The organism is Posidoniimonas polymericola (genome assembly GCF_007859935.1).
GTDB lineage: Bacteria > Planctomycetota > Planctomycetia > Pirellulales > Lacipirellulaceae > Posidoniimonas > Posidoniimonas polymericola.
This window is the reverse complement of record NZ_SJPO01000002.1, coordinates 692058-749414: the sequence shown is the minus strand read 5'-3', so window position 1 is coordinate 749414 and position 57357 is coordinate 692058. Positions and strand designations below refer to the sequence as shown.

46 protein-coding genes (1 of these 46 cut by a window edge) are annotated in these 57357 nt (G+C 68.0%); 29 read left to right on the top strand and 17 right to left on the bottom strand.

The annotated features are described in order from the left end of the window. Positions 1 to 452, top strand: partial view of an adenylate kinase family protein gene (locus Pla123a_RS06770; protein ID WP_146585141.1) — the 3' portion only. It extends 205 nt beyond the left edge of the window; the window shows 452 of its 657 coding nt (coding positions 206–657); its start codon lies off the left edge, out of view; the stop codon is at positions 450 to 452. 138 nt (positions 453 to 590) lie between these two features. Here the strand turns inward: Pla123a_RS06770 and Pla123a_RS06765 are convergent, their stop codons facing one another. The 5 genes from Pla123a_RS06765 to dxr all read right to left on the bottom strand — a co-directional run bounded on the left by Pla123a_RS06765 (position 591) and on the right by dxr (position 7046). Further along, positions 591 to 1511, bottom strand: coding sequence for a hypothetical protein (locus Pla123a_RS06765; protein WP_146585139.1), 921 nt, complete (start codon positions 1509 to 1511; stop codon positions 591 to 593). A 148-nt stretch (positions 1512 to 1659) separates the two neighbouring features. Then, the gene (locus tag Pla123a_RS06760) at positions 1660 to 2388 is read right to left on the bottom strand and encodes an ABC transporter ATP-binding protein (protein ID WP_146585137.1); all 729 of its coding nucleotides are present in this window, start codon (positions 2386 to 2388) and stop codon (positions 1660 to 1662) included. Between the two features lie 69 nt (positions 2389 to 2457). Then, complete coding sequence (locus Pla123a_RS06755; RefSeq protein ID WP_146585135.1) at positions 2458 to 3582, bottom strand: S49 family peptidase; 1125 nt, start codon at positions 3580 to 3582, stop codon at positions 2458 to 2460. Between the two features lie 246 nt (positions 3583 to 3828). Further along, positions 3829 to 5898 (bottom strand): site-2 protease family protein, encoded by a 2070-nt coding sequence (locus tag Pla123a_RS06750; protein WP_146585133.1) that lies wholly within the window; start codon positions 5896 to 5898, stop codon positions 3829 to 3831. Beyond that, positions 5883 to 7046, bottom strand: a complete 1164-nt coding sequence (dxr, locus tag Pla123a_RS06745) for a 1-deoxy-D-xylulose-5-phosphate reductoisomerase (protein WP_146585131.1) — start codon at positions 7044 to 7046, stop codon at positions 5883 to 5885. Before dxr ends, Pla123a_RS06750 begins: the two co-directional genes overlap by 16 nt. Positions 7047 to 7429: 383 nt before the next feature. Here dxr and ftsH point away from each other — a divergent pair, with 383 nt between their 5' ends. The 3 genes from ftsH (at position 7430) to Pla123a_RS06730 (ending at position 13527) form a co-directional block, all read left to right on the top strand. Continuing rightward, on the top strand, positions 7430 to 9499 hold the full coding sequence (gene ftsH / locus Pla123a_RS06740) for an ATP-dependent zinc metalloprotease FtsH (RefSeq protein WP_146585129.1): 2070 nt from the start codon (positions 7430 to 7432) through the stop codon (positions 9497 to 9499). A gap of 210 nt (positions 9500 to 9709) precedes the next feature. Beyond that, positions 9710 to 10777, top strand: a complete 1068-nt coding sequence (locus tag Pla123a_RS06735) for a DUF1559 domain-containing protein (protein WP_146585127.1) — start codon at positions 9710 to 9712, stop codon at positions 10775 to 10777. Between the two features lie 263 nt (positions 10778 to 11040). Continuing rightward, positions 11041 to 13527, top strand: coding sequence for a glycoside hydrolase family 2 TIM barrel-domain containing protein (locus Pla123a_RS06730; RefSeq protein WP_146585125.1), 2487 nt, complete (start codon positions 11041 to 11043; stop codon positions 13525 to 13527). 13 nt (positions 13528 to 13540) lie between these two features. On the opposite strand, the gene Pla123a_RS06725 is transcribed toward Pla123a_RS06730, so the two are convergent. Next, positions 13541 to 14512 (bottom strand): YihY/virulence factor BrkB family protein, encoded by a 972-nt coding sequence (locus Pla123a_RS06725; RefSeq protein ID WP_146585123.1) that lies wholly within the window; start codon positions 14510 to 14512, stop codon positions 13541 to 13543. 264 nt (positions 14513 to 14776) lie between these two features. Between Pla123a_RS06725 and Pla123a_RS24935 the strand changes: the two genes are divergently transcribed. Further along, positions 14777 to 15955: a type II secretion system protein gene (locus tag Pla123a_RS24935; protein ID WP_231956345.1), complete on the top strand. Its 1179-nt coding sequence runs from the start codon at positions 14777 to 14779 to the stop codon at positions 15953 to 15955. A gap of 13 nt (positions 15956 to 15968) precedes the next feature. Here the strand turns inward: Pla123a_RS24935 and Pla123a_RS06715 are convergent, their stop codons facing one another. From Pla123a_RS06715 to Pla123a_RS06700, 4 genes are all read right to left on the bottom strand, one after another. Further along, the gene (locus Pla123a_RS06715; RefSeq protein ID WP_197527749.1) at positions 15969 to 16934 is read right to left on the bottom strand and encodes a DUF1559 family PulG-like putative transporter; all 966 of its coding nucleotides are present in this window, start codon (positions 16932 to 16934) and stop codon (positions 15969 to 15971) included. Positions 16935 to 17402: 468 nt separating this feature from the next. Continuing rightward, positions 17403 to 18881: a serine/threonine-protein kinase gene (locus Pla123a_RS06710; RefSeq protein WP_146585119.1), complete on the bottom strand. Its 1479-nt coding sequence runs from the start codon at positions 18879 to 18881 to the stop codon at positions 17403 to 17405. 10 nt (positions 18882 to 18891) lie between these two features. Next, positions 18892 to 19521 carry an RNA polymerase sigma factor gene (locus Pla123a_RS06705; protein WP_146585117.1) on the bottom strand — a complete coding sequence of 210 codons (630 nt, stop codon included), beginning with the start codon at positions 19519 to 19521 and terminating at the stop codon, positions 18892 to 18894. A 178-nt stretch (positions 19522 to 19699) separates the two neighbouring features. Then, a complete protein-coding gene (locus Pla123a_RS06700; RefSeq protein WP_197527748.1) occupies positions 19700 to 20584 on the bottom strand; it encodes a PfkB family carbohydrate kinase in 885 nt (294 codons plus the stop codon). Positions 20585 to 20821: 237 nt separating this feature from the next. On the opposite strand from Pla123a_RS06700, the gene Pla123a_RS06695 reads away from it, so the two are divergent. Together Pla123a_RS06695 and Pla123a_RS06690 are read left to right on the top strand one after the other, a co-directional pair. After that, on the top strand, positions 20822 to 21853 hold the full coding sequence (locus Pla123a_RS06695) for an SMP-30/gluconolactonase/LRE family protein (protein WP_146585113.1): 1032 nt from the start codon (positions 20822 to 20824) through the stop codon (positions 21851 to 21853). Positions 21854 to 22252: 399 nt separating this feature from the next. Continuing rightward, entirely contained in the window at positions 22253 to 22789 is a 537-nt protein-coding gene (locus tag Pla123a_RS06690) for a keratin-like protein (RefSeq protein WP_146585111.1), read from the top strand. A gap of 224 nt (positions 22790 to 23013) precedes the next feature. Here the strand turns inward: Pla123a_RS06690 and Pla123a_RS06685 are convergent, their stop codons facing one another. After that, positions 23014 to 24051 carry a DUF1559 family PulG-like putative transporter gene (locus Pla123a_RS06685; RefSeq protein WP_146585109.1) on the bottom strand — a complete coding sequence of 346 codons (1038 nt, stop codon included), beginning with the start codon at positions 24049 to 24051 and terminating at the stop codon, positions 23014 to 23016. 82 nt (positions 24052 to 24133) lie between these two features. Here Pla123a_RS06685 and Pla123a_RS06680 point away from each other — a divergent pair, with 82 nt between their 5' ends. The 5 genes from Pla123a_RS06680 (at position 24134) to Pla123a_RS06660 (ending at position 28578) form a co-directional block, all read left to right on the top strand. Further along, positions 24134 to 24766 carry an RNA polymerase sigma factor gene (locus Pla123a_RS06680; protein ID WP_197527747.1) on the top strand — a complete coding sequence of 211 codons (633 nt, stop codon included), beginning with the start codon at positions 24134 to 24136 and terminating at the stop codon, positions 24764 to 24766. Next, positions 24763 to 25500, top strand: coding sequence for a hypothetical protein (locus Pla123a_RS06675; protein WP_146585106.1), 738 nt, complete (start codon positions 24763 to 24765; stop codon positions 25498 to 25500). The genes Pla123a_RS06680 and Pla123a_RS06675 overlap by 4 nt, the downstream gene beginning before the upstream one ends. A gap of 178 nt (positions 25501 to 25678) precedes the next feature. Beyond that, on the top strand, positions 25679 to 27094 hold the full coding sequence (locus Pla123a_RS06670; protein WP_197527746.1) for a PQQ-dependent sugar dehydrogenase: 1416 nt from the start codon (positions 25679 to 25681) through the stop codon (positions 27092 to 27094). Next, positions 27091 to 27954 (top strand): dockerin type I repeat-containing protein, encoded by an 864-nt coding sequence (locus tag Pla123a_RS06665; protein WP_146585102.1) that lies wholly within the window; start codon positions 27091 to 27093, stop codon positions 27952 to 27954. The genes Pla123a_RS06670 and Pla123a_RS06665 overlap by 4 nt, the downstream gene beginning before the upstream one ends. 66 nt (positions 27955 to 28020) lie before the next feature. Beyond that, positions 28021 to 28578, top strand: coding sequence for a CHRD domain-containing protein (locus Pla123a_RS06660; protein ID WP_146585100.1), 558 nt, complete (start codon positions 28021 to 28023; stop codon positions 28576 to 28578). Positions 28579 to 28674: 96 nt separating this feature from the next. Here Pla123a_RS06660 and Pla123a_RS06655 read toward each other — a convergent pair whose 3' ends face one another. Further along, entirely contained in the window at positions 28675 to 30639 is a 1965-nt protein-coding gene (locus Pla123a_RS06655) for a SpoIIE family protein phosphatase (protein ID WP_146585098.1), read from the bottom strand. Between the two features lie 218 nt (positions 30640 to 30857). Here Pla123a_RS06655 and Pla123a_RS06650 point away from each other — a divergent pair, with 218 nt between their 5' ends. Next, positions 30858 to 32453, top strand: a complete 1596-nt coding sequence (locus Pla123a_RS06650) for a DUF1598 domain-containing protein (protein ID WP_197527745.1) — start codon at positions 30858 to 30860, stop codon at positions 32451 to 32453. Between the two features lie 246 nt (positions 32454 to 32699). Here Pla123a_RS06650 and Pla123a_RS06645 read toward each other — a convergent pair whose 3' ends face one another. Beyond that, on the bottom strand, positions 32700 to 35195 hold the full coding sequence (locus Pla123a_RS06645) for a c-type cytochrome (RefSeq protein WP_146585094.1): 2496 nt from the start codon (positions 35193 to 35195) through the stop codon (positions 32700 to 32702). A gap of 238 nt (positions 35196 to 35433) precedes the next feature. On the opposite strand from Pla123a_RS06645, the gene moaC reads away from it, so the two are divergent. The 4 genes from moaC to Pla123a_RS06625 all read left to right on the top strand — a co-directional run bounded on the left by moaC (position 35434) and on the right by Pla123a_RS06625 (position 38117). Continuing rightward, positions 35434 to 35943: a cyclic pyranopterin monophosphate synthase MoaC gene (gene moaC / locus Pla123a_RS06640; protein ID WP_146585092.1), complete on the top strand. Its 510-nt coding sequence runs from the start codon at positions 35434 to 35436 to the stop codon at positions 35941 to 35943. A gap of 15 nt (positions 35944 to 35958) precedes the next feature. Next, positions 35959 to 36954, top strand: a complete 996-nt coding sequence (locus Pla123a_RS06635) for a polyprenyl synthetase family protein (RefSeq protein WP_231956344.1) — start codon at positions 35959 to 35961, stop codon at positions 36952 to 36954. 98 nt (positions 36955 to 37052) lie between these two features. Then, positions 37053 to 37562, top strand: a complete 510-nt coding sequence (locus tag Pla123a_RS06630; protein WP_146585090.1) for a hypothetical protein — start codon at positions 37053 to 37055, stop codon at positions 37560 to 37562. Positions 37563 to 37664: 102 nt separating this feature from the next. Further along, complete coding sequence (locus Pla123a_RS06625) at positions 37665 to 38117, top strand: hypothetical protein (RefSeq protein ID WP_146585088.1); 453 nt, start codon at positions 37665 to 37667, stop codon at positions 38115 to 38117. Here the strand turns inward: Pla123a_RS06625 and Pla123a_RS24495 are convergent. After that, the gene (locus Pla123a_RS24495) at positions 38078 to 38236 is read right to left on the bottom strand and encodes a hypothetical protein (RefSeq protein WP_197527744.1); all 159 of its coding nucleotides are present in this window, start codon (positions 38234 to 38236) and stop codon (positions 38078 to 38080) included. The genes Pla123a_RS06625 and Pla123a_RS24495 overlap by 40 nt on opposite strands. Before the next feature lie 25 nt (positions 38237 to 38261). Here Pla123a_RS24495 and Pla123a_RS06620 point away from each other — a divergent pair, with 25 nt between their 5' ends. Beyond that, positions 38262 to 38846 carry a hypothetical protein gene (locus Pla123a_RS06620; protein WP_146585086.1) on the top strand — a complete coding sequence of 195 codons (585 nt, stop codon included), beginning with the start codon at positions 38262 to 38264 and terminating at the stop codon, positions 38844 to 38846. Positions 38847 to 38966: 120 nt separating this feature from the next. Here the strand turns inward: Pla123a_RS06620 and miaA are convergent, their stop codons facing one another. Next, a complete protein-coding gene (gene miaA, locus Pla123a_RS06615) occupies positions 38967 to 39923 on the bottom strand; it encodes a tRNA (adenosine(37)-N6)-dimethylallyltransferase MiaA (RefSeq protein ID WP_146585084.1) in 957 nt (318 codons plus the stop codon). A gap of 259 nt (positions 39924 to 40182) precedes the next feature. Between miaA and hisE the strand changes: the two genes are divergently transcribed. The 7 genes from hisE (at position 40183) to Pla123a_RS06580 (ending at position 46502) form a co-directional block, all read left to right on the top strand. Then, positions 40183 to 40545: a phosphoribosyl-ATP diphosphatase gene (hisE, locus tag Pla123a_RS06610; RefSeq protein WP_197527743.1), complete on the top strand. Its 363-nt coding sequence runs from the start codon at positions 40183 to 40185 to the stop codon at positions 40543 to 40545. Positions 40546 to 40638: 93 nt separating this feature from the next. Continuing rightward, on the top strand, positions 40639 to 41523 hold the full coding sequence (hisG, locus tag Pla123a_RS06605) for an ATP phosphoribosyltransferase (protein WP_146585082.1): 885 nt from the start codon (positions 40639 to 40641) through the stop codon (positions 41521 to 41523). A gap of 153 nt (positions 41524 to 41676) precedes the next feature. After that, entirely contained in the window at positions 41677 to 42588 is a 912-nt protein-coding gene (locus tag Pla123a_RS06600; protein ID WP_146585080.1) for a hypothetical protein, read from the top strand. A gap of 187 nt (positions 42589 to 42775) precedes the next feature. Further along, positions 42776 to 43582, top strand: a complete 807-nt coding sequence (locus Pla123a_RS06595) for an Lnb N-terminal periplasmic domain-containing protein (protein WP_197527742.1) — start codon at positions 42776 to 42778, stop codon at positions 43580 to 43582. Between the two features lie 60 nt (positions 43583 to 43642). Continuing rightward, complete coding sequence (locus tag Pla123a_RS06590; RefSeq protein ID WP_146585076.1) at positions 43643 to 45010, top strand: BBP7 family outer membrane beta-barrel protein; 1368 nt, start codon at positions 43643 to 43645, stop codon at positions 45008 to 45010. 190 nt (positions 45011 to 45200) lie between these two features. Next, positions 45201 to 45935 carry a GNAT family N-acetyltransferase gene (locus Pla123a_RS06585; RefSeq protein ID WP_146585074.1) on the top strand — a complete coding sequence of 245 codons (735 nt, stop codon included), beginning with the start codon at positions 45201 to 45203 and terminating at the stop codon, positions 45933 to 45935. Positions 45936 to 46022: 87 nt separating this feature from the next. Continuing rightward, a complete protein-coding gene (locus Pla123a_RS06580; protein WP_146585072.1) occupies positions 46023 to 46502 on the top strand; it encodes a hypothetical protein in 480 nt (159 codons plus the stop codon). A gap of 13 nt (positions 46503 to 46515) precedes the next feature. Here Pla123a_RS06580 and Pla123a_RS06575 read toward each other — a convergent pair whose 3' ends face one another. Further along, positions 46516 to 46938 (bottom strand): secondary thiamine-phosphate synthase enzyme YjbQ, encoded by a 423-nt coding sequence (locus Pla123a_RS06575; RefSeq protein WP_146585070.1) that lies wholly within the window; start codon positions 46936 to 46938, stop codon positions 46516 to 46518. Between the two features lie 173 nt (positions 46939 to 47111). Here Pla123a_RS06575 and Pla123a_RS06570 point away from each other — a divergent pair, with 173 nt between their 5' ends. After that, positions 47112 to 49499 carry a multiheme c-type cytochrome gene (locus Pla123a_RS06570; RefSeq protein WP_146585069.1) on the top strand — a complete coding sequence of 796 codons (2388 nt, stop codon included), beginning with the start codon at positions 47112 to 47114 and terminating at the stop codon, positions 49497 to 49499. Between the two features lie 41 nt (positions 49500 to 49540). Here Pla123a_RS06570 and Pla123a_RS06565 read toward each other — a convergent pair whose 3' ends face one another. Further along, complete coding sequence (locus Pla123a_RS06565; RefSeq protein ID WP_197527741.1) at positions 49541 to 50872, bottom strand: outer membrane protein assembly factor BamB family protein; 1332 nt, start codon at positions 50870 to 50872, stop codon at positions 49541 to 49543. Positions 50873 to 51259: 387 nt separating this feature from the next. On the opposite strand from Pla123a_RS06565, the gene Pla123a_RS24490 reads away from it, so the two are divergent. The 3 genes from Pla123a_RS24490 (at position 51260) to Pla123a_RS06550 (ending at position 57223) form a co-directional block, all read left to right on the top strand. Further along, positions 51260 to 55294, top strand: a complete 4035-nt coding sequence (locus Pla123a_RS24490) for a hypothetical protein (protein ID WP_197527740.1) — start codon at positions 51260 to 51262, stop codon at positions 55292 to 55294. Between the two features lie 109 nt (positions 55295 to 55403). Continuing rightward, complete coding sequence (locus Pla123a_RS06555; RefSeq protein WP_146585065.1) at positions 55404 to 56042, top strand: cytochrome P460 family protein; 639 nt, start codon at positions 55404 to 55406, stop codon at positions 56040 to 56042. 314 nt (positions 56043 to 56356) lie between these two features. Then, the gene (locus Pla123a_RS06550) at positions 56357 to 57223 is read left to right on the top strand and encodes a hypothetical protein (RefSeq protein ID WP_146585063.1); all 867 of its coding nucleotides are present in this window, start codon (positions 56357 to 56359) and stop codon (positions 57221 to 57223) included. The last annotated feature ends 134 nt before the right edge of the window (positions 57224 to 57357 follow it).

The window sequence follows — 57357 nt, the reverse complement described above, 5'->3', positions numbered from 1 at the left end:
TCGACCAGCGGCTCCGCGAGCACGACTGGAACTACGGCTTCATGCTCGACGGCTTCCCCCGCAACAAACCGCAGGCCGAGTTCTTCCTCGAGAGCTACGACATCGACGCCGTTGTGCTCTTGGACGTGACCGACGAGGCCGTGATCGAGCGGGTGCAGGCGCGGCGGCTCTGCTCCGACTGCGGGCTGGACTACAACCTGATCCACCACCGCCCCGCCGAGCCCGACGTGTGCGACGTCTGCGGCGGTTCGCTGATCGCCCGCGCGGACGACGTCGAGGAGACCGTGCTCAAGCGGCTGGCCGACTACCGCGAGCAGACCGTGCCGGTGGTCGACCTGTTCATGACCAAGGAGCTGGTCGTGCGGATCGACGGCATGAAGTCGATCGAGCAGGTGAACGCCGCGATCTGCAACAAGCTCGGCCTGCCCCCGGCCGAGATGCTGCTCGCGTAGCTCTTACTTGACCAGAGCGCCTCAGTAACCCACGGCGGAAGCCGTCTCGATTCCCCACGGCTTCCGCCGTGGGTCACCGGTTGGGGCGCAGCAATCGGCCAGGAACGCTGCTCCCCCGGCTAACGCCGGGGCTCGCGGCTAGTTCTTGTTCGCTTTTTCTTCGACTTCCTTCAGCTTGCGGCGGAAGTCGCGGACGTTCTGCTGCATCAGCAGCGGCAGCTTCGAGGCCAGCAGGTTGCGGCCGCGGAACCAGCCGTACGGCTCGATGTACGCCGCGTGGCACTCGACCAGCACCGCGTTGTCAACAAAGCCAAGCTGCGTGGCGTGCAGGTAGCAGTAGAAGCCCTTGAACGGCTCGGGCGGCCCGAGCTCGGCGTCGGTCTTGGCGCCGCGGGGGATCGGCCGCCACTCGGTTGGGTTGGCGGGGTCGTCGAGCAGCTCGCGCGGCGACACGGCCGACTGCACCACGCCGCCGTCGACGTGCATGCCCGCGCTGCTGGCCAGCCCGCTGACCACCACCTTCTCCAGGATCGGGAACCGGTAGCGGAACATGCCCGAGGTAAGCTCGCCGGCGGGCGGCAGGGTGTCGGGCCGTTCGGCCGACTCGTCGAGCGGCTTGGCGTAGGTCTCGAAGCCGCTCTCGGCGGCGGCCGACGCGGTCTTCTCCCCGCCCATCAGACTCGACAACAGCTCCTTCTCGTGGATCACCTGCAGGCTGCCGTGCACAACGAAGTACAGGTCGAGCCGCCGCACGGTCCCCCGCTCTGCCGTCTGGCCGATGTCGTCGATGTCGAGCTTGTACGACGCGACCACCGAGTCCTGCAGGTACTTCTCCATCCGCCGCTCGCTCACCAGGCCGGCGAACGCCGCCCGCTGCTCGTCGGCCGGCATGTCGGGCGTGACCAGCGGCGGCAGCAGCTTGATCGGCGCGCCGTCGATCTCGAAGCCCTTGGTGGTGAGCTCCGCGACCAGCGGGTGTTCGGTCGTCTTGGTGAACTGCGCCCAGCAGGCGGCGGGGGCGAGCACAAGAAGAATGGCGATCGAGCGTAGGGTCGTCATCAAATCTCGAAGGTAGAGGCGGTGGCGGTGGCGTCCCGTTCCGTCCCAGGGCGTCTGGTGAATTCTACCGCGTCAGGCGGGGCGGGGCAGGGCGATCGCGATGATTCGCAGCGATCCGCCCCACTACCTTGTGCCGGCCTAGGCGGCGCTACCGCCGCTGGTCGGCCACGACGCGGCCGTCGCGGTAGGTGAGCAGCCGTTCTGCCCGTTCGGCGACCTCGCCGCCGTGGGTGATCACGACCAGCGTGACGCCGTGCTCGCGGTGGATCTTGTCGAACAGGTCGAGCACCTCCGCGCCGTTCTTGCTGTCGAGGTTGCCGGTCGGCTCGTCGGCCAGCAGCACCTCCGGGTTGTTCGCCAGGCTCCGCGCGATCGCCACCCGCTGGCGTTCGCCGACGCTCAGCCGCAGCGGGCTGTGGCCGGCGCGGTGCTCCATGTGCACCAGCTTCAGCAGCTCGACCGCCGCCGCTTGGCGTTCGGGCGCGGTGCGGCTGCTCTCGAACATCGGCACCTGCACGTTCTCGAGCGCCGTGAGGGTCGGCAGCAGGTGGAACGATTGGAACACGTAGCCCAGGTGCTTGGCCCGCAGCGCGTCGAGCGAACCGAACGCGCCGTACGGCTTGCCCTGGAACAGCACCTCGCCGGAGGTCGGCGTGTCGAGCCCGCCGAGTAGGTTCATCAGGGTCGACTTGCCGCTGCCGCTCGGGCCCATGATCGAGACGTACTCGCCGGGCTCGATCGACAGCGACACGTTGTCGACCGCCAGCACGTCGCCGTTGGGGTAGCGTTTGACGAGCTTGCGGGTTTCGAGGATCGGCGCAGGGGGGGCCGCGGGCGCGTCGGGCTGCGTTTTGGCGGCGGTTGTCGGGCTGGCCATAGTCTCGCGGGGCGGGGCTTCGTGCGGTGCGTTCCTACCGGCAATCGTACCGGTGCGGCGCGGCGACGCCTACGGCCCGCTGGTCTTCTCGTAGGCCGGCTCGGGCTGCCAAAGGTAGAGGAAGGTCGGCAGCAGCGCGCGGTCGACGCCCGGCAGGCTAAACGGCATCAGGCCGCCGCCCGGCACGTTGGGGGTGATGTCGTAGGGGGTGAGCGCGCGGTCGTTGTCGCGGCGGTAGACGATGGTCTTGGCGCCGATCACGCCGGCCGCGCCCTCCGCCAGCCGCACGGCGTCCTCCAGGTAGCCCAGCTCATCCACCATGCCCAACCGCAACGCGTCAGAGCCGGTCAGCACGCGCCCATCAAGCAGGTCGCTGTCGGCCAGCTCACTGTCGGCGTCCTCCGGGTCGGCGTCGCTGGGGGAAGCGCCCGGCAGCGGGACCACCTCGGCGCTGCCGGCCCGGGTCGCCAGGGCAGGGCGGGCGGCGAGCACGGCGTCCTTGAACCGCTTGTGGAACTCCGCGGCGATGCCCTCGAGGATGGCCGCCTCGTCGGCGTCCATGGTGCGGGTCGGCGTGCCCATGTCGATCTTCTCGCCGCTGCGGATGACGTTCTCCACCACGTTCTGCTGCTGCATGAAGTCCTGCAGGTCGTACAGATTGAGGATCACGCCGACGCCGCCGGTGATGGTGGTCGGGTGGGCGGTGATCACGTCCGCGGCCGTGGCGATGTAGTACGCGCCGCCGGCGCCGACGTCCATCAGGCAGGCGACCACCGGCTTGCCGGACCGCTGGCGGAACTGGGTCAGCTCCCACCGCATGATATCGCACGCCGTGACGCCGCCGCCCGGGCTGTTGACCCGCAGCACGACCGCCGCAACGCACGGGTCGCGTTCGGCCCGCTGCAGCTTCTCACGCAGCAGCGCCACCGGGTTCTCGCCCATCGACGACATGCCGGTCAGGTTGCGGTTGACCAGCAGCCCGTCGATGTCGATCAGGGCGATCCGCGGGCCGCTGCACGGCTCGCCGGGGAGCGTGCGGGCAGAGACCTGGCTGACGTTGTTGTCGAGCTTCATCGACGCGGCGGCGTCGATGTCGCCCTGCATGCAGACCTTGATCGGCTGCCGCATCGAGCAGCCGGCCGCCGCCAGGACAATCAGGGCGAGCGTAGAGCGGAGGGCGGGGGAGTGGAGCATGCGGGGGCCGGGGCGGGGTACGGATTGCTAGCAGGGAGCGCAGGACTCGCGCCCTTGATAGAATCGGCGTCCCCGCCGCAATGCTCAAAACCGGTCGCCGCGACCCGCGCTGCTTGCCAGCTTTACCTGACCGGACCTGCATTACCAATAGGGCGGCCCGACCAGCATGGGCGTGGAGCGCCGCTAGTGGTTCATCGCGCGATTTGAGAGCGCGCCACCCCGCCGCGGGCTCGGTCCGCGTTGCCGCTAGAACGAGTTGCCGCCAAACATGTTGCGGATGTCGTTGCTGAAGGCGAACGCCATCAAACCGAGCAGCATGACGAACCCAACCGTGTGGAGCGCCACGACGACTTTTTCGTTTGCCGGCTTGCCGGTCAGGCCCTCCCAGGCCAAGAAGACCATGTGCCCGCCGTCCAGCACCGGGATCGGCAGGAAGTTGAGCACCGCCAGGTTGACGCTCAGCAGCACGAGGAACAGCAAGAGCGGCGACCAGCCGAGTTCGGCCGACTTGTAGGCCACCGTTAGGATGCCGAGCGGCCCGCTCACGTTCTCTACCGGAACCTGCTTGGAGCCAATCTTGCCCAGCACGCGGAACACGCTGGTCATGTCGGTCCAGACACGATCGCCCGCCAGGGCGAGGGCCTCGTCGATGCTGTCGGCGGGACGCACCAGCACCAGCTTCTGCAGAACCAGCCCCGGGTCCGGCTGGAAGACGCCGTCGGACTCGCTGAGCGAGGTGTTCAGGTTGATCGTCTCATCGCCCCGCTTCACCGTCAGCATGACGCCCGTATCGAGCGGCGCGCGCTGCAGCAGGTTGAAGAAGAACGGCCAGTTGCGGTGGTCGTCGTCGAAGGTGAAGGAGCTGGCGGAGAGGCCCGCGTCGTCCCCCTCCGGCGGCGCCACCTTCGCGAGGGTGATCACGTCGCCCGGGCGGAGCTGGTCGGCGGCGGAAGTGCCTTCTACCACGGCGGCGACCTCGGTCGACACCTGGTAGGTGAGCCCGAGCGTGGTGAGCGCGAACGGCGAGCCAGGGCCGGTCGGCTCCTCGAACCATCGCCCGGCGCGGGGCTGCAGCGTCACGCTGAAGCTCTCTGCGTCGCGCTGGACGGTCAGTTCCATCTCGCCCGCTTCCTCCAGCGGCAGCTTGTAGGGCAGGGTAGACGGGTCCCAGCTCGCCTCGCCGGGCTCAGCCGCGCCGACGCGGCGCCCCATGATGTGGGTGATGACGTCGCCCGCCTTGAGTCCTGCTTCTTCGGCGGGAGAGCCCGGCTCGATGGCTGTGATCGGCCCCATAGCGAGCTTCGGTCCAATCCGTCTGACCTTGGCGGGCGGCGCCTGCACGTTGACGGTCTGTGCGGTCTGTCCGTCGCCGCCCCCGCGTTCGACGGTGTACTCCGCCGACTTGCCGAGCGCCGCGAACTGCTGGATCTGAATGTCCCGATAGCTGCTGACCGGCTCGCCGTTGATCGCGACGATCCGGTCGCCCCCCTCGAAGCCCGCTTCCGCGGCGGGCGTGCCGGGCAGGGCGAACAGCTCTGGGTAGAGCTCGGTAGTCCGCGACTGGGCGATGCCAATCTGCATGCCGAACGCGGTTTCCTTGGGCTGCAGCGTGACTGAGACGACCTCGCCGGTGGCGGCCTTCTTCACCTCGCACCGGACGCCCTTCTCGACATCGCCGAGCATGACGTCCTGCCGCAGGTGGCTGAAGCTAGGGTTCTCTCGGTCGTTTAGCTTGAGGATGTCGTCGCCGGGCTCGAGGCCGGCCAGGTAGGCGGGCGAGCCGGGCGAGACCGAGCCGACCACACACGGGGCGTACTCGGCGCCCAGGCTGAACGCGATCACGGCGAAGATGAAGCCGAAGATGATGTTCATGATCACGCCGGCCGAGATGATCGCCATCCGCTGCGGGACCGACTTGGCCATGTAGCTGCGGCGGTCGACGCGGTACTCCTCGCCGCCCGGGCCCTTGATCAGCTTGGTGTTGGAATCGTCGATGTCCTGCGCGGCGGCCTCGGACTCCTTGAGCTGCTCGGCGATCTTGGAGGGGTCGTCGTTCTGGCCGAGCATGCGGACGTAGCCGCCCAGCGGCAGGATGCCGATGCCGTACTCGGTCTCACCGACCTTGCGGCTCAGCTTGTAGCCGCCGATGTCGAAGCCGACGAAGAATTTGTCGCACTGCACGCCGCACATCTTGGCGACCGCAAAGTGCCCCAGCTCGTGCACGAAGATCACGAAGCCGAGCGCCGCGCCGACCTTCAGCACGCCAAGCGCGAAACCCAACCAAGTGGCCTCGGCCAGCATCAAGCAAGCATCCACGTATTCATCTCCTGTCGCGCCCAGGCGTCTAGCTCGATCAGTCGCGAGAGCGACGGCCGGGGCTCAAAGTTGTGCGATTCAAGCACGCTCCGGCAGGCCGGAACGATCTCGGTGAAGTGCAGGTCGCCATCCAGGAACGCCTGGACGGCCGCCTCGTTGGCGGCGTTCAGCACCGCCCCGCTGGTGCCGCCGGTGCGGGCGCACTGGTGCCCCAACGCGATGGCCGGGAAACGTTCGGGATCGGGCGGTTCGAACTCGAGGGTCATCCGCTCCGACCAGTCGATCCGTTCGGCGGGGCCGGGCAGTCGGTCCGGGTACTCAAGCGCGTACTGGATCGGCAGCTTCATGTCGGGCGGGCTCATCTGCGCGAGCACCGAACCGTCGACAAACTCGACGAACGAGTGCACGATCGACTGGGGGTGGATCACCACCTCGATCTGCTCGGCCGAGAGGTTGAACAGCCAGCGGGCCTCGATGATCTCGAGCGCCTTGTTCATCATCGTGGCGGAGTCGACCGTGATCTTGGGGCCCATCTGCCAGGTGGGGTGAATCAATGCCTCGGAGACCGTGATCTGCGACAGCTGCGATACCGGCCAGGTGCGGAACGGGCCGCCGCTGGCGGTCAGCACGACCCGCCGGACCTCCTTGGCCTTGGCGCCCTGCATCGCCTGGAAGACGGCGCTGTGCTCGCTGTCGACCGGGATCAGGCTGCCGCCCTTCTGCTGCAGCACGTCCTGAATGATTGGCCCGGCCATGACGAGCGTCTCTTTGTTGGCGAGGGCGACCACCTTGCCGGCTTCGAGGGCCGCGAGGGTGCTCTGCAGCCCGGCCGCGCCGACGATGGCCGCCAGCACGACGTCGACCGCCGGGTCCGCGACCGCGGCCTCCAGGCCCTCGGGGCCGGTGAGCCGGCGGATGCCGCCGGGCAGGCCGCTCCAGCGGTGCGCGTCGGCCAGCTCGCGGTTGGTCGCGATAACGGTCCGCGAGCCGTGGTCCCGCGCCGCCTGCGACAGCAGATCGAGCCGCGTGTGGCCCGACACCGAAAACGCCCGCAAGCGTCCCGAGCTAGCGGCGATCACCTCGAGCGCGCTCTGCCCGATGCTGCCGGTGGCGCCCAGGACCGCGACATTCTTTGCGGTTGCGGGCATAGATGCGTGTTAAACCAGCGGGGTTGGCGGCGGCGATTGAAGTTGGTTGCCGGATGACCATGCCATCGGCGACCACGCAAGCTTAGGTCGGCCAGGGCCGCAAACCAGAGCGACTAGTAGGGGTAGAGCCGGTCGTAACGCGCCCGGCGCGAATATGCATGCGTCCCTGCGGAGTTTGACCGCTAAGCCCAATGTAACATTTACGTTACGATAGGTGGGTAGGGTCGCCTCACGGCCCAGCAATTCTAGAACCCCTGCCGGCCGCCAGCAAGGCGAGCCGGAGCGTAAGTCCGGTCAGAGTGAACACTTCCGCCCTGGCTTGCGTTAAAAGGGGTAAACCGAGCGTCCGCAGTCCCCAAACGCCCCCATCCCGACAAGTGCCGATGGAATCCAATAAGAAGCCCTCGTCTTCGGAGAAGAACAAGAAGCCGTCTCCCCACGGCGGGAGCTACATGTGGTACCTGCTCGGCCTGGGGGTGCTGCTGCTGCTGATGGTGACCATCTTCACCAACAGCTCCAAGAAGGAGATCGCCTGGTCCGACCTGGTGCAGTTGGTCAAGCAGAGCAAGCAGACCGAGTCGGGCGACGAGGAATACCGCCACTGGATCGAGATCGAGGACACGTCTTCCAAGACGCCCAAGCGGGTCAAGCTGGCCAACCTCTCCGACGTCATGGTCTCGACGAGCAAGGTGACCGGCACGGTCGAGTGGATCGAGATCGACCGCGAGACCGGCGAGGCGATCCCCGGCGAGCGTGGCTCGCTGGAGCGGCCGTTTGTCAGCTACCGCGATCACAACGACGACCAGATCCTCGAACTGCTAGGCCAGACCGAAATCACGCACCGCGTCGCCCAGCCGGCCGACCCGCTGCTGAGCAACCTGATGTGGTTTGCGGTGTTCATTGGCATGATCGTGCTGTTCCTGCTGCTGCTCCGCCGGATGGGGGGCGCCGGCTCGCCGATGGCGTTCGGACGCAGCCGCGGCAAGCTGTACGCCCAGGAAGATATCGACGTCACCTTTGACGACGTCGCCGGCATCGAAGAGGCGGTCGACGAGCTCCGCGAGGTGGTCGACTTCCTCCGCAACCCCGAACGCTACCAGAGCCTCGGTGGCCGCATCCCCAAGGGCGTGCTGCTGGTCGGGCCCCCCGGCACCGGCAAGACGCTGCTCGGCAAGGCCGTAGCCGGCGAGGCGGGCGTGCCGTTCTTCAGCCTCAGCGGCTCGGACTTTGTCGAGATGTTTGTCGGCGTCGGCGCCGCCCGCGTGCGGGACATGTTCCAGCAGGCAGAGCAGCGCGCGCCGTGCATCGTGTTCATCGACGAGCTCGACGCCCTTGGCAAGACCCGCGGCAGCGGCAACATGGGCGGCCACGACGAACGCGAGCAGACGCTCAACGCCCTGCTGGTCGAGATGGACGGCTTCGGCACCAACAGCGGCATCATCATTATGGGCGCCACCAACCGCCCGGAGACCCTCGACCCCGCGCTGATGCGTCCGGGCCGTTTCGACCGGCACGTGCTGGTCGACCGCCCCGACATCGCCGGCCGTGAAGAGATCATCGAGGTCCACCTGCAGAACATCAAGGTCGACGCCGATGTGGATGTGAAGTCGCTGGCGGCGATCACCAGCGGGTTTGTCGGGGCCGACCTGGCCAACGTGGTCAACGAGGCCGCCCTGCTCGCCGCCCGCAACGGCAAGGAAGTCGTGACGATGGAGGAGTTCAACGAGGCGGTCGAGCGCAGCTCGGCCGGCCTGGAGAAGAAGAGCCGCATCATCCGCGACGACGAGAAGCAGCGGGTCGCCTTCCACGAGGCGGGCCACGCGCTGGTCGCTTACTCGCTGCCCAACACCGACCCGGTGCACAAGGTGAGCATCATCCCGCGCGGCCTGGCCGCGCTGGGGTACATGATGCAGCGGCCCAGTGAGGACCGCTTCCTGATGACCCAGAGCGAGCTCGAGAGCCGCATTCAGGTCTGCCTCGCCGGCACCGTGGCCGAGGAAATGGTCTTCGACGACGTCTCGTCCGGAGCCCAGAACGACCTCGAACGCGCCACCGAGATGGCACGCAGCATGGTCATGGACTACGGCATGAGCCGCCTGGGACGGGTCAACTACCGCGACTCCAACCGCAGCGCGTTCCTGGCCGGTTCCGACGGCCCGCGGATGCAGCACCACAGCGAGCAGACCGCCCGCGAGATCGATCAGGAGGTCAAGCGGATCATCGACGAGGGCCTCGAGCGGACCCGCCACATCCTCGAAACGCGGCGCCCCGTTTTGGAGAACATCACCAAGTCGCTCCTGAAGTACGAGGTGATCGATTCCGAACAGCTCAAGGAGCTGATCGAGCAGAGCTCGTCCAGTCCGCGGATTGTGCCGGGGACCGACTCCGAACGGAAGAACCAGCAAGCCGGCGGCTCGGAGCCCGCCGCCGACGGCGACGCCGCCAGCGGCTAGCTCAGCGGCACGCCCACAGTCCCAGGCGTGGGGGCCCAGGCGTGCGGGACCAAGCGTAATATCGAAGCAGCGAATGAACTCCAGAGAGCCTCGACCCGGCGTGGGTCGAGGCTCTTTTTTTGTTGCCGAGCAGATTGACGACCAGCGAGTCCACTGCTAGGGTGCTTCTCTTGCGATTGAGTCTCATTCCCGCACCACGCCGAGACCGCTATGCGTCCCCACTCGCCCGCTGCGGCCACCTCACTGCTCCCTACCTGCCCCGCCCTACCCCGCCACCCTGCTCGGCGGCCCGCCTTTACGCTGGTCGAGCTGCTGGTGGTGATTGCCATCATTGGGCTGCTGATTGCGCTATTGCTGCCCGCGGTCCAGGCCGCCCGCGGCGCCGCCCGCCGGGCCGCGTGCATGAACAACCTGAAGCAGGTCGCGCTGGCCACCCTGAACTACGAGTCGAGCCAGGACAAACTCCCTCCCGCCCGGCTGACCTTCGGCGTCGACGGGACCGACACCCGCAGCAGCAAGTGGTCCCCTCAAGCGCGACTCTTGCCGTACCTCGAAGAGGCGCAGTTTGAGTCGCTCATCGACTACGACCAGGACTATGAGTCGACCGTCTTCGGCGACGGGTTCATCGGCGCCTACCGGGTTTCGGCGTACTTATGCCCCTCCGAGGAGCAGGACACCGTGCGGATCTCCGATGGCCAGCCGATGCACTACCCGCTCAATTACGGCGTCAACCGCGGCGTGTTCCTGGTGTTCGACCCGACCGGAAAGCAGCAAGAGGTCGGGGCGTTCCAGGCGTCGGTCGGGACGAAGATGGCTCAGATTTCTGACGGCACGAGCAAGACGCTGATGCTGGCCGAGGTGAAGGGCTGGACCCCCTACCGCCGCGACGCCTCGCACGCCGACAACACGGTTCCGGCAACCGCCGCGGAGGTCTGCTCGCTGCCGCCGGGCACATTCAAGCAGAATTCTGGCCACACCGAATGGGTCGATGGCCGGTCTCACCAAACGGGCTTTACCGCGGCCCTGACGCCCAACACCCAAGTGACGCAGTGCGAAGAGGGCTACGATATCGACTGGGTTAGCACCCGCGAGGGCCGCAGCGCCACCGAGGCGACCTACGCGGTAGTCACCTCACGCAGCTACCACGCAGGGAACCTGGTCAACACGGCGATGATGGACGGCTCGGTCCGGACGGTGACCGGTGATATCGATCGCACTGCCTGGTGGGCCGCCGCCACGCGGAACGGCGAGGAGGCGATCGGCCTCGACACGCCGTAGCCGTCACAATCGGCAGATCTGGAGAGCAGCGGGTCCCACAATTCTCACGGTTGTGGGCGCCTCGAACCCAACCAAACCGCCCCCCACGACGTACGGTTGTACGCCCCTGGGTTCTCTCTTTTGGTCGGTTTAGCGGCTGTTTGGCCGCCCACTGCTGGAGCCCCAGGCCACAATCGGTCAAACTACAGGCTCTACCTAACCTCTCCAGATTCTCCTTCCGGGCGCCAGCCCCGAAGGGCTTGGCCCGGAACCCAAGAATACTTATGCGTAATGTCATTTCCCCATTCGTGGGGGCCCCGATCGTGGGCTTTTTGCTGATCTGTGCGTGCGCCCCGCTGGCCCAGTGCGAGCAGCGTGTCGAGGTCCTGACCGACGGCTGGCGGTTTGCGCCCGGCCCCCAGGAGCGCGGCGCCGCCACTGACCTGGCCGACGCGGGCTGGCAGACGGTGCAGATCCCGCACGACTGGGCAATCTCCGGCAAGCCCGACCCGCAGCTCGACGCCGCCACCGGCAAGCTGCCGTGGCGTGGCGAGGGGTGGTACCGCCGGAAGGTGAAGATCTCGGCCGAGGACTCGACCCGCCGCGTCTACCTGCTGTTCGACGGCGTCATGTCGGAGGCTAAGGTGTACGTCAACGGCGAGGAGGCCGGCGGCTGGGACTACGGCTACAACTCGTTCTGGGTTGACGCGACGCAGTTCATCAAGTTCGGCGAAGAGAACGTGATCGCCGTGCACGCCGACACCACCAAGCACCGCAGCCGCTGGTACCCCGGCGCCGGCCTGTACCGGAAGGTGTCGCTGTACGTGTGCGAGGCGATCCACGCCGAGCACTGGGGCACGCACGTGTCGAGCGAGGTGTCGGACTCCGGCGAGGCGACCATCTCGGTCCGCAGCGAGATCCGCAACCATCTGACCACACCGCAGGACATCAGCGCCGAGCTCGTGCTGCTGGGACCCGATGAGCAGGGCGCCATCGCCGGTCCGGTGACCGAGAGCAAGACCATCCCCGCGCAGGGCGCCGTGGTGGTCGAACAAGAATTCAAGCTCAAGGAGTTCGAGGCCTGGGGCGTCGAATCGCCGACGCTCTACTCGGTTCGGCTGCGGGTGATGCAGGAGGACCGCGAGCTCGACCAGACCGTCACCCCGTTCGGCGTGCGGAAGGTGGAGTTCACGCCGAAGTACGGCCTGTACCTCAACGGCAAACGCCTGGAGCTGCGCGGCGTCAACCTGCACCACGACCAGGGCCCGCTGGGCGCCGCGTTCTACCCGCGGGCGATGCAGCGGCAGCTCGAGATCATGAAGGACATGGGCGTCAACGCCATCCGCACCAGCCACAACGCCCCCGCGCCCGAACTGCTCGAGATGTGCGACCGCATGGGTCTGCTGGTGATCGACGAGCTGTTCGACAAGTGGGACGACACCGCCGACCTGCACGACCAGAAGCAGTTCGAGCCGTTCATGCGTCGGAACATCGGCAACTTCGTCCGCCGCGACCGCAACCACCCGTGCGTCATCGTGTGGAGCGTCGGCAACGAGATCGGCGCCATCCTCGGCGCAAAGGACGAGCGCGCGAAGGCCAAGGTCGACTTTGTCGCCGAGCAGTTCCGCCAGCACGACAACTCGCGGCCGCTGCTGATGGCCTGCCACATGCTGCAGGTCCTCGAAACGCAAACGCTCGACTCGATGGACATCCTCGGCTGGAACTACCGGCGGCAGTACCTGCCCTCGCACGAGCGGTTCCCGAAAATGTCGCACATCTACACCGAGTCGGCCTCGGCGCTCAGCACCCGCGGCTTCTACAAGCTGCCGCTGCCGAAGAACAAGACCGACTTCGCGTACGACGAGCGGCAAGTCGACTCCTACGACCACAACGCCGCCAAGTGGGCCGACATCCCCGACGTCGAGTTCGCCCGCATGCAGGCCGACCGCTTCTGCAGCGGCGAGTTTGTCTGGACCGGCTTCGACTACCTCGGCGAGCCAACCCCGTACGACCACAACTGGGACGACGGCAAGCGGCCGGCCGAGGACCAGGCCCGCAGCAGCTACTTCGGCATCGTCGACCTGTGCGGCATGCCCAAGGACCGGTACTACCTGTACCGCAGCCACTGGGCGCCGGCGAGCACGACCATCCACATCCTGCCGCACTGGAACTGGTCCGGCCGCGACGGCGAGCCGACCCCGGTGTACGTCTACACCAACGGCGACGAGGCCGAGCTGCTACTCAACGGCAAGTCGCTCGGCCGCCAGAAGAAGACCGAGGGGAAACCCGAACCGGACGCCGACTCCGATGAGCTGATGGGCTACTACCGACTCCGCTGGGCGGACGTCCCCTACGAGCCGGGCGAGCTCACCGCCGTGGCCTACCTGAAGGGCAAGGAGATCGGCAGCGCCACGATGCGCACCGCCGGCGACCCCGAGCAGCTGCGACTGACCCCCGACCGCAAGCAGCTGGCCGCCGACGGGCTCGACCTCTGCTACGTCCAGATCGAGGTGGTCGACGCGGCGGGCGTGCTCTGCCCGCACGCCGATGCCACGATCAAGATCTCGGTGAGCGGCCCGGCCGAGGCGGTCGGCATCGCCAACGGCGACCCGACCTCGATGAACCCGTTCGTCGGAGATTCTTGCCCGCTGTTCCACGGCAAGGCGATGGTCGTCTTGCGATCAAAGCCCGGCTCCAAGGGCGTGGTCAAGGTCACGGCGAGCAGCGACGGGTTGGAGTCGGCGAGCGCATCGTTCGCGGTCGGCGAGTAGCCGGCCCCGCGCGTCAATCGCCCGCCGGCTTCTCAAGCGACGCCATTGATTCCTGGCGGACGCGGTCGGCGGCGGAGGTCGCGTGGTCGCGCACGACCGTCTCGACGACTACGGCGCCGCGGGCGGGCCGCACGGCGCCGTGCCGCTTGACCGCCACCGCGTGGGTGAACTCGGCGCCGAGCAGGAAGATCATCCCGCTGTAGTAGACCCACGCCAGGATCAGCACCACCGATCCGGCCGCGCCGTACGTGGCGCCGACGTTGGCGTTGGCGAAGTACAGCGCGAGCACCGACTTGCCGACCACGAACAGCAGCGCGGTGACCGCCGCGCCGATCCAGACGTCCGACCACCGCACCAGCGCGTCGGGCAGCCACTTGAACATCGCCGCGAACAGCAGCCCGGCCACCAGCAGGTCGGTCGACAGGCTCACCACGATCGGCGTCATGGCGGTCATCCCGGGCGGCAGGTAGACCGTGATCCACTTGCTGAGCGCCGCCATCACGGTGCTCGCGACCAGCGACACCAAGAGCACGAAGCCGACCCCCAGCACCATCGCGAACGACAGCAGCCGCTTCAGCACGAAGCGGCGGGCGCCGCTCCGCTTGGGCGAGGGCTTCACGTTCCAGACCTCGTTGAGCGCCGCCTGCAGCTGGACCATCACGCCGGACGCGCCGAACAGGAAGATGCCCACGCTCCCCAGCACGCCCAGCGCCGACCGCGGGGCCTGCTGCGCCTTGTCGATCATCTGGTCGATCTGTTTCGCTGCCTCCTCGCCGACCGAGTCCGCCGCCTCGCGTCGGATCGCCTCACGGGCCTGCTGGTTGTCGACCAGGCTCCCCATGCTCGCGACCGAGCCAACGATCATCACGACAATCACTAGCAGTGGAGGCAGCGAAAACAACGCGTAGTACGCCAGCGCCGCCGCCATCCGCGGACACCCATCCTCCGAGAAATCCGCGAACGTTTGTTTAAGCAGTCCGAACATGCGTGGGGCGTCGAGGAGGCAGGGGCGGGGCTGAGTCTATCGTAGTGCGGCCTAGGCCGTTTGGTAACCTGCCGGTCGCCAGCCGGGCGCAGCGATCTCGATCGGTGCAAGACGCCCGCCACTTGCCGGGGCCGCAGCGGAATAATTGCACGGCCAGCTCCGGAGTAATAGCAACAGTGCCATGACCCCCCGCGTGTCCGATTGCCGCTCTGCCCGCGTCCCTCTCCTCTCCGCAGGCCACCCTTCGTCAATTGAAGGACCGTTATGCGCGCCGCCGGTCGTCGAGCGTTCACCCTGGTAGAGCTGCTGGTCGTGGTCGCAATCATGGCGACCTTGATAGCACTCTTGCTCCCAGCAGTGCAGTCCGCCCGCGAGGCTGCCAAGTACTCCTCGCTCCGGGCCGAGGACCGCGCCGCCGTGGCCGAAGCGGCTCCACCCGAGCCGGCTGCCGAGGCCGCGCCGGCGGCGCTGGTCTCGGCGTTTGAGGCCGATGTGGTGCTGACGCCGCGACTCTCCGCGGGGACCGCCACGCCGGAGTCGATCTACGAGTCTCGGTTCGCTGGGGTCATCACCGCCGCCGGAGGGGAGGCGCCCGGCAAATGCCGGATTGAACTGCCGCTGCCCCCGCGAGTGATCTCGCTGGCCGACCTGCGGGTCGAGTCCGATGGCGCGGCCGTTGGGCGGGTAGAGATCGCCGATGGGCGGCTCCGCTGGACAGGCGAGCTGCCGGCCGAGCCGACGCCGCTGAGCGTCACGTACTCGGCGGTTGGCAAGGGACTATTCGAGCTACCGGTGGCGTCAACGGGCGTGCTCGACCGCTACCGGGTGTCGCTCGCCGCGCGGGGGTCGGACGTGCGGCTGCTGGAATTGTCGCTGCAGCCGACCAGCGTCCAGCGGTCGGCCGGCACAAACTACCGCTGGGACTACGAAAGGCTGCTGTTCGGCAGGCCGGTACGCATCGACGTGCTCGGCATTGCGCCGATCGACCGGCTCGGCGAGCTCACCTGGCTCGGTCCGCTGAGCGTGGTCGTGTTCGGGATGGCAGTCGGGCTCGTGGTCCAGGCGAACCCCACGCCCGTGTTCGACCGCTGGATGCTGCTGCTCACCATCGGGGCGTTCGCCGGTGCCTACCCGTTGATGTACTTCTCGCAGGAGTACGTCACGCTGCCGGCAGCGGTGCTCGCGTCGGCTGGCTTCACGATCCTGATCATCCTGCTGCGGACGGTCACGCTGATCGGCGTCTGGCGGGGGACGCTGGGCATCTTCGTCCCGGGGGCGACCATCATGGGGGTCGCGCTCGGCGCGGCGATCTGGCCGCAGTCGCAGGGCATCCTGCTGACCGTGCTGACGCTCGGCTGCTTCATCGGTGCGATGATGCTGATGCCACGCGTCACCGCCAACGCCAACTGGCCTTGGACCGAGGCGGGCACCCACGCTGGCTAGGCGCCGGTCGCGACTACTCCTCGATGAGCTCGCCGCCGGCGACCGTGCTGAGCGCGGCCAGCCACTCCCACTTCTCGTCGACGCGGATGTCGTCGACCTGGTTGGGGTTCACGCCGGTCGCCCTGGGGCCGCTGTGGGCGAGGGCCTCGGTGTGGCCGTCCAGGAAGACGAAAAGCGTGACTCCTGGGTGGGGGCCGCCGAACAGCTGCGAGCTGGTCTCCTGGCCGGTCACGGCCAAGCCGTCCTCGGCGCCACGCAAAATGGTCTCGATGCGGTCGGCGGCGAGGAAGCAGGTGTCGCCCTGCTGGTAGTGGACCCGCTCTTCCGACCAGTCGGGCTCGACCGGCGGCAGGTGCTTCTCGCCGACGGCGAGCGTCTTCGAGAGGCCGTCGGTCACGTGCCGCGACTTGACCTTCGAGCCGCTGTAGATCGGGCCAGCCAGCGTGCGGTCGACCTTGCCGCTGCGGAAATCGTTGCCCTCCATGCCCATGTCCTCCTCGAGTCCGGCGTTGGCGGCGTAGTCGCCCAGCACGGCCGCGTTGCGGACCTGCGGCGCGGCGTCGTCGTTGTCGAAGTCACGGTTGGCGTCGGCCGAGCGACGACTCGGGCACGCGTAGACTTCGATCGGCGTCCGCATCGCCGCGGCGTTCAGTTCCGAGTCGACCCGCTCGCTGGGGTCGCGGGCGTCGTAGATCTGCTGCTCTTCAAGGAAGGGAAGGATCCGAAACGCCCACGACACGCCGTACTGGTCGGTCCGGTCGCGTCCGGTTGGGAAGTAGCCGGCGGTGTCATGGTGGTTTTGCACCGCCAGGCCGATCTCGCGGAGTTGGTTGATGCACTGCGTGCGTCGGGCGGCCTCGCGGGCTGACTGAACCGCCGGCAGCAGCAGCGCGATGAGCGTGCCGATGATAGCGATCACCACCAGCAGTTCGACGAGGGTGAAGGCAGAGTGTGCGGACCGGTAGCCACGAGGCTTCATAGGAAAATCTCGGCAGGGAACGGGGGAGGGGCAGCTGGCGCCGTCGGTTAGGAAGGACGGCGGGCGGGAACCGAAGTTAGTAACCCCGTGCACCGCGATGCGGTGTCGGGCATGCCATCGGCTTGCCGTCATTTTCTAGGCGCGACGGCGGCGGCGTCAACCCGGCAAAGCACAGGTATTTTGCCGCAAGGCGAGATCGCGGGCGAAGTTCCGCGTGGATGGGTCAGATACGAGCCCATGCGAACCCATGCAAAAAGCCCCCCCGATCAAGTCGGAGGGGCTTTTTGGTGGGTAGAAAAAAGGCCGCACCGTTAGCTTCGGTTGTTCCCTTAAGCATTCTTGTGCCTCGGCTTATTGCCGGAGGCCAACGGAACGTGCCCTACTTACAGAAGCGTACGAATCAGCCATTTGTGACGCGTATTTTCCAGAAACATTCGCGGGCCCCCATCGAAAACACCGTAAAGTCATTCAGGACAATGACTTGCCCGCTCTAATCCGCCGCGTCCAAGCAGGCCACGCTAGTAGATGAAGCCCGCACTCAATCGTGCTCCCCAGGATCAAGATGGAGAAATTGCTTACTTTGGAGAACCGCGTCGGGTAGTTCCACTCAAACGCAATTGATTCGGCCAAAGTTGAGTAGATGAAAACTCCAAGCAGGACCGCGCTACTCAGCAGCGAGACCGGGTACGCCCAGCGCACCCCACTTAGCATGGCCCAGCCGAGCAGCGCCTTCGGGCAATGAACGAGCCCGCAGACGACGCCCAGCGCTACAACACTCTTTGCGGCCGTTCCAGCGGGGAAGACCTCGCAAATCGCCGCGATGGCGATCACAAGGCACATCCAAAAAATGGTTCCGGCCTGGTAGCACGTGGTCCACAACGCCGCCTGCCGCAACCGCTCTGGCCTGCGCATCCAGCGGACCAGCGGGTCGGTCACCCTCACCGGCGGGGCGTGCGGTCGCTCTCCATTGAGAAATCGAGCCAGGTCGGCGGCCAGCTCGCCCGCCGATTCGTACCGGTCGCTGGCGTCATGCCGCAGGCACTTCGTCACGATTGCCTGCAGGCCCCGCGGCACGTCAGACCGCGCCGCCGCAAAATCGGGCGCTCGTTCGACCTGCATCTGCTGCAGCAACTGCGGGTAGGTGAGCCCTTGGTAGGGCGTCTGTTTAGTAATCAACTCGAACAGCAGCACTCCCAACGAGTAGATGTCCGCGGCGGGCCAGTCGGCGACCCCACCCGCCGCCTGCTCGGGCGGCATGTAGAGCGGCGTGCCGATCATCATGCTCGAGCTGGTGCAACGGGTCTCGACCGCGTCGAAACCCGCCAGGCCAAAGTCGGTCAGGCGGGGCGAGTAATCGTCGAGAGATAGCGGGCGGCTCGCCGTGGGCTGGAGCAGCACGTTCCCGGGCTTCAGGTCGCGGTGGGTCACGCCCCGGCCGTGGGCGTGCTGCACCGCGTCGACCAGCTTGAGGATGAATCGCACCGCCGGCTCAAAGTCCACTGGCCGAGCCGCACGCGCGAGCCACTCGCCCAAGTCGGGGCCGTCGATGTACTCGGACATAATGTGGGGCGCGGGGCCCTCGAACTCGGTCGCGTAGACCGGCACGATCGCCGGGTGGTCGAGCGTCGCGGCGGCGATCGCCTCGTTGCGGAACCGCTGCATCCGCTGGGCGTGCAGCACCACCTCGGGACGCGGCACCTTGATGGCCACGTCGCGGCCGCCTTGCTCATCGCGGGCGTGGTAAACAATGCCAAAGGCGCCCTGCCCGACCACACCGAGCAAGCGGCAGCCGCCGATCTCCTGCCCCTCGAGGTCGTAGAGGCTGGAAGGGGTAAGCGGGTGCTCGTCCCAGAGCTGGTCGAGTCTGCGGATGATGTCAGAAAGCCCCGGCGAGGCGACCCTGCCCAGGTCGCTTGAGTCGTCGGGTTGCCGGAGGTCGCGCGACACGCTGCTGGCCCTAAGAACCGTCGGTAGGAATCAGTTTTTGCCTGAGCTTGATAACCGCTCGGCTGTAGAGCTTGCGGGCGGCCTCTTCGGTGGTGGCGAGCTGCGCAGCAATCTGGTCGTACGGGATGTTGTCGCGGTGACGCAGCTCGACTATTTGTCGCTGCCGGGGCGGCAATCCCTCAACGGCGCGGGCAAGTTCTTCGTCGGTTTCTCTCCGCCGGGCGATCCGGCTGGCGTTCGGCTCTGAGGAGGCGATCGGCAGGGTCTGCCTAGAATCAATGCCGATCTCGCGGCCGATGTCCCGCCGGGCGGCCCCGCGGTAGCGTCGCCCAACGTCCTGCAGGTTCCGCTGCAGCAACAGACCAATCCACGCCCGAAACTCTTCTTCGTTGGCCCCGTCGAACCGTGCAAAGTCTTGGTGGGCCTCCATCATCGACTGCTGCACCACGTCGGATGCGCCTACCTTGGCGGCCAGGTCGGACCCGATGCCGCGGCGGGCGACGACCAGCAGGTAGCCGTAGAGCCGCTGGCAGATCGCCCCCAGCGCGTCGTCGTCGCCGTTGCGGGCGGCGATCAGGAGCTCGTCCCACGTTCGCGAGGACTGCTTCCCAGAAGGATTGGGGGCCCCGGATGAGTTCATTGCTGCTCAGGCGAAGTAGTCACACGTCACAAACGTCCCCGGGCGGGGCGTCTTCGGATGTCAGCATCTTAATCAGACAGCCACGCCGATTGCGAGCCGGTTCGGCTCCCCACATCGGATCGGAGCCGCGTGAACCCGCGAATCGGCAGCATGGTGGTCGCAATCCGACCAGCGATTGCTAAACGACTAGGGCCGCGTAGTGACTACGGTCGCTCGTCGTCGCGCCCTGCAGGGTGCAGGTCTTCGAGGCGAATGCGACTGCGGACTCGATGGTCTGAGCGAGCGGTCGCCCCTGCGTGACGCCGGCAATGCAGGCAGCGGCAAACGCGTCGCCCGCGCCGACGGTGTCGACCATCGGTTCGGGAGGGGGCGATTTTGCGAACGCCGTTCCGCCCGCTTCGTCGACAGCACAGGCGCCCTCGCCGCCGCAGGTGACGAAGAAGTTCTTCCCGTTAAAGCGTTTGCGAAGCTCTTCTACCGCCGCCGGAGCTTGTTGCGGCGTCTCGCATCCAACCCCCGACAGCTCGGCCAGCTCGTTGTTGTTGAGCTTGGTCCAGGTTGCGTCTTGCAGCAACTCGCCTGCCATGTCGAGGGTAAACCACGGGCGGCGGATGTTGATGTCGACGAACTTGGGGAGCCCGCTCTCGGCCATCAGCCTGCGGATCGTCGTACGCGATGGCTCCGCACGGTACGCCAGGCTGCCGACGTACAGCATGCCAAACCCGCCCTCGGCCAAGACCTGCTCGGGGTAGTGGATGTCGTCGTACGCGCGGTTGGCAAGCAGGTTGTACGAGGGCTCGCCGTCGTTGACGGTCACCTCGACCAAGCCGGTAGGGAGCGTGGCAGAGGTCTGCACGCCGGCGGTGCTCATCCCCCACTCCCGCATCCGCTCGAGGATATTCCGGCCGCTCTCGTCGGAGCCGACCGAGGTCACCATCATGGGCGACATGCCAAACCCGCACAGGTTCCACGCGACATTGAACGGAGCCCCACCAAGGATCCCCCGACCGTCGGGGAACTGATCGATCAGGACTTCGCCAACGATAAGCGGTTGGTCGGGCATGGTTCCTTCAGGGGAGTTGGGTCTCGTTGCGAATGGATTTTGACACGCACGGTGCACGAGTCCGCGTCGGGCCTCACGCATCCTAGGCGTAGCCATGCGACGCGTCGAGGCGCCGTCTAGGCAGCCGCAATCGACCAACCTGCCCGCGTTTTGACCAGCCACGTCGAGGTTGGTTAGAATTGGCTGAGCTCCACAAACTGCGATTCTGTCACCTCCTCCATTGCGAGTCGCCCAGATATGCGTCTGCCCACTCTGCTTTTCGCTGCCGTGCTGTTTGGGGTTGCCGCCAATGTGAATGCGCAGCGAGCGGTCGACCCGCCCGAATCGATTGGCGAAATCGAGGTCGTCGACCAGGCCGCGGAGCAACTGATCGACCCGTCTGCGACCATCGAGGTGCTGGCGACCGACTTCGAATGGAGCGAGGGCCCGGTCTGGCTGCGTGATCAGGGCTGCGTGCTGTTCAGCGACATCCCCCGCAATTCGATCTTCAAGTGGAAAGAGGGCGAGGGGCTCTCGCTGTACCTCAAGCCGTCGGGCTACACCGGCGAGACGCCGCGCGGCGGCGAGCCTGGCTCGAACGGGCTGATGATCGACGCCCAGGGCCGCCTGGTCATGTGCCAGCACGGCGACGCCCAGGTCGCGCGGATGGCGGCGCCGCTGTCGGCGCCCCGGCCGGTGTTCGAGGTCATCGCCGACAAGCTCGACGGCAAACGGCTCAACAGCCCAAACGACCTGGTGATCCACTCCTCCGGCGCAATCTACTTCACCGACCCGCCGTACGGCCGACTCAAGGCGTTCAACGACAAGACCCGCGAGCTCGACTTCCAGGGCGTGTACCGTGTGTCGCCCGAAGGCGAGCTGTCGCTGCTGACCAAGGAGCTGGTCGCGCCGAACGGCATCGCCTTGTCGCCCGATGAGCAGACCCTGTACGTTGCGCAGTCCAACGGCGAGCGGCCGATCTACATGGCGTACGCCGTGCAGGCCGACGGCTCGATCGACGACGGCCGCGTGCTGCTGAACGTCAAGCACCTGGGCCGCCGGCCCGGCAGCCCCGACGGCATGGCCATCGACCGGGACGGCAACCTGTTCGCCACCGGGCCGGGGGGCGTGCTGATCATCTCGCCCGGGGGCAAACACCTGGCGACGATCCGCACCGGCGAGCGGATCGCCAACTGCACGTTCGGCGGCCCCGACGGGCGGACGCTCTTCATGACGTCCGACATGCACCTGTGCCGCGTGCGGGTGAAAACCGCCGGACTTGGGTTCTAGTCGGAGCCTCTTGCTCCCGCACGCCGCGGTCGGCGACGGCCAACGCCGTGCGTTGGAACCGCGGCCTGACGCGATTCTTCCGCTGCTGCGTCCGCCGTTGGCCGGCGCTGGTCGTCACAACCGGCACACTCCTCTTAATGCGATGTGGCAAGTGGTAGCGGACCGGCAATTAGGTCCGAATCGCTCATCGCGTCTATCTAGGGCGACGATACCAAGTGATGGATTTGGGAGGCGTGCCGCAAGGACGCCGCTCAGGTCGGAGCGCACCGGATTGCTGCGCCCGGATCGGTTCCCCTAGCGCCTTCACTGACAAAGACAGAAGGGCGGTATCCGATGGGCGCGGCTCCGATCGCGAGTGAGATGTTTCCCCCTCCACCAAGTTTCCTGAGGAGAGTTAAGATGAACCTTCGTATTTCTGCGTCGGCGCTCGTGCTGGGTGTCGTCGTCGTCCTGGGCAGCGCGTCGGACGCCAATGCGTTCTTCGGCCTGCTGGGCGGCGGCTGTGGCGGTTGTTGTGAGCCCTCCTGTGGTTGCGCCGAGCCGAGCTGCGGCTGCGAGCCCTCGTGTGGCTGCGAAATGGACTGCTGCGACCCTTGCTGCGCCCCGCGCCGCTGCTGCATCCTGGACGGCCTGAAGGGCATGTTCAAGCGTCGTTCGTGCTGTGCCGACTCGTGCTGCGAGCCGAGCTGCTGTGCCGCTGAGCCCACCTGCTGCGCCGCTGAGCCCAGCTGTGGCTGCGAGCCTTCCTGCGGTTGCGAGCCGAGCTGCGGCTGCGAAGCCGACATGTGCTGTGACCCGTGCTGCGCCCCGCGCCGCTGCTGCATCCTGGACGGCCTGAAGGGCCTGTTCAAGCGTCCCAGCTGTGGCTGCTGCGAGCCGACCTGCGGCTGCGAGCCCTCGTGTGGGTGCGCCGCTCCGAGCTGCGGCTGCAACTGAGGCGACTGATTGAGAGCTTCGCTCCCCTCCTCTGGGGCGCGATCACGATAACACAGCCGCCGTGCCCCCTGGGCACGGCGGCTGTTGTCGTTTCGGTGGGCCGGCGCCGCTGCGGGCCGCAGGCTCCTCCATCAACTCCCAGCTCGGCATCACCCGCGACAACATTACGATCTCCGGTAAGAGGGCGCCACGGCGGCCGCAGCGGTCTCGCGTACCGAGGTTCTCTAGTACGACTCGTCGCCGACGATGGTCGACCTGGCGCGGTAGATCTCGAGGTCAACGTCGTCGGAGGTCCACGCGACGTGGCCATCCAGGAAGGCGAACTGGCCGCCGCCCGGGTGCTGGCTGCCGAAGGCGCCGTTTTGGCGGTCGACCATCCGCCCCGCGCCCGGCTGGGTGTTGAGCGGGTTGTCGGTCGTGCGGAGGCAGTCCGCGTACGCCAGCGCATAGGTCCAGGTGTTAGACGACTCGTAAACGTCCGCCAGCACGACCTCGCCGACCGCCACCGTGCCCGACAGGCCATCGGTCACCTGCGACGGCTTGCGGCGGGTGACGTAAACAAACGGGCCGGTGTTGTGGTACTTGACTGCGTCGAGCGCCTGGCCTGCTTTGTAGTACCCGGCCGAAGAGGGCGACCGGCTGGCGCCGAGCGAGCCGTGCACCATCGCGTAGCTCCCGGTCGCGGCGATCACCGGGTCGTAGACGTCGCTCAGCGCGGCGGCGGTGTCGGTGGGGCAGACGAACACCGCGGGACGCTGCTTGATCGCCTTGCACTTGGCCAGATCGTCGTACCAGCCAAGGTCGTCGACGTTGCGGTTCCACAGGCCGCCGATCTCAACCGACAGCTGCGCGTACAGGTCGAGCTCCTCGAGTTCAGGCAGGATCGCCACGAAGCCGCTCGCGGCGGTTAGCTCCTCGGTCGGCAGGCCGGGGCGGCACGCGGGGATCGGCGGCGGGCCGGTCGTGTCGTCGCAGCCAATCCGCCCGGGCGGAAAGGAACGCCGCGCGGACTCGTGATTGGCGATCGCCAACGTGATCTGCTTGAGCCGGTCGGCGCAGCCCATCCGTCGGGCCGACTCGCGGGCCGCCTGCACCGCGGGCAGCAGGAGTGCTACCAGCACCCCGATGATGGCGATCACCACCAACAGCTCGACCAGACTAAACCCGGCGGCGCTAAGCCCCGCTGAACGACAGCCATCGGTCGTGACGCGGCGGCACGGGCGACTGGCCGATTGGTGGGCCGACTGGTGGGCTCTTGGCATGGTCCTGCTCCCACCCGCCCGTTTTGACCAGAACGGTCCAATACCCGGCGGGCCTCGCGACACAGTATAGTAGGTCCGGATGATGCCTGAAAGAAAATCCACGCCTGCTCTCCCGAACGCCGCGCCGCCGCGCGACGCGCCAGGGAGGGAACGGGCGGAGGACGTTGGCTCGTGCTACCGGCGGGCCTACCCGCGGCTGGTCGCGATTGCCGCCGGCGTGCTCGGCCGCGTCGACGGCGCCGAGGACGTCGTGCAAGATGCCGTGGAAATCACTATCGCCAAGCAGAAGCAGTTCGACTCCGAGCCCGCAGTCGTGCGGTGGCTCGCGGGCGTCGTCCGCCATTGCGCGCTCAACGTCCGCCGCCGGCGCCGCACGCGACGCACCTACGCGTCCGACCCGACCGACCTGACCACCGTGGCCGACCTGTCCGGCGACACGCACTCGCCGGTCCACCCCCGTAGCGGTGACCTCAGCCCACTGCAGTCCGCGTTCGACGACCACGTGCTAGCGGCCCTGGGCGAATTGAGCGAAGACGCCCGGTGCTGCCTGCTGCTGCGGGTGGTGCACCAATTGTCTTACAGCGAGATCAGCGAGCTGACCGGCCTGGCCGAGGGGACCGCGATGAGCCACGTGCACCGCGGCAAGCGCCGGCTACGCGAGCTGCTATCGCTTGCGACGCCGCAGCCTGAACAGACCGTCCCCTCACGGACATGACCAGCCACCCCGCCAACGACGAACCACTCGAGCCGCTGCTCGACGCCCTGCCCCCGGGGCCGGAGCGTGACGCTGCGTTTGCGCGGCTGCGCGAGGCGGGCCGGGGCGGGGAGCTCGACGCGCTGCTCGCGATCGACGACTCCCTCCACCGGCTGTTCCCCGCTGCCGAGGCGCCCGCCGCTCAGGTCGAGGCGATAACCACGCTCACTGCTGGGCCAGCTAAGTCACAACTCTGGCGGCGGGCAGTGCTCGGCGCCGGGTTGGGGGCCGCGGCGGCCGTGCTGGCGGCGGTGTTACTGCCATCAGCCGGCGGCCCCGCCGTGGCGCCCTACTTCGAGCCAACCGAGCTCGCTGCCCTCTACCGCGACGCGGTCGACAACGGCTTCGAGCCCTACTACGAGTGCGAGGACGATGACCGCTTCGCCGCCGTGTTCGAAAAGCGGCAGGACGCCCCGCTCGTGCTCAAGGAGATGCCGCCCGGCAGCCGCATGCTGGGCCTGTCGTACCCCGGCGGCTTCAGCCGCGACACCACCGCCATGCTGTGCGAGGTCGACGGGCAACCGGTGATGGTGTTCGTCGACCGGCAGGACGCCGACCGGCCCGAGCTGGCAGACCTGCCCGCGGGTTCTGGGCTGCGGGTGTTCCGCTCGGAGCTCCCCGGCGTGGTGCTCTACGAGGTGACGCCGCTCGACGAACCGCGGGCGGCGTCGCTGCTCGCGCCGGCCACGCGATAGCAACGCCGCCGGCGCCCCCCCCGCGATTCCGCTTCGCTATATTTCTTAGCGCCTTTTCTTGGCGCCTTTTCTTTGCGCCGGTGCAATCGATCGCCCGGCTCGCGACACCTGTACTCTGTGCCGGCAATTCTCGTCCGACCGGCCCCAGCCAACTAGGCTCTGGAACAGGAGAATCAGCGTGCGCGCCATCCTCATCGGCTGTGTCCTCTTCATAACGGCGACCGCGTCTGCCGCGTTCCCTCGGGTCCGGCTGGACCCCGTCAGCCAGGGCGAGATCATCTCTCCGGTAGCGATCACCAACGCGGGCGACGGCTCGAACCGCCTGTTCGTCAACGACCAACGCGGCAAGATCCACGTGATCGACGCGGGGACCCTGCTCCCGACGCCGCTGTTGGACCTCGATTCAAAGCTGGTTACCGAGCGGCCCGGGTTCGACGAGCGGGGCCTCTTGGGTCTGGCGTTCCACCCCAACTTCGGCCGAGCAAGCGCCGCGGGCGGTGACAAGTTCTACGTCTACTACTCGGCGCCCCGCCCGGGTGGCGACCCCGACGACCCAGTCAACCCGATCAATCACCAGAGCGTCGTGGCGGAGTACTCAGTCGACTCGATCGGCGCGAGCACGGCCAGCCTCACTTCTGAACGCGTGCTGATGACGTTCGACGAGCCGCAGTTCAACCACAACGCCGGCTACCTCGGCTTCGGCCCGGACGGCATGCTCTACATTACTACCGGCGACGGCGGCGGCGGCGGCGACAACGAGGCCGGCCACACCGGCGGCGGGCCCGGCACGCTGAACGACGCCGTCACCGGTAACTTTGGCAACGCCCAGGACCGCTCGAAGCTGCTCGGCAAGGTGCTGCGGATCGACGTCGCCGGCACGAACGGGCCGGGCGGTCAATACGGCATCCCCGCTGACAACCCGTTTGTCGGCGAGGCCGGCGTCCGCGAGGAAATCTACGCCTACGGCCTCCGCAACCCGTGGCGGGCGACCTTCGACGGCGACCGCCTGTTTGTCGCCGACGTCGGCCAGGGCAACGTTGAAGAGATCAACCTCATCGAGTCGGGCGGCAACTACGGCTGGCGGATCAAGGAGGGGACCTTTGACTTCGACAACACGGTCTCGCCGAACCCGGCCGCCCCGCTGATCGACCCGGTCGCCGAGTACACCCGCGCCGGCCGCAACAACGGCCTGCAAGAGATCGGCATCTCGGTGACCGGCGGCGTGGTCTACCGCGGCTCGGAATTCCCCGAGCTGGTTGGCAAGTACCTGTTCGGCGACTTCAGCACGGGCTTCGCCCCCGCCAACGGCACGCTGCTCGGCCTGGAAGAGACCAGCCCGGGCCAGTTCGACCTCGACGTGCTCGACGTTGTTGGTGGCAACCCAATCGGCGAGTACGTGCTCGCCTTCGGCCTCGACGAGAACGGCGAAGCGTACGTCGCCACCAAGACGACCCTGGCCCCCAGCGGGCTGGACCCGGTCAGCGGCCTGCCGACCGGCGCCATCTACCGGTTGGTCGCGGTCCCCTCGCCCTCCGCTACGCCGCTGCTCGCGACGCTGATTCTGTTCCTCATGCCCCGGAAGATTTGGCCGTGATCGACCGCCCAGACGCCGCTACCCGCCGAAGCGCGATCGCCGCGCTCGTCACGCTGCTGCCCATCGCATGCGGTGTGGCGGGCGCTGCATCGTTGCACTCCGACGACTTCGCGCCCGCGGGGACTTCTGGGTGGACCGGAGGAAGCTTCGGCGGGCAGATCACCACGCGGCAGTCAACCGACGGCCCCGCTGGCGCGGGCGACCCGTTCCTGCAGCTCCAGACCACCGCCGCAAACCTTGCCACCCACAACAGCACGGCGGCCTGGACGGGCGACTTCTCCGCGCTCGACGCCGCGCGGGTGACGGTCGACCTGCGTAGCGAGCCCGGCTCGCAGCCGCTGGCGATGCGGCTGGTGCTGTTTGGCCCGGGCTCGACCAGCTTCCGCTGGACCTCAGCGACCCCGGCCGACGTGCCCGCCGACGGCGTCTGGCGGAGCTACGAGTTCTCGCTCGCACAGGAGGCGCTGTCGCTGGTCCAGGGCGTCACAACCTACGAAGCGTTGATGCCCAATGTGTTCCGCGTGATGCTCCGCCACGACCCGGGCGGCGCGTCGGCCGGCGGTCAGGCGGTCACCGCCACGCTCGGCATCGATAACCTGCGGCTCGCGTCGGCTCCGATCGCCGGCGACTACAACGCGGACGGCGCCGTCGACGCGCTCGACTACGCGGCCTGGACCGCCGCCTACGGGACGACCACCCCCTCACCCGCCGACGGCAACGGCGACGGCTCTGTCGACGCCGCCGACTACACCCTCTGGCGCGACGCGTCCGGCGCCGCTGTCGCGACGCACGGCGCGCCCGAGCCCGCCGCCCTCGCACTGCTGGCCTGCAGCTGCCCGGCAATCTGCCGGCGGCGATGATCCCTCAGCTTGAAACAAACCGTCTCAACCCTGCCTGCCTCCCTCACAAGGACCTGGAGCCGACTGATGAAAAAGTTTTTGACGCTGACGCTACTGCTGACCGCCGCCCCGGCGCTGGCCCACACCAGCCTGTACGAAATGTCGTTCTCCGGGCCTAGCTCGTCGGGCACGGGCACGGGTCTGGTGACCGTCGACCCGCACGCGTGGACGATGCGTGTCGAGGCCGACTTCAGCGGCCTGACGGGCAACGTCACCGCGGCCCACATCCACTGCTGCACGCTCGAGCCGTTCGCGGGCAACGCGGGCGTCGCCAGCCCGACGCCGACCTTCCCCGGGTTCCCCAGCGGGGTGACCGCGGGCAGCTACGACATGATCTTCGATATGACCGACGCGGGGAGCTACAACGCGGCGTTCATCACGGCCAACGGCGGCACAACCTCGTCCGCGTTCGCCGCGCTCATGAGCGGATTCGACGGCGGCAACGCCTATCTCAACATCCACACCACAGCAATCGGCAGCGGCGAGATCCGCGCCTACCTGACAAGCGTCCCCGAGCCGACCGCCGCGGGCGTCGGACTGCTGGCGCTGAGCCTGCTGGGCGTGCGTCGGGGGCGACGCGATTGATCCGCATAGCGTGTTCCAAGCGGTGAGAGACCGCCTTCCGCGCCGCTGCGTCCACACTAGGGCGCGGCGGCGTTTGGCGTGTGCGGCCGCGGCGCCCTAGCAGACCTTCGCCACGACGAAGGTCAGGTCGTCGTCCTGCGAGAGGTCGCCGCGGTAGTTGGCCAGCGAGTCGCGGATTGCCTGGCTGATCTCCTCGGCCGACGCGCCGGCGTGCTTGCGGACCAGCTCGCGGAGCCGGTCGGTCCCGTACAGCTCCTCGCTCTGGTTGATGGTCTCTTCCAGGCCGTCGGTGGTGGTCAGCACAACGCTGCCCGGTCGGACGCCAGCCAGCACGTGCTCCTCGTACTCCTCACCCTCCATCAAACCCAGCGGCAGGCCGCCGCCGTCGAGCTCGGCGAAGGTATCGGTCGAAGGGTCGTAGACCAGCGGCGGGCCGTGGCCGGCCGACGCCCAGCGGAGCTCGTCGCGGTCGCCGGAGAGGGTGACCAGCAGCATCGTCATGAACCGCTCGCCCTGCGTGTCGACCACCAGCATCTCGTTGAGGTGCCCGAGGAAGTCGGCCAGCGAGCCGGGCGCCTCGCAGCGGCTGCGGAGGATGCCGCGGGCGGTCGCCATCAGCAGGGCCGCCGCCACGCCGTGGCCCATGACGTCGCCGATGACGATGACGGCCGTGTCGTCGTCGGCGCCGCTGAGGTCGAGGAAGTCGAAGTAGTCGCCGCCGGTCTCGTCGCAGTAGGTGCTGTGCCCGGCGATGTCGAGCCCGCGGAGCGCGGGCGCGTCGGCCGGCAGCAGGTTGCGCTGCACCTCCATCGCCAGCGAAAGCGACTTCTGCATGCGGATGCGGTCTTGCAGCCCCTCGGCCATCTTGTTGATCTCGCTGGCGAGCAGCTCGTACTCCGGCGCGTGGCGGATAGCGATGCGGGTCTCGAGGTCGCCCTGGCCGATCCGCCGCACCGAGGTCATCAGCCGCGTGAGCGGCGCCACCAGCCACCGCGCCGCCGCCAGGCCGAGCGCCACCGCCAGCGCGACCGCGATTAGACTCGTGATCCAGCTGCTGGCGAACTCGTCTTCGATATCGCCGAGGAAGTCGCGCTGGGGGATCACCGTCAGCAGCAGCCAGTCGAGCCCGACCGCCTCACCCACCCGCGACGCCCGCAGGTAGTGGTCCTCTCCTTCGATCTCGACTCGTGTGCGGGCGCCGTCTGCCTCTACCTGATCGGACGCCAGCAGTGCGGCGGCGTTGATCAACGGCGACTTTGATTCCCCTAGCTTGATCTGCTCTGCCTCGGCCGAAACCACCGGCGAGCCGTCCGAGGTCGCCAGCAGCCGCGCGTCCCGCGACACCAACAGCGCCACGCCCGACTTACCGACCTTCAGACTGCCGAGGTACCGCGAGAGGTCGTTGAGGGAGAAGTCGGCGTCGACCACGCCGACAAACCGCCCGTCACTCATGATGGGGATGCCGAACGAGATGCCGAGGGTCGGCTCGTCGGCCTCGCCGCCGCCGACCCACACGTACGGCTCGCTCCACGAGTCGCGGCCCGCGTCGCGGGGCGTCTTGAACCAGGGGCGGGTCTCGACCTGGAAGTCGAACTTGTTCTGCGCGTCCTCGACCGGCCCGCCGGCGTCGTCCAGCCGCCACTCGAGCATCGTCGGCGCCGAGCCGTCCTCCTTGATCGCCCAGTAGTGGCGCCCGTCTGCGTAGCGGGTGACCCACGCGGCCCGGCCGTCGGCGTCGCCCCAGGCGATGGAGCTCAGCATGTCGAAGGCGCGGGCCTCCTCAACGAACGTCTGCCGCCAGGACGCGAGGTCGCCGGGCGGCAGCGTGGCGTTGGCGATCAGGTGCTCGTTGACCTGGCACACCCGCAGCGGCATCGAGAGGACGTCGGTGATCTTCTCGGCCGTGGCGTCGTGGATCTGCTCGATGTACCGGTCGGCCAGCTCGTTGATCGCGTCCTGCGACTGCTGGTTCCAGTTGTGCGAGAGGTAAAGGCCCAGCGCCAGCACCGGCGCCGCAAACAGCAGCGGGGCCAGGATCTTGATCGGGAGTCGGTTGAGCATCGCGGCGTCGAGGCTTTCGGTCGGAGAAATGTAGGGTCAGCCGACCATAAGCCCACGCAAGAGGGCCCGCAACCGACCACCCCCCGATTTGCCGGCTGCCCGAAGCTTTCGCTCCTCGCCGCCAGCAGGAATAATGCGGCTGCGGGAATATTTCACGCCGCCGCCGGCGAATGCCCCTCGCAGGCCTCTCGTTGAACCACGCCCTAGGGAGTCGACCCATGCTCGGACGCCGTGTCATGTATTCGCTGATGCTGCTGGCGATGGCGCCGCTTGCGGCCGCCCAGAACGCGCTGCCGTTCAACAACGCCGCGGTCGGGCCGGGTGGCAACAACGTAATGCTCGGCCCGGGGCAGGGGCAGGGTCTCAGCAACGGCTCGGGGGGCGGAGCCAACGCCGACTTCGACAGCCTGATCGACCTGATCGCGTCGACTGTCGCCTCCGAGACCTGGGCCGAGAACGGCGGTGGCGAGGCCGAGATCCGCCCGTTCGTCGGCGGTGTCTGGGCCGACGCCCAAGGCGTGCTGCGGGAGGCGTCCGCCAACCGGTCCACCGAACAGGGCAGGGCGGCCCTAGCGGCCGACCTCGCCAAGCTCCGGACCAGCGTCGCGTCGCGCGTCGAGGCGGCGTTGGGTAAGTCCGCGATGAGCGGGTCCGACGCGCGGCGGCCGTCGGGCCTACGCTGCATTTCGCTGCCGCGGCTCGAAAAAGAAATGGAGCGGTTGCTGGCGGCCGGCCAGCCGCTCGACGAGGCGATGCTCACCCTCGCCGGGCTTCAGCGGGTGGAGTACGTGCTCGTCTTTCCAGAGTCCGGCGACTTGGTCCTGGCCGGCCCGGCCGGCGATTGGCGGGTGAGCGACGAGCAGCGGCTGGTCGCGACCGACACCGGCCTGCCGGTAGTGCGGCTCGACGACCTGCTCACCATGATGCGGCGTGACCCGCGGAGCCCGTTCGGCTGCTCGATCGACCCGCGGCCCGAGTCGTTGGCCGCCGCGCAGGCGTACATCACCGAGCACCCCATCCCGTCCGGCCGCCGCGGCCGCGACCGCTGGCTCGAGCAGGTCCGCGACCAGGTCGGCCTGCAGGACCTCTCGTACCTCGGCATGCCGGGCGACACCCGCATCGCCTGTGTGCTCGGCGAGGCCGACTACCACATGAAGCTGATCGGCATGGGTCTGGCCGACGGCGTGGCCGGGATGCAAAGCTACCTCGACTCGATCCGCGTCAAGCCCGGCGAGCCCGCCCCAGCGGTCGGCGCCGTGCGGTGGTGGTTCGGCATGAACTACGCCGCGGTCGAGCAGTCGGATGAGCGCGACGCGTTCCACCTGGTCGGGCAGGGCGTCAAGGTGATGAGCGAGAATGAAGCGATCGCCGCCCGCGGGGCGCGCCGCCCCACCGGCCAGTCGGACGAACTGTCGGCCGGCTTCGCGACCAGCTTCACCGCCAACTTCGCCGCGTTGTGCGATCAGTACCCGGTCTATGCCGAATTGCGCAACGTGTTCGACCTGGCGCTGGTCACCGCGCTGATTCAATCGCACGACCTGCTCCCGGCGAGCGGTTGGCAGCCGGGCCTGATGGTCACGGCCGACGCGCTGCGGCTGCCGCGGTACGCGGCGCCGACCGCGGTGGACACGGTCGCCAACCTGCGGGTGGTCAACCGCCGCCACGTGGTGGCCGGCGTGAGCGGCGGCGTGTGGGCCCAGCCGACCGAGGTGCTCGCCAAGCGGATGCAGGCGTCCAAGCCCGACGGGCCGATGCAGTACGCCCCGACCTCGGCGCCCGAGGGCGCCAGCAACTGGTGGTGGGACGCCGAGTAGCCAGGTCAAGCCTAGACCAGCCCTGCGGTCGGCGAGCTTGAATTGGGGACTGGCTCTCAACCGCCTGACAATGATTGCCTCCGGCGCTAACCTGACTGCGGTTGAGTGCCAGTCCCCATTTCAAGCGGACCAGCGTAGTGGTCCGTCGAAAACGGGGACAGGCACGACGCGGCGTTCTTGCACATCGGCGCCAATCGCTTCCAAGCGGCGAGCCAGTCCCCCTTTTCGACTCGCCGCACGCCAAGCTCACTCCGTCGACAACAGGTACGCCATCAGATCGAGGAGCTCGTCCTCGTCCAGCACATTCAGCAGCCCCGCTGGCATCGGCGACGCGTTGGACGGGAACTGGTCCTCGATGTCGTCGGCGTCGAAAGTCTGGTAGTGCTTGGGGTCGGTGAAGTCGGTGGCGATCGAGATCTCTTGCTTGTTCAGGTTCACCACGCGGCCGACGATCGTGCGGCCGTCGATCTCGAACACGGTCTGCCGGTACTGGTCGGAGATCGTGGCATTGGGGTCAACCAGCGCCGTGGCGATGTCCCGCACCGCGAAGCGGCGGCCGACGGCGGTCAGGTCGGGGCCGACCGCGCCCCCCTCGCCGCGGAAGCGGTGGCAGGTGAAGCACTGGGCCTCGGCGAACAACCGGCGGCCCCGGGTGGGATCGCCCCCCTGCTGGTTGGCGGCGTCGACGACCTGGTCGATGTTCCACTCGCGTACTAATGGGCGTGGGGGGGTCGCCCCGGCAGGCGACGCTCGTTGCTCGTCCCGTTGGGCGATCAGATCGGCGGCCGTGGTCCGCTCTTCATCAGTGAGCTGCTCGTCGGCGCGTGCGGCGATGCGTTCGGCGTAGGCCTGCATCGAGCGGTCACGCGAGCCGGCCAGGATCTGGCCCAGCATCTGGTAGTACGTGCGCCGCAGCTCGGGCGTCCAGCCCTGCCTGGTTTCGCACAGCGCGAGGGCGTAGTACAGCCGCTCGCTCGCCAGCGGGGCGTCCTCCATTAACCGTACGGCTGTGGCGGTCGCGTCGGGGTAGCCGACCGCCAACAGGAACGCGGCCAGCTCGCGGTCGAAGATGGTCTCGCCACTAGGCAACGCCTCGGCGAACTTTGCCACGATCGCCCGGCGGGTCGGCAGCTCGGGCGACTCGTACCGCAGGTGCGACACGCCCACCGCCCGCAGGTAGGCGAGCTTCCCCTCGGCGGTCAGCCCGGCGAAGTCGGTGTCGCGGAACGCCTCGTACAAGTCGTGCGGCGGGTCCTGCGATTGGTGGCGGGTGGCGGCCAGCAGCGCGTAGGGCCGCGCCCGCGGGTCGGCCTCGGCGTAGGCGCGCTGCAGCCAGCGGTCGGCCGGCTGCAGCTCGACCGCGACGCGGGCCGCGTAGCGGACGTGGCGGTCGTCGTGGCCGAGGTAGGGCCAGACATTGTCGAGCGCCACGGGATCGGCGGCCCCCGCCTCGGTGTGGTAGTACTCGATCTCGCGGCGCAGCTTGTTGAGGTCCTCCTCGGGCAGCGGCGCCGGCGGGATCGGCGCCGGCTCGTCGGCGGGGTTCTCGAAGCCGACGTAAACCACCCGCCACAACGCGGAACCGACCCGGCGGCCGCCGGTCGTTAGGTACAGGGCGCCGTCCTGGAAGTTGGCGGCCAGGTCGGTCACCGGCAGCGGCGACGCCGACAGGAACGGCTTGACCGAGGCGCGGTAGCCGCCCCCCTCCAAATCGAGGTCGACCATGAACACCCGGCCGTGGCTCCAATCGCCGACAAACAGCGCCCGCTGGTCAGCGGCAGGAAAGTCGGTCGCGTACCCGAACTCGACGCCGGTTGGCGAGCCGGGGCCGATCTCTAGCAGCGGCCCGACGCTGTCCTCGTAGTAGGGCGGCCACTTGCCGGTGCCGTGCCGCCAGCCGAACTCCCCGCCGCTCGCGACGTGACAGACCCGCGTCGGGCGGTACCACGGCGCGTCAATGTCGTACTCGTTGTCGGAGTCGAACGTGAACAGGTCGCCCCAGCGGTTGAAGGCGATGTCGTATTGGTTGCGGAAGCCGGCCGCGTGCAGCCGCCAGTCCTTGCCGTCGAGGCTCACCTCGGCGATCCAGCCGCCGGGCTCGCGGAGGTTGGAGAAGCTCCGCAGCGGGTCGTCGATCCGCGGCAGGATGGAGTCATCCCCCCACGCGGTGGGAACGCGGCTCCAGGCGAACTCGGTCGGCTTGGTGACGTTGCCGCACGCCACGTACAGCGACTCGCCGCTGGGCGAGGGGACCACCGCATGCGGCCCGTGCTCGCCGCTGGAGCCGAGCTCGCGGAGCAGCTCCACCTGGTCCCACAGTTGGTCGCCGTCAGTGTCGCGGCAGCGGTACAGGCCCGCCGGCCGCGGGCCTTGGGCGTTGACCATCACGTACAGGTCGCCCTGCACGACACACAGCCCCTGCGCCATGCCGAGGTCGACGGGCAGCCGCTTGACCACGGTGTCGTCTGGGCCGTCGCCCGGCGTGATCACGAACAGCCTGCCAAACTGCGCCGACGCGACCAGCCGCCCGTCGCCGACCGCCGTGAGCGAGACCCACGAGCCCTCGGCCTTGGGGTCGACGCGGTGTACCAGCTGCAGCTCGTAACCGGGCCGCACGAGCACGTCCCGCAGTAGGTCGGCGTTGGCGTCACCGTCCCGGGCGGGCGCGGCGGGGGCGGGAACTACCACCGCCAACCCGTAGGCCAGCGCCGCTGAGAAGAAGCATTGGGGGAGCCATTTCATGCGGCGATTATAAGGGCGGCGTCTGGGCGGTCGCCACTTGCGTCGCCACGATTGGCCCGCGTAGCCCCTAACCCGCGGAGACCAAACAGGTTAAGATCCCCCCAGCGGCCGCTGCGTCAAAGTGTCACACCGAACCTCTCGCGGCCCAATGCCTCTACGCCCTCGCATACGCACCCTCTAGAATCACCTACGGCAGCACGCTCCTCACCGGGCGTGTTTCCTTTGGCAGAGCGACCCCTTGGCAGAGCGACTCACGCACCTCGACGAATCGGGCGCCGCCCGGATGGTGGACGTCGGCGAAAAGCCGTCGACCCATCGGATGGCCCGCGCCTCGGCCCGGCTCACGATGGCCGCATCGACTCTTGAATTGATTCAGGACGGTGGCGGCCCGAAGGGCGACGTGCTGCAGGTTGCGCGGCTGGCGGGGGTGATGGCGGCCAAGCGGACCGACGAGCTGATCCCGTTGTGCCACTCGTTGCCGCTAGAATCGGTATCGGTCGACTTCGAATTCGAGGCGGCCACCACGTTGCGGATCGAGTCGACGGCGCGGGTCACCGGCAAGACCGGCGTCGAGATGGAGGCCCTCACTGCCGTGACGACCGCGGCCCTGACGGTTTACGATATGTGCAAGGCGGTCGACCGCGGCATCGTGATTGGTCCCGTGCAACTAGAAGAGAAGGCCGGCGGCCGCAGCGGGACCTGGCAGCGTTCTGACAACGGCGACGACCCCTCGAGCGATTCCGATTAAGGACCCAACCCACAAATGAGTCAGGCAGACCAAACGCTCGTCGAGGGCAGCCCCAAGCTCCGACAGCTGCTCTCTTGCATCGCCGACGACCTGTCCGCGGTCGAGCAGCGTCTGCAGTCGGAACTGCACAGCCGCGTCCCCCAGGTCGACGAGGTCGTGCGGCACGGCTACCGGCTTGGCGGCAAGCGGCTGCGGCCCGCGCTGGTGCTGCTGGCCGGCCAGGCGACCGGAGAACTTAGCGACGAGCACCTGACGCTCGCCGCCGTGGTCGAGATGATCCACACCGCCACGCTCGTCCACGACGACGTCCTCGACGAGGCCCAGCTCCGCCGTCACGAGGACACAGTCAACGCCCGCTGGAACAACGAGACCAGCGTCCTCCTGGGCGACTTCCTGTTCTCGCACTCGTTCTACCTGGCCAGCACCACCGGATCGGCCGAGGCGTGCCAGACCATCGGCCGCGCGACCAACGTGGTCTGCGAGGGCGAGATGCAGCAGACCCTCTCCGAGGGCGACTTCGGGCTCAGCCAAGCAGATTACCTGGCGATCATCACCGCCAAGACCGCCGAGCTGTGCGCCTGCTGCTGCGAGCTGGGCGCCCGCCAGTCCGGCGCCGACGACGCCACGATCGAGCGGCTGGCTTCGTTCGGGCGGAACCTCGGCATCGCTTTCCAGATCGCCGACGACCTGCTGGACCTGATGTCCGACGAGAAGGCGACCGGCAAGACCACCGGCGCCGACCTCGCCAAGCGGAAGATGACGCTCCCCTTGATCCACGCCCGTGACGCGCTGGTCAACGGCCCGCGGGCCAACTTCGTCGACCTCTTGGAGTCGGCCGACCTCGAGCGGATCCGTGCGCAGGTCAAGCTGCTGGGCTCGCTCGACTACGCCAACCGGATGGCGACCAACTACGCCCGCCGCGCCGCGGCCGACCTGGCCGAGTTGCCCGCCAACCCGGCCCTCGAGTCGCTGGTTGGGCTGGCCAACTTTGCGGCGGCGCGGACGAGTTAGATCGAACTACCGGAGCGTCGATGGAAGGGGACGACGGGCGCGTTAATCCGTATGCTTCCCCGCTGGCGGAAGACGTGGCTGCCGGGCCCGATGTGCCTTTGGATATCGCTCACCTCGAGCGGATCCGGCGGACCCACTTGTCCCGCGAGGCGACCATCGAGTCGCTCGGTCTGGTCTGTTACTTGGTCGGCGTGCTCGGAATCGGGCTGCTCGCCCTCGCGGTCGCCTTCCTCGATCTGCTAATCACGACTGGCGTCATCGAGCTGCTGCTGGTCCTGGTTTACCTGGCGTTCCTAGCGGTCACGGTTTGGGTAGGCATCGGGCTCCGTGGATTGAGCTCGTCGGCGAGGATCCCCGGTATCGTGCTTAGCGTGATCTGGCTGCTTGCCTCGGCGCCGATGTTCAACCCGATAACGCTGCTCATCAGCATGAGCGGCTTGTGGTGCCTGCTCGGCAAGAAGGCCAGCTACATCTTCACCCCCGAATACAAGCACGTCATCGCCGCCACGCCGCACGTCCGCTACAAGACCTCGGCCGTCAGCTGGATACTGCTGGCGATCCTCATCATCGGAGTGCTTTTCGCGATGATGATTCCAGGCGTTCGTTGAGTGCTATCCGCCGAAGGCCGCCCACGCAGCGTTGCAATCGCCGAATAGGTTGGCTAACTTTGCTGTGTCGCGTACGGGTTGGCGAATCTTATCGGAGCCTCGATGGAAGCAGAACAAGAACACGTGAATCCCTTCGCTTCTCCGCTGGCGGAGGAATCAGCGTCGGCCCCCGTCGTGACGGCTGACGGCGCGTTAGAGCAGATCCGCCGCGACAACCTCTCGCGCGAGGCGTCGATAAAGTCGATTGGCTCTCTGTACTTGTTGGGCGCACTAGTCATGACGCTCGCAATTGCCACCACCTTGCTGACGCTCTTGTTCGCCGTGGCCTCCGCAGACGTCGTCAGTGGCGATGGTGCATTCGTTGGGATTACCTCATTTTTCTACGTCGCCATGACCGCGGCGTTTTGGTGGATCGGTCTAGGGCTCCGTCGCTTGAACCCAGCGGTGCGCTTCTGGACCATCATCCTGAGTGCGATCGGCCTGCTTGGGTTTCCATTTGGCACCCTCATCAACGGCTACATCCTTTGGCTCGTGGCGGGACGCAAAGCAAAGTAGATCTTCTCGCCCGAGTACAAGGACATCATCGCCGCCACGCCGCACATCAGGTACAAGACTTCGATGGTGGTGTGGATCTTGTTGGCGATTCTGATCGCCCTGGTCGTAGTAGGATTCATCGCCGCCGTGGCCGGCGGTTGACGCGTGCCCGACGAGAACCCCTACGCATCGCCCGTTGAAGTCGACGAACCGCAATCGGCGTCTGCGCCGGGTTCGGCCGACGCTGTGCGGCGTGCGCACCTGCAGCACGAGTCGGCGGTGCGGTCGCTCGGCACGCTGTACCTGTTGCTGGCGATCGCAGCGACGATGCTGACGGTCGTGGTCGGCGGTTTCATGGCGTCCGAGTGGGGTTCCCGCACGGCGCCCGCGTCCAACACCTTCGTGACGCTTGGCATCGCCAGCTACCTGCTCACACCGGTCGTGCTCTGGGGACTCGCCATCGGACTGCATGGGCTGCGGGGTGAGCCGACGCGTCTGGCGGCAAATGGGCTGCACGCCGTCGGATTGGTGGTCTCGCTTTACACGCTGAACCCAATCTTCGCGATCCACTTCGGGTACGCCCTCTGGCAGCTGACCGGCAAGCGGGCGAAGTTCCTGTTCTCTCGCCATTACCGCGAAGTCATCGCCGCAACCCCCTACCTCAAGCCGAGCACCTCGACCGAAGTAAAGATTGTCGCGTTCTTGCTGCTGCTGATGGTGGGCTTCATTGTCATAGGGCTGCTGTTCTAGAGAACGCACAAGCCCGATAGTGGCGCCACTCTCCGAGTGGCGTCGAACCGAGTCCGCCAGCGCTCCGAGGTTTAAACCCGCAGGCCATCTCTCTAATTCACGACGCGGAGCGTCGTGCCACTATGACAGCCCCGCGTCGGGGTCGCCCACAATCCGCTCCGCGATCGCCGCCGGGCTGTCGTCCGGGCCGATGTCGAGGAAGCGGCACTCGCTCAGGCCGCGGAACCAGGTGCGCTGGCGTTTGGCGAACCGCCGCGTGCGGGCCTTGATGGTCTCGACTGCTTGCTCCAGCGTCGAGTCGCCGCTGAGGTAGTCGATTACCTCGCAGTAGCCGACCGCCTGGCGGGCGGTGCGGCCGAGCTGCTTGCCGGAGTCGATCAGCCCGCGGACCTCGTCGACCAGGCCGTCTTCGAACATCTGGTCGACGCGACGCTCGATCCGCTCGCGCTGCTCTTCGCGGTCGCGGCGGAGCACGTAGACCTTGCAGTCTTTGGCGGGCAGGCCGTCCTCGAACTCCATCTGCTGGTGGCTGATCGGTTCGCCGGTCGAGCGGTACACCTCCAGCGCGCGGACGATCCGCCGGGTGTCATTCAGGTGGATCAGCGACGCCGCCACCGGGTCGACCTGGGTGAGCCGGGCGTGCAGGGCCTCGGAGCCGACGGTCTCGAGCTCGGCGAGGATCTCGTTCCGCAGGTCCCAGTCGGCGGGGGGGCCGTCGAAGAAGCCCCGCAGCAGGCACTTGAGGTACAGCGGCGTGCCGCCCACAAACACCGGCTGGCGGCCCCGCTCGCGGATGCCGGCGATCGCGGCGAACGCCAGCTCGCGGTACTGCGCGACGCTGAAGTCCTCGTCCGGGTCGACGACGTCGACCAGGTGGTGCGGCACGGTCTGCCGCAGCTTAAGCGGCGGCTTGGCGGTGCCGATGTCCATGCCGCGGTACACGGCCATCGAGTCGAGCGACAGCAGTTCGGCGTCCAACCGCTTGGCGAGCTCCATCGCCACGGCGGTCTTGCCGACGGCGGTCTCGCCGGTGAGGTACCAGCAGTCGATCGCAGGGTTTTCAGGCGTGGGTGGCATCAGGGCTGTGTTTTGAACCGCCAGGACGCCAAGACGCCGAGGACGGGTAGACGGTGTACAAAATGGCGGATTCGGGTGGCACGCCCTCGCAGGGCGTGGTGAACCCGGGCTCGGCGCTCCACGCCCATTCTGGGCGTGCCACCCGTGTGGCACGATTGATAGAACGCCCACGGCTGCCTAGACTTGAGGTTTGTTTTCGCCCCATTTTCCCCTGCCGGGGGCCCGATTGCCAGGGCCCGGGCGGGCGACCTCACTCGCAATGCCCTCACCAGCAACCCCAGACGCCATGCGGCCGCTCGACGCCCTCGAACAGACCATCCGCGAGCGCGCCGACGCCGCCCGCCAGGGCGACGGCGGCAAGTCGTACACCGTGAAGCTGCTGACCGGCCCGCTCGAGAAGTTGTGCGGCAAGGTAACCGAGGAGGCCGGCGAGCTGGTCGAGGCGGCCAGCGAGCAGGGCGACGAGGGCCGCGCCCACTTCGTCTACGAGGCGGGCGACCTGCTCTACCACACCCTGGTGCTGCTGCGGCGCCACGGCGTCGACCTGGCGGAGGTCGAGCACGAGCTGGCCCGCCGTTTCGGCATCTCCGGCATCGAGGAGAAGGCCTCGCGGGCCAAGTAGCCCCGCCGCCTGGCCTCGTCCGCCAGGCCCCCGCCCCCATTCACGCAACGAGATCCGCCGCCGGATCGCCCCGACTCGAAGACCCAAGAAGACATGGCCAACCCGCTCCGCATCGGCATCCCAAGCAAAGGCCGCCTGGCCGAACTCGCCGGCGACCTCCTCAAGGACGCCGGCCTCAAGTTCCGCCGGCAGGACCGCGCGCTGTTCGCCCGCGTCAAGGCGATCGCCGACAACCAGCCCGAGATCGACATCACCTTCCTCCGCACCGACGACATCCCCGTGCTGTGCGCCGAGGGCGCGATCGACATGGGCATCACCGGCTCGGACCTGGTGGCCGAGTCCCGCATCGACGGCAAGCCGGTGGAGCTTACCGAGCGGCTGAAGCTGGGCGTCGGCGGGTGCCGGCTGGCGGTGTGCGTGCCGGACAACAGCCCGGTGATCGAGCCGAAGGACCTCAACGGCGACCGCATCGCCACCAGCTTCCCGAACGTCACCCGGACCTACCTCAACGAGCACGGCGCCACGGCCCACTGCGTCGAGCTGACCGGCTCGGTCGAGGTAATGATCGCCCTCGGCGTGGCCGACGCCATTGTCGACCTAGTGGAGACCGGCAGCACGCTGGCCGCCAACCGGCTGCGGATCCTCGACGAGATCGGCAAGTACGAGACCGTCCTGATCCAGAACCCCCGCACCGCCCACGCCGAGCTGTGCGACCGCATCACCCGGCGGCTCGAAGGCGTGGTGATCGCGCGCAGCTACTCGCTGCTGGAGTACAACATCGCCGAAGAGAACCTGCCCGCCGCCGAGAAGGTGACGCCCGGCTTCAGCTCGCCGACCATCAACAAGCTCGAGAAGCAGGGCTGGTTTGCCGTGCGGGCGATGGTCAAGCGGGGCGAGGTGATCGGCATCATGGAGCGGCTCGAGGAGCTCGGCGCCGAGGCAATCCTCGAGACCAGCATCAGCAACTGCCGGCTGTAGTGACAAGCGCTGCGTGGCGAACAATAGGGGACTGGCTCGCGACGCGGGTTGATCGCGGCCCTGCAGTTCCGCGCGACCGGCGCGTGCCTGTCCCCTTTTGTTCGCCCGACCCCGATGAATCGCGTGTAACCTCACCCCAACAGCCGCCGCGCTATGCCCGCCAAACGCAACGCCGCGCGAACGCGAACCCGAACCCTGGCCCGGCTGGCGGTGCTGGCGCTCATCATCGCGCTGGGCGCCTTCAAGGCCGACCAGAACCGCCGCGACCGTGAGGCGCAGCGGGCGTACGACGACCTGATTGCCCAACTCGACAAGGAAGGCGGGCTCGAGCACCAGAAGCTGAGCCAGTGGTCCAAATCGCTGTTCGACGCCGACAACGCCCGGCGCGAAACCGAGGAGACGCTTAACGCGGGCGAGCCTTGGGAGACTCGCATGGTTGCCGATCGGGTAGGCGACGGCCGCGAGGTCGCCACCTGGCGGCACCCCAAGTACGGCATCGAGATGCAGTACACCTTCGACGGCGACGACCTGGCTTCGTTCACGGCGGGGATCGGGCGTGGCCTGCTGCAGGAACGAACGCCGCGTCCCCAGCCGTTTTCGCTTGAAGGCCCCGCCGAGTCGCTGCGGCAACTGATCCCGCTGGCCGCCGGGCCAATCTGGCTGGCCGGCTTCGCTGGCGCAATCTTCTCCGCGCGGCACGGCCTGCTCGCCGCCGAGGCGATGCTGGCGGCCGCGTTTTCGACGTTCATCGCCCACGCGGTGAATCCGCACACCGTGATGCGGATCACTTGGTTCACCGACCAGGAATGGTTCGCGTTGTTGATGCTCGCCGCTTCGCTGGTGATGCTGGCGTGGCGGGCTCCGGCGCGGCAGGGCGGCCTGCGATTCAGCATGCGGGAACTGCTGATCGCGATGACCGCCGCCGCGGTGCTGCTGGCGATCGGCCCGTTCGGCTGGCTGATGCTGGGGGTGCTAGCGGCGTCGGCGTTGCTGTACGCTGCCACGCGGCGGCTGCGTCCCCGCGGCCCAGCGGCCGACCTGCTAGCAGGCGACTCAGGAAACTGACTCTGGCAACTAGCTCTGGCAAATGGCGTTGCCGGCGCTCCGCGGCCTTCCTAGACTCCGCGGCCTCGCCCTCCTGTCTTCTGAGACTCGGATGCACTGGTTCCTGCGTCATCGCCTGCGCGCCGCGGTTGTCTGCGTGCTGTGCTGCGCGCCCGTGGCTTGCGGGCCCGTGGGCTGCGCGTCGAAAGTGAACCTGAAGAAGACGCCGCCGCTGGACCTGGCGGACCGGATCCAGCCGTCCAACTTCCGCGACTGGGTCCCCGATCAGGCGGTGCTGGCGACCGCCGACATCCGCGGCGACCGGGTCACTGTCAAGAACGTGCGGTACTGCAAGCACCTGGCGCCGGGCGAGTACGTGCCGGACTACTACGACAAGTCGTTCAACCTGCGGCGGGTCCAGGCGGTGGACTTCATCACGATGCCATTCGGCCCCGTGCCGAGCCTGGCCCACACGCTGGTCAGCTTCGAGCTGGCCCCCGAGGCGCCAATGGCCGAGCCGGAGCACCTGGTGATCAGCGTCGAGGTCCGCAAGGAGAAGGACGAGCCGGCCTATAACCCGGTGCTCAGCGCGATGCGGCAGTACGAGCTGATCTACGTCGTGACCGACGAGCGGGACATCCTCCGCCGGCAGGCGGTCATCAACAACCAGGACACCTACCTGTACCGCACCACCGCGCCGCCGGAGGCCGCCCAGGAGATGCTGGTTAGCATGCTGCGCCGCGCCAACGAGCTTGCGCAGCAGCCGCAGTTCTACGACCTCTTCACCAACAACTGCACCACGAACATCGTCGAGCATGTCAACCTGATCCGCCCCAACCGCGTGGTGTACGACATCGGCGTGCTGCTGCCCGGCCTGTCCGACCGCAAGGCGTACGCCGAGGGGTTGATCGTCGGCGAGGGAGACTTCGAGCAGGTAAAGGCCCGCGCCAATATCCGGCAGCGGGCCCAGCTGGCCGACGGCAGCGCCGATTTCTCCAGCGCGATCCGCCGCTAGCACGCATCTGTTTGTAACGATTATTCAAGTTGTGCAGGCGGGGCTGCCGATCTCGAGAAGGTGACTCTGCGCAATAAATCCATCCCGCTCGTGTTCGCCCTGGCCGCGACGCTCGCCGGCTACTGCCGCGCGGACGACGCGCTGCCCCTAGCAACGACGCCCGTCGTCGTGCCGGCGGTGGACGCCCGATCGCAAGACGAGCCGGTCAAGCAGGCCGGTTACCAGCTGCCCGCCGCCTACAACTGCGGCGGCTGCGGCTCGTGCGCGGCCGGGGCCGAGTTCTCACAATGCCGCCCCACGCCCGGCCTGCGGCGGCTGGGGCCGCACCCCGGGGCATGCGAGGTCGACTGGCACGCCGGCCGGCTGTGGTTCAAGGCCGAGTACCTCGGCTGGGCGACCAAGGGCGCCGACTTCCCTGCGCTCGTCACCACCGGCGACGCGGCCACACCCGCGGCCGACGCCGGGGCCCTCGACCAACCCGATACCCTGACGCTCTTCGGCGGCGACCGCCTGCACGACGACATGCGGCCCGGCGGCCGGTTTACCCTCGGCCTGTGGCACTGCCCCGAGCAGCGGGTCGGGATCGAGGCGAACCTGTTCGGCATTGACGGCCGCGACATCGAGTTCGCCGCCAACAGCGACGACACGCCCGTCATCGCCCGCCCCTACACCGACGCGGTCGGCGGCGACGAGGATTCGTTGCTGGTCGCGTACCCGGGGCTGCTGTCGGGATCCACCCGCATCGACGCCGACCTCGAGCTGCTCGGCGCCGAAGTGCTGCTGCGTCAGGCGATCCTGTGGCGTGAGAACGGCCGCGTCGACATCCTCGCCGGCTACCGACACGGTTACCTCAAGGACCAGCTGCTGATCCGCGACGCCAGCACCTCGCTGAACGCCGCCAGCGGCTACTTCCCCGGCACGGAGGTCTTCCGCGAGGACCTGTTCCGCACCAAGAACTACTTCCACGGCGGCGAGATCGGCCTAGCAACGCGGCTGTGGCGGGGCTGCTGGTCGCTCAGCCTGACCACCAAGGCGGCCTACGGCGCGACTCACACCCGCAGCACCGTCAGCGGCGACACGACCGTCGTGACCGACCCGGGCGGCGTGCCGGTCTTCACGCACAACGACGGCGGCCTGCTTGGCCAGCCCACCAACAGCGCCTACCGCGAGTTCAACGACGATTCCTTCAGCGGTGAACTCGGAGTCAACCTCGAGCGCCAAATCGGCACACACACGCGGGTGGGCCTGGGGTACACGTTCTTCTACTGGGACAGCGTCGTGCGGCTGGCGCCGCTGATCGACACCAACGTGAACCCGTCGCAGCTTGGCGGCGGCGTGCTGGCCGGACCGGCCGTCCCCGCGTTCGCGCTCTCGCGGACCGACTTCTGGGCGCAGGGGCTCAACGCCTCGTTCGAGTACCAGTGGTGATCGAGGCTTCTGCACGCCACCGCTGGCGCCCGCCGCGACGTCGGCAAAACCACTTGAACGACGGCGTCCGCGAACCCGCTGGAAGGTGTTGCGGGCGGGCTTTACCCCGAGTAAGCCTACGGCTTGGTGGGGCCGTGCTAGGCTTCACTTAGTCCTCGGTTGCCTCTTCCCATCGACTCCCCGCTCCCCAATGTCCTTCACCCGGTTTGTCTACCGGTCGGCAAAACAGATCGCTCGTTGCACCCCGGCGTGGCTGATCAGGATCCGACCGTTCGCGGTGCTCGCCATCCCGACCACACGTTTCCTCGATCGCGACGACCTGCCCGCCGGCCCGCCCGAGGAGGCGATCCGCTGGGTCGGCTCGCTTGAAGAAGCCGGGCTGCTGTACGGGGTGGCGGACGCCGAAAACTACGCCGCTTGGGACGCCCACTCGCGTCGCGCGGCGATTGTGATCCGCGAGGGCTCGCCGATCGCCTGCGTGTGGGTGGCGGCCGGCGAGTACCACGACCCCGAAATCGCACTGACAATGACGCTCGCGGACCGCGACCGCTGGATCTACGCCGCGGTGGTGACCCCGCCGCACCGCGGCGACGGAGTCTACACCCGGCTGCTGTCGTTTGTCGGCCGCGAGCTGCACCGCGAAGGCGTCGAGCGGATTGCGCTCGGCGTCGTGGCCGGCAACGAACGTTCGCTCCGCGCGCACCTGCGCTGGAGTCCTGCGCGGCTCGGCGGGGTGCTCGCCGCGCGGGTGCTCACCGTGCCGTGGCTCCGCATCACCGGCCGACTCGAGCGGGTTGGCCACGCGCAGACCGGCCAGTCGGTGGCCGTGGTGCGGATCCCGCCCCCGGCAGCAAAGCCGACCGCGACCGCACAACCACCAGGACAAACCTCAGATCCGGAGCCTGCCGAACCAACCAACGCCTGAACCGTGCGGCCGCGGCTTGGCGCCGCCCCCGCTCGCGGCTAGCCGTGAGCTAGGATCTCTAGAGACGCCACCCCTGGAGACCCTACCATGCGGTCCTTTTTCAGCGCTATTGCAATCACGCTCTCCGTCGCCGCGTGCGTGACTCACGCAGACGAGACCAACGACCTGCAGCCCGCCCGGGACCTGCAGGTATTCCTGAAGACGGCCCGCAAGGCCGACTCGTTCGAGCAGGTCCTGCCGCTGCTGCCGGAAGAGACCCGCGACGACTACCAACGCCAGGAGTCGGTCTGGGACAAGGACGCCATCCGCTCGGCGGTGAAGGAGAGCAGCCTGTTCGGCGACTCTGCCGACCTGTTCGCACGCACGCCTTACGAGAAGGGGCTCGGCCGCTACCGCTCGATGGCGGACAAGATCCGCAAGTACGTCTCGACCGAGATCGACGGCGACGAGGCTACCGTCCACGTCGAGACCCGCGTCAATGGCGAGTGGAACCCGGCCACGGTCCGGATGGTGCGCGAGGGCGCGCACTGGAAGTTCGACGACTTGAAGATTGATCTCGAGTGGTGACGCGTCGCGGGGGTCAATCCCCGATGATCTTCACCAGCACGCGTTTCCGCCGCCGGCCGTCGAACTCGCCGTAGAAGATCTGCTCCCAGGGCCCAAAGTCCAACTTCCCTTCGGTAATGGCCACCACCACCTCGCGGCCCATGATCTGCCGCTTGTGGTGCGCGTCGGCGTTGTCCTCGCCGGTGCGGTTGTGGTGGTACCGCTCGGGCGACGCGTCGAACGGCGCCAGCTCCTCGAGCCACTTCTTGTAGTCCCGCTTCAGACCGGGCTCGTCGTCGTTGATGAACACGCTGGCGGTGATGTGCATCGCGTTCACCAGCGCCATGCCCTCCTGGACCCCGCTCTCGCGGACGCACTCGTCGACGTCCGACGTGATGTTCACAAACTCCATCCGGGCGGGGAGGTTGAACCAGAGTTCTTTGCGGAAGGACTTCATGCGGTTTGCTTGCGGCGGTGAGTATGAGACTGCGGTAAGCGGAGGGTTTCAATCTAAGGCGCACCACGCCCCCCGCCAAGAACGCCCTTGCCCGCCGGTGACGCGGCGGCGGCAAGAACCTAGAATAGAGGGTTCCCCCGACTCCCAACCACGCGTCCCCCTTTTCGCTGCCTATGCCCGGCCAGACCTCTCTACTCCGACGCTGGCCGATCCTGGTGGTTGTGCTGCTCCTGCTGATTGGCGCTGGGGTGTGGGCCGACTGGCGGCGCGCGGCCCCGCCCGACGCCCTCGCCAAGGCGACCTTCGTCGGCCGGCAGTCGTGCGTCGAGTGCCACCAGGCCGAGCACGACGACTGGCTTGGCAGCCACCACGACCGGGCGATGGAGCTGGCCACCGACGAGGCCGTGCTCGGCGACTTCACCGACGCCGTCTACGAGCGGCGGGGCGTCACGACGCGGTTCTTCCGCGACGGCGACCGCTACATGGTCAACACCGAGGGCCCCGACGGCGAGAACCACGACTACGAGATCAAGTACACGTTCGGCCTCACGCCGCTGCAGCAGTACATGGTCGAGTTCCCCGACGGCCGCGTGCAGGTGCTGCGGGTCTCGTGGGACACGCTCAAGAAGGAGTGGTTCTACGTCTACCCGCCCGACGTCACGGACGAGCGCCTCCCGCCCGACGACCCGCTGCACTGGACCGGCGTCGCGCAGAACTGGAACACCACCTGCGCCGAGTGCCACTCCACCAACCTCCAGAAGAACTACGACCTGGCGACCGACACCTACCACACCACCTACGACGAGATCGACGTCAGCTGCGAGGAGTGCCACGGGCCCGGCAGCCTGCACATCGAGCTGGCGGGCCGCAACTCGCTGTTCTGGGACCGCACGCACGGCTACGGTCTGGCGAAGCTCAAGTCGCTCGACTCCGAGCCGCAGATCCAGACCTGCGCCAAGTGCCACTCGCGTCGGCTCGAGGTGCACGCCGGCTTCCGGCCCGGCCCCAACTTCATGAACCACTACGAGCCGACCCCGCTGTACGAAGGTCTGTACCACGCCGACGGGCAGATCCAGGACGAGGTGTACGTGTACGGCTCGTTCCTGCAGAGCAAGATGCACGCGAAGAACGTCCGCTGCACGGACTGCCACAACCCCCACTCGCTCAAGCTCAAGTTCGACGGCAACGCCCTGTGCGCTCAGTGCCACGTGCCGGCCCAGTACGACACGCCGGCCCACCACCACCACAAATCGGACACGCCCGGGGCGAGCTGCGTCGAGTGCCACATGCCAGAGACTATCTACATGGTGGTCGACCCGCGGCGGGACCACAGCATCCGCATCCCGCGGCCCGACTTGTCGGTCGAGCTCGGCACGCCCAACGCCTGCAACAAGTGCCACACCGAGCCGTTCGAGAACGCCCAGTGGGCGGCCGACGCGGTCGAGAAGTGGTACGGCCCCACCCGCCGCGACGACCCGCACTGGGCGCACGCCATGGCCGCCGGCCGCGCCGGGCAGCCCGAGGGCGAGGAGCTGCTCAAAGCGGTCTACGACCGCGAGACCACGCCCGCCATCGTCAAGGCGACCGCGGTCGAGCTGATGACGCAGTACAACGGCCTGCAGGCCGAGGTCGTGCGTCAGCGGGCGCTGAAGGACTTCGACCCGCTGGTGCGGCTGTCGGGCGTGCGGGCGTCGAACCCCGAAGGGGTCGCCGGCATGGTCGAGACCTTCGCCCCGATGCTTACCGACCCGGTCCGCTCGGTGCGGATCGAAGCCGCCCGCCGGCTCGCCCCGCTGCCGGACGACGCGTTCACCAGCCAGCAGTTCATCGACCGCAAGGCGGGGCTCGAGGAGTACCGCCAGGAGCAGAACCTGCACATCGAGCGGGCCGCAGCCCACAACAACCTGGCCGAGCTGGCCCGCGCCCAGGGCGACCTCACCACCGCCGCCAAGGAGTACCGCATCGCGATGCGGCTCGAGCCGTACCTGGCGGGCCCGCGGCGGTACCTGGCCGAGGTGCTCTCCAACACGGGCGGCGACCCGGCCGACATCCAGCGGCTCTACACCGAAGAGACCCCATTGCTCGAGCGGGACACCAAGCTCGCACCAACCAATGCCAGCCTGTGGTACGAGCTCGGCCGCTCGCGGGTCGTGACGGGCGACTACTCGGGGGCGACCGACGCGTTCTATCAGGCGTGCGAGCTGGCGCCGAACGAATACCGCTTCCGGCTGATGATGTCGCTCGCGTTGGAACGGCTCTACCAGACGACGGGCGACCCACGCCGCTTCGACGAGGCCGTGGCGTCGCTCCGCAAGCTCGAGGCGCTCAACCGCGAGAGCCCCGACGCCAAGGGGATCCTGCAACGGATGATTCAGGCCCGACGGGCGATCGAGGCTGCCACCCGCGAGCAACCCGACCGCGGGCAACCCAGCAGGGATCAGCCTACCGACGACCGGGACGACACTGCGGAACAAGCCCCGACTGACGAGCAGCCCCCGCCCGCAACGGACGCCCCGTCACAGACCACCGACGCCACGCCAGACGCGGAAGCAGACCGGTAGGCGGGCGCCACTTTGGGGAACGCCCGTAAGCAACCCGTGCCCTAGTTGAATGGGTCGTCGCCCCCGCCGCCAAACGGGTCGCCGCCGCCACCGCCGAACGGGTCGCTCTCGCCACCGCCGCGAAACGGGTCGATTCCCCCGCCGCCGAACGGGTCGGGCGTCTCGGGCTCGTCCTCGGGCATGGGCTCGTCGGCTGGCTCATCGGCCATCGGCTCGTCTTCGACCGCCTCGTCCGCCTTGTCGGCGGGCTGTTCTGCGGCGTCGGGATCAACCACCTTCGTGGCGTGCATGACGGGCTCGTCGAGCCCGACTTCGTGCAGGCACTGCAGCAGGCCGTTGTCGGTAAACAGGAACAGGCGGTCGGTCTGCTCGTTGAGCACGGCGTGGTAGATCCCCGCGATCGCGGCGCGGCTGCGGATCGTCCCGTGCTCGGCGTCCAGCACGACCATGTTGCCGATCCGGTCCAGGCCGTAGATGCGGTTGGGGCTGGCGCTGACAAACTGGCTGACCCCCTTGGAGATCCACTTGACCCGACCGGTCTCGGCGTCGAGGCAGTGCAGCGCCGGTTCGTCCGAGACCACCATCAGCGTTTCGCCCAGGGCGATGGGCGACTTGGTGACCGGCGCGCCGCAGGCGTAGCGCCAGTTCTGCGAGCCGTTCACCTCGTTGAGCGAGTAGACGTAGCCGTCGAGCGAGGCGGCGAAGATGGCCCCCTGCTGCATCGAGGCCGGGGCCACAATCGGCTGGGTCGACTCGAAACGGAACCGCACGCTGCCGGCGTCCGGGTCGGCCACGTACAGGTGACCGCGGTCGGTCGACCAGACAATGCTCTTCGCGCTCGACACCGCGTCTTCGAAGATCCGCCCCGCCGAGGTGAAGTACCAGGGCACCGGCAGGCTCTCGCCAATCGGGAAGGCGTCTACTCGGCCGCTGAACTGCGGCACGTACACGTAACCCGACGAGATGGCCGGCGCCGCGGCGATGCCGCTCGCGGTCGTACGCTCCAAGACGATATTGCCGTTCTCTCGGTCCAGCACGTAGACCTCGCCGCCGTTGACCACAGCCACATGGGTGGGCGTCGCGACAGGACCCATGCTCGGGTACGCCGGGTTGCCGACCTGCGACGACCACATCAGCTCGCCCGTCCCGGCGTCAAACGATTGCAGGGCGCCCGCCGAGGTCAGCACGTACAACCGGTCGCCCTTGAGCGCTACGTTCTCGACGTGGCTGCGGGCCGGGTCGACGCGGGCCTGGGAGAACCACTCGCGCACCAGGCCTTGCCGCCGGGCCTGGGCGTTGGTGATCAGGTCGCCCGCTGCGGCGACCCCGGCCAACGCCACACCGGCGGTGAGGACGAGAACAGCACGCAGCACGGCGCGGGATATCAGACGAGGGTGCAAAGCCATTGAGTTGCTAGCTGGCAGGAGGATGCGGTTGGGCACTGCCAGGAGCGTGCGCCTGGCGGGCGGCGGCCCCAAGTTGGAGCAACCTTCATTGTAACCAGCCACGGCGGCCGACGCACAAAACGTTTCGGGCCCCCGACCGACGAAAGCGCGGGATTTTCCGCGTTTGACGGGCGTTCCGGCGAGGGGGGGCCCGCTAGACCCCGCCGGACGGCATCACGTAACATGAGCGGACTCCGGTGGCGGCCACGAGGGCCCCACCCGCAACCCCTCGGCCACGTGGGGAGCCGGCATCCCCAAGCCCATCACAGGGCGGCCGCTCGCTCAACCGCCGGCCTGTTCCCTCCCAGGCAATCGATGCCAAGCGAAGCGCCGCAGCCCGACCCCGCTTGTGCCGGCACGCTCCGCGAGGTCGTCGGCTACCTGAACTTCTCCGAGGGAGCATCGGACCCGGGGTTCCTCCGCAACGTCAACGCGCTGTTCGCCGCCGCCGAGCGCGACCACCCCGACGCCGAGCCGCTCGACACGCTCCTCGCCCAAATCCAGGCGGCCACGCGCCAGCTCAGCCAGACCGACCCCGCGTTCTCGGACGTCACGCAGGCCGAGGCCGCCCTGCGGATCGCCGCGGTCGATTTCCGCACCGCGTACCGCGAGTTCCACCGCGACCTGGTGTGGCACCGCAGCCAGCGCGAGCTGTGGCGGCCGTTTTTCCTCGCCCGTGTCATCGAGGCAGTCCTCGCCCAGGGCCCGCCCTGGGACCAGACCGAGCGGATTGTCGCCGCCGCCCGCGACCAGCTCGACAACTACATCGGCTACCGCCCGGTGGTCACCCTCGAGTCGGAAGAGAGGCACGCCCCCTACCGGCACGAGTGGGTCCGCCCGATCCCGCTCTGGCTCCCCGGCGTCGGAGCCTCTTCGGGGCCGTACCAGGAGCTGATCGAGCAGACCCTCGCTATCCTCGATCAGTCCGACCCCGGACTGCTCCGCGACGCCTGGTTCGACCTCGACCTGATCGAGGAGCTGGCGATGGACCCGCGGGCGTACGACTTCGACCACCCGGTTAACAAGCGTCCCAACTACCACTTCGGCCAGTGGGACCCCGACCGCATCGACAACCGCGGCTACTACCGGCGGTTTATCCTGCAGCCGATCGCGCTCGACGCGCTCTTGAGCCGGATCGAACGCGACGCCCGGCCCGCGGGCTCGCCCGGCGACGGACCGAGCCGCGCGGAGCTGACCTTCGAGGCGGCCGCCGTGCTGGCCGGCACCATGCTGATGGCGTCGGGCACGACGGGCAACTCGCCCAACTGCCACGGCTCGGAGGTGACGCTCTCGAACCTGATGCCGCACATCGCCGCCTACCGCGACCGGTTCTACATCGAGCTGCTCGAGCGGGCCGAGGGGGAACTCGGCGAGCGGCTCCGCTCCGAGGCCCGGCGGTTGCGTCAGCCGTTCGCCGGCGCCCGCCAGCACCTCAACCAGGAACTGGCGCGCCGCCGCGCAGCGCAGCTGCAGCACGTCCACCTGGCGCAGCTGTTCGCCCGGATGGGCTACCCCGAGGCGGCCGATCGCCAGGCCCGCACGGTGCGGGTCGCCTCGGCGCGGATGCTCAGCCGCATCTACTGCCGCCTGACCGACGGGCACCACGACGTCGACAAGCGGCAGCTCGACGCGGTCGCCCGGCAGCTGGAGGAGATCGAGGACCTGCTGCACCGCGGCATCGAGTGCGGCGCGCTGGTCGACCCGTGGGCGATCATCGGCTTCAGCGGCAACTACAGCCTGTTCCCGGCGCTCGAGAACACGGTGCACGACTACCGCGTCGACGAGCTGATTAGGCTGGTCGAGCAGGTGCTGGACCTCTGCTCCCGGGCCTGGACCGAGGCCGCCGCGGTCGACGACTCGCGGCTCGAGGACGTCTTCAGCGAGACCCTCACCCGCCTGGCCGATTGGTGGGACCAGTTCGGCTCGTCGTCCGTGGGCGACGTCCGCCGCCTGGTCGGCAAGGAGATCGAGGTCTCGACCAACCTGGTCGCCGGGGCCCTGAACGCGTGGCACAAGGCGGGCGCCGCCGCCGGCGACGTCGGCTTCTGGCGGATGTTCGTCGAACAGTTCGACACCCCCAAGGCGTTCCAGCTCGTCATCGAGGCCCTGCTCGACAAGGACGACCTCGTGTCCTCCCGGGCGCTGATGATGCAGTGGGTAAGCCAGTGCGAGCGGACGCCGCTCGAGGACGGCGACGCCTCGTTCCACCCACTCGTGCAGAGGTGGCTCCGCCTGGTCGAGAGCCGCGAGCGGAACGACGGCGAGCCCCAGTGGCCGCTGGTCGTCAAGTTCTTCGAGCACCTCGAGGCCAGCGCCGAGCAGGCCTGGCACGTCCCGCGGTTTGAGCTCGGCGAGGACTGGGACGAATTCGACGACGACCTGCTCGACGACGACCTGCTGGACGAGCTCGAGGGGGGCGACAGCGACGACGGCCTCGACGACGACTTCGACGAAGAAGACGACGAGGACGAGCTCGACAACCTGTTCAGCGCCGCGTACGACGACGTCACCTTCCGCGACAGCGCGGACGACGGCGGCGACTCGTCGATCTACGACCCCAGCGAACTCGACACCCACTACGAGCTCGAGGAAGAGGCCGAGCGCCTCGGCGAGCGGCTCCACTTCCTGATCACGGTCGCCCGGCTGTGGAAGCACACGGCGGTCGCGTGGGGGCCGCTCGGCGACGGGCCCGACAAGGAGCCCGAGGACCGCCGCGAGCGGATGGCCGCCTGGGAGCACGAGGCGACCTCCCGCTACGCCCAGCTGACCGAGCTGCTCGAGGCCGTGCACACCCACCGCATCCCCGCGCCCCGCGGCACGCACGAGTCGCTTGTCGAGTACGACCGCCGCCGCGTCATCAAGGACGCCCTGCTCGAGCAGATCATCACCACCTGCGTCGAGATGTCCGACGCCGGCCGCCTGCTCCGCGCCGCCGCCGGCCACGGCGACGCCGACCCCGCGTCGTCCGACATCGCCCGCACCATCGCGCTGCTGCGGGCCGTGCTCGCCCGCGACGTCCCCGGCGTGCGCGAGCACTGGAGCGACTTCTGCGACTCGCTGCTCAAGCAGGAGCTGCTGTACGTGCCGCTCGGCAAGGGCGGCGCGCCGGGCCGCATCGTCAAGGCCCGCGCGCTGCACCAGCTGATCTTCGACCTGCTCGGCTGGCTGCCGCGGCTCGGCCTGGTCCGCGAGACCTGCCAGCTCTTGGACGTCGCGCAGCACATGGAGATCGAGCACCCGGTTGGCTCGGGCGCCGTGACCGAGTACGACCGCCTGTTCGAGAACGGCTACCAGGCGGTGGTGCGGTGCCTGGTGGCGTCGGCCGACCGCTGGGACGACGCCGAGCCCGCCGCTGCGGGCCCTACCCGCACGTCCGACATGCTGCTGGTCCAGGCGCTGCAGGACCTGACCGAGTCGCAGCTCGCCCGCTGGCTCCGCCACAGCCGCACCGTGCGGCTGAGCGTGGTCGAGAAGCTGAGCGAGCCGCGGATGTGGACCCGCTTCGTGGAGTTCGTCCAGCGGTACGGCGGCGACCTGTTCAACCAGCGGTTCCTCAGCCTGGCCAACCTGCGGGCCATCCTCCACCAGGGCGCCAGCGTCTGGTTGTCGAACCTGGAGGATGAGGACGAGGACCACGAGCTGCGGATCGTCGACGAGCTGGGCAACGTGCTCCCCCGCGACGACGCCAACCGGCTGCTGACGCTCGCCATCGAGGCGGTGGTTGAGAACTACCGCGAGTACCGCGACTACAACTCCACCACTACGCAGTCGGACAGCGGCGAGCTGCTGTACGCGTTTGTCGACTTCATCCGGCTGCGGAACGGCTACGACCGGATCGCTTGGAACCTCAAGCCGGTGTTCCTGGCGCACAAGATCCTGGTCCGCCAGGACCGGCCCGCCGCGGCCGAGCTGTGGCGCCGCGCGGTGGCCGAGCGGACCGCCGAGGAGGCCGACGCCCAGCTCCGCAAGCTGGCCGCGCTGTGCGAGTCGTACGGCATGCGGCTGCCGAGCATCGCCGAGCGGATCGCCGAGCGGTTCGTCCGGCCGCTGACCATCGACCGCCTCCGCGGCCTGGCCCGTCCCGCCATGCAGGCGATGGCCGACCACGGCGAGGAGGCCAACCCGATCTTCGCCGTCATGGAGGACGAGATCGAGAGCCTGATGCAAGAACCGTGCGGCGCCGGCCTGGACGTGCCCGACTGGATCCACGCCATCGAGCGCGAGGTGAGCGAGGTCCGCCAGCAACGCCGCAACAACAGCGCCCAGGATGAGTCGTGGCGCCGCCTCGAGCAGGCGCAGCTCAGCTGGGAAGAACTGCAGCGACAGCTATCGGACGAAGCCGACGCTTAGGGGCCTCCCGTGCGAGAGTCGCGGGAACTATCTGCAGGTGCTGAGCGTCTCAGCGTGCAATGGCTCTTGTGCTTTGGCATGAGATTCCAAGCCTTCTCGCAAAACGTAAATGAATCATTCCTTCGATCCGCGGTTGGTTTCCACAGCCATTTGCCTTTCGGCGCTGGCGATGACAGTCGCCGGGTGTAGCGCGGACCGGTACGATAACCCAGCCGGGCCAAACTCCACGCCCCCTACCGACTCGATTTCAGTCGAAGCAGCAGCGAGCGGCTACGAGACCATGAACCTGATGACTGCCGAGCCGGCGGTAGTCAACGCGGAACTGTCTGCACTTTGCGTCGGCGTGAACGACTACCATGCCGCACAGGCAAGGGGGCGTTCCGGCCCACATGCGCACACGGCGATCAAGGTCTACATGAACGACTCCGCCGCGAATCACTTCCGGGGTCAGCAAGCACCGTATCCTGTCGGCTCGATTATCGTAAAGGAGAAGCAAGGCATGCCTTACCAGGACACAACGCACGACCCCTGGACAGAGGCTCACACGCACGGCGGGGTTGGCGGGATGATTAAACGAGTCCCCGGCTACAACCCGCTTCACGGCGACTGGGAGTACTTCTACAGGGAAGATTCGAACGGCCTGGAGCAAGGCAAGATCGCGTCGTGCATCTCCTGCCACGACAACGCCGCCGATCGCGACTGCGTGTTTGGTGGTTGGGACAAGCCACCGCTGAGCAATAGCCAGTAGCCCCTAAGACGCAGCGAAACTTGCTAAACCCAGAACGCGAGGCGAAAAACGGGGACTGGCTCGCCGCGTTGGCAGAGCAACAAACCACGCCGCGCGCCGCCGCGGCGTGCCTGTCCCCGTTTTTCGCCGGACCACCCGCGCACTGCCTCATGGTTGAGATGGGAAAGGCACTGGCCCGCTGCTAGCACGCCGCCCAATCGTCTTCTGCGAACATTCGCTCAAGCCGCCGCGTAACAGAGATCCCGCACCGAACGCCAGATCATGTTCTGGCGTCCTTTCGCTTGGAGGCGTTTCACGGGAACGGAGGACACACGATGCACGCGGGCACACGAGTTACCAAACTGCAGCTGGCGGCCAATGGGCTGATTGTGCTGCTCACGCTGGCGCTGCTGTCGACCGACGCACGCGGCAGCGACATCATCGGCCTGGGGGGCGAGCTCCCGGTGCTGGAGTTCGACGTCCCCGCGGCGCTCACCTGCCGCGACGTCACGCCGGCCGACTACCGCCCTGCCCTGCCGGGCGACCGGCTGCTGGAGGTTCGCGTGCCGGTGTCGGTGGTCGTGCTCCGCGGCGAGGTCCGGCGGGTCCGCGAGGTGATCATCGAGATCGACGGCGCCGAGGCCGGCCTGCGGGTGCACGACTTCGCGCCCAACACGCAGCTCGCCAGCGAGCAGGCCAAGGACTACGAGGTCAAGCGGACCGAGGAGCGCCGCGAGGGGCTCGACGCGTCGCTCGGCGGGGCGCTGCCGATCGCCGGTGGCACGGCCCACCTGACGCCGTCGGTCACGACCGGCCGCTCGACCCACACCACGTCGACCGTCACGGAAACGCGGCTCGCCCCGAAGCAGGCGGTGCTGGTGAGCGGCGCCGTAAACCGCCGCCAGGGGGTGTACTTCAAGCTGCGGCAGTCGTCGCAGACCACGCTCGAAGGGGAGCACGAACTGACCGTCACGTTTGTCGCACCGGCCGAGTGGACCGGCGGCGAGCTGCAGGTCGAGTGCGTCGGGCGGGGGGAAAAGAAGTGGCTGTTCGTTAAACAACGCAAGGTCTGGAACAGCACCCGCACGCCGATCGAGCTGCGGCTGGCCCGGCACGTCGTGGCGAAGCCGACACGGGACGCCGATTGCGAGTGCTGCTGCAGCGAAGAGCCGCTCGACAACGAAGCGGCCCTGACCGAGTAGAACACGCGGCTGCAGCGAGCCGCCTACGCCAATGCCAACGGGCAGCCCGTGGCGACGTCCACGGGGCATATGCCTTGTCGACTTGCAGAGCCACCAATCACAGAGATTGGCTTGCAGAGATTGACCTCGAGAAG

What these genes read in the sequence shown, in the direction of transcription:
- Pla123a_RS06765 (WP_146585139.1), bottom strand. Translation starts at nt 1,511, where the DNA reads ATGACGACCCTACGCTCGATCGCCATTCTTCTTGTGCTCGCCCCCGCC.
- Pla123a_RS06760 (WP_146585137.1), bottom strand. Translation starts at nt 2,388, where the DNA reads ATGGCCAGCCCGACAACCGCCGCCAAAACGCAGCCCGACGCGCCCGCG.
- Pla123a_RS06755 (WP_146585135.1), bottom strand. Translation starts at nt 3,582, where the DNA reads ATGCTCCACTCCCCCGCCCTCCGCTCTACGCTCGCCCTGATTGTCCTG.
- dxr (WP_146585131.1), bottom strand. Translation starts at nt 7,046, where the DNA reads ATGCCCGCAACCGCAAAGAATGTCGCGGTCCTGGGCGCCACCGGCAGC.
- ftsH (WP_146585129.1), top strand. Translation starts at nt 7,430, where the DNA reads ATGGAATCCAATAAGAAGCCCTCGTCTTCGGAGAAGAACAAGAAGCCG.
- Pla123a_RS06735 (WP_146585127.1), top strand. Translation starts at nt 9,710, where the DNA reads ATGCGTCCCCACTCGCCCGCTGCGGCCACCTCACTGCTCCCTACCTGC.
- Pla123a_RS06730 (WP_146585125.1), top strand. Translation starts at nt 11,041, where the DNA reads ATGCGTAATGTCATTTCCCCATTCGTGGGGGCCCCGATCGTGGGCTTT.
- Pla123a_RS06725 (WP_146585123.1), bottom strand. Translation starts at nt 14,512, where the DNA reads ATGTTCGGACTGCTTAAACAAACGTTCGCGGATTTCTCGGAGGATGGG.
- Pla123a_RS24935 (WP_231956345.1), top strand. Translation starts at nt 14,777, where the DNA reads ATGCGCGCCGCCGGTCGTCGAGCGTTCACCCTGGTAGAGCTGCTGGTC.
- Pla123a_RS06715 (WP_197527749.1), bottom strand. Translation starts at nt 16,934, where the DNA reads ATGAAGCCTCGTGGCTACCGGTCCGCACACTCTGCCTTCACCCTCGTC.
- Pla123a_RS06705 (WP_146585117.1), bottom strand. Translation starts at nt 19,521, where the DNA reads ATGAACTCATCCGGGGCCCCCAATCCTTCTGGGAAGCAGTCCTCGCGA.
- Pla123a_RS06700 (WP_197527748.1), bottom strand. Translation starts at nt 20,584, where the DNA reads ATGCCCGACCAACCGCTTATCGTTGGCGAAGTCCTGATCGATCAGTTC.
- Pla123a_RS06695 (WP_146585113.1), top strand. Translation starts at nt 20,822, where the DNA reads ATGCGTCTGCCCACTCTGCTTTTCGCTGCCGTGCTGTTTGGGGTTGCC.
- Pla123a_RS06690 (WP_146585111.1), top strand. Translation starts at nt 22,253, where the DNA reads ATGAACCTTCGTATTTCTGCGTCGGCGCTCGTGCTGGGTGTCGTCGTC.
- Pla123a_RS06685 (WP_146585109.1), bottom strand. Translation starts at nt 24,051, where the DNA reads ATGCCAAGAGCCCACCAGTCGGCCCACCAATCGGCCAGTCGCCCGTGC.
- Pla123a_RS06680 (WP_197527747.1), top strand. Translation starts at nt 24,134, where the DNA reads ATGCCTGAAAGAAAATCCACGCCTGCTCTCCCGAACGCCGCGCCGCCG.
- Pla123a_RS06675 (WP_146585106.1), top strand. Translation starts at nt 24,763, where the DNA reads ATGACCAGCCACCCCGCCAACGACGAACCACTCGAGCCGCTGCTCGAC.
- Pla123a_RS06660 (WP_146585100.1), top strand. Translation starts at nt 28,021, where the DNA reads ATGAAAAAGTTTTTGACGCTGACGCTACTGCTGACCGCCGCCCCGGCG.
- Pla123a_RS06655 (WP_146585098.1), bottom strand. Translation starts at nt 30,639, where the DNA reads ATGCTCAACCGACTCCCGATCAAGATCCTGGCCCCGCTGCTGTTTGCG.
- Pla123a_RS06650 (WP_197527745.1), top strand. Translation starts at nt 30,858, where the DNA reads ATGCTCGGACGCCGTGTCATGTATTCGCTGATGCTGCTGGCGATGGCG.
- Pla123a_RS06645 (WP_146585094.1), bottom strand. Translation starts at nt 35,195, where the DNA reads ATGAAATGGCTCCCCCAATGCTTCTTCTCAGCGGCGCTGGCCTACGGG.
- Pla123a_RS06635 (WP_231956344.1), top strand. Translation starts at nt 35,959, where the DNA reads ATGAGTCAGGCAGACCAAACGCTCGTCGAGGGCAGCCCCAAGCTCCGA.
- Pla123a_RS06625 (WP_146585088.1), top strand. Translation starts at nt 37,665, where the DNA reads ATGGAAGCAGAACAAGAACACGTGAATCCCTTCGCTTCTCCGCTGGCG.
- Pla123a_RS24495 (WP_197527744.1), bottom strand. Translation starts at nt 38,236, where the DNA reads ATGAATCCTACTACGACCAGGGCGATCAGAATCGCCAACAAGATCCAC.
- miaA (WP_146585084.1), bottom strand. Translation starts at nt 39,923, where the DNA reads ATGCCACCCACGCCTGAAAACCCTGCGATCGACTGCTGGTACCTCACC.
- hisE (WP_197527743.1), top strand. Translation starts at nt 40,183, where the DNA reads ATGCCCTCACCAGCAACCCCAGACGCCATGCGGCCGCTCGACGCCCTC.
- hisG (WP_146585082.1), top strand. Translation starts at nt 40,639, where the DNA reads ATGGCCAACCCGCTCCGCATCGGCATCCCAAGCAAAGGCCGCCTGGCC.
- Pla123a_RS06600 (WP_146585080.1), top strand. Translation starts at nt 41,677, where the DNA reads ATGCCCGCCAAACGCAACGCCGCGCGAACGCGAACCCGAACCCTGGCC.
- Pla123a_RS06585 (WP_146585074.1), top strand. Translation starts at nt 45,201, where the DNA reads ATGTCCTTCACCCGGTTTGTCTACCGGTCGGCAAAACAGATCGCTCGT.
- Pla123a_RS06580 (WP_146585072.1), top strand. Translation starts at nt 46,023, where the DNA reads ATGCGGTCCTTTTTCAGCGCTATTGCAATCACGCTCTCCGTCGCCGCG.
- Pla123a_RS06575 (WP_146585070.1), bottom strand. Translation starts at nt 46,938, where the DNA reads ATGAAGTCCTTCCGCAAAGAACTCTGGTTCAACCTCCCCGCCCGGATG.
- Pla123a_RS06570 (WP_146585069.1), top strand. Translation starts at nt 47,112, where the DNA reads ATGCCCGGCCAGACCTCTCTACTCCGACGCTGGCCGATCCTGGTGGTT.
- Pla123a_RS24490 (WP_197527740.1), top strand. Translation starts at nt 51,260, where the DNA reads ATGCCAAGCGAAGCGCCGCAGCCCGACCCCGCTTGTGCCGGCACGCTC.
- Pla123a_RS06555 (WP_146585065.1), top strand. Translation starts at nt 55,404, where the DNA reads ATGAATCATTCCTTCGATCCGCGGTTGGTTTCCACAGCCATTTGCCTT.
- Pla123a_RS06550 (WP_146585063.1), top strand. Translation starts at nt 56,357, where the DNA reads ATGCACGCGGGCACACGAGTTACCAAACTGCAGCTGGCGGCCAATGGG.